General features: G+C 68.8%; 49 protein-coding genes and 1 pseudogene (1 of these 50 cut by a window edge). 33 read left to right on the plus strand and 17 right to left on the minus strand.

The window, feature by feature from the left end:
* Positions 1-253 (minus strand): annotated as a pseudogene (locus BW39_RS15380) (hypothetical protein); the annotation flags it as partial.
* A gap of 335 nt (positions 254-588) precedes the next feature.
* A complete protein-coding gene (locus BW39_RS15385; protein ID WP_012206392.1) occupies positions 589-1,227 on the minus strand; it encodes an FMN-dependent NADH-azoreductase in 639 nt (212 codons plus the stop codon).
* 176 nt (positions 1,228-1,403) lie between these two features.
* Between BW39_RS15385 and BW39_RS15390 the strand changes: the two genes are divergently transcribed.
* The 7 genes from BW39_RS15390 (at position 1,404) to BW39_RS15420 (ending at position 8,027) form a co-directional block, all read left to right on the plus strand.
* Entirely contained in the window at positions 1,404-2,333 is a 930-nt protein-coding gene (locus BW39_RS15390) for a LysR family transcriptional regulator (RefSeq protein WP_012206391.1), read from the plus strand.
* Between the two features lie 115 nt (positions 2,334-2,448).
* Positions 2,449-3,108: an RBBP9/YdeN family alpha/beta hydrolase gene (locus BW39_RS15395; RefSeq protein ID WP_013801694.1), complete on the plus strand. Its 660-nt coding sequence runs from the start codon at positions 2,449-2,451 to the stop codon at positions 3,106-3,108.
* A gap of 158 nt (positions 3,109-3,266) precedes the next feature.
* A complete protein-coding gene (locus BW39_RS15400; protein ID WP_013801695.1) occupies positions 3,267-4,268 on the plus strand; it encodes a sulfate ABC transporter substrate-binding protein in 1,002 nt (333 codons plus the stop codon).
* Between the two features lie 74 nt (positions 4,269-4,342).
* Positions 4,343-5,248 carry a sulfate ABC transporter permease subunit CysT gene (gene cysT, locus BW39_RS15405; RefSeq protein ID WP_013801696.1) on the plus strand — a complete coding sequence of 302 codons (906 nt, stop codon included), beginning with the start codon at positions 4,343-4,345 and terminating at the stop codon, positions 5,246-5,248.
* A gap of 1 nt (position 5,249) precedes the next feature.
* Complete coding sequence (cysW, locus tag BW39_RS15410) at positions 5,250-6,257, plus strand: sulfate ABC transporter permease subunit CysW (protein ID WP_081816218.1); 1,008 nt, start codon at positions 5,250-5,252, stop codon at positions 6,255-6,257.
* Positions 6,258-6,294: 37 nt separating this feature from the next.
* A complete protein-coding gene (locus BW39_RS15415) occupies positions 6,295-7,422 on the plus strand; it encodes a sulfate/molybdate ABC transporter ATP-binding protein (RefSeq protein ID WP_013801698.1) in 1,128 nt (375 codons plus the stop codon).
* Positions 7,423-7,520: 98 nt separating this feature from the next.
* The gene (locus BW39_RS15420; protein ID WP_043822784.1) at positions 7,521-8,027 is read left to right on the plus strand and encodes a disulfide bond formation protein B; all 507 of its coding nucleotides are present in this window, start codon (positions 7,521-7,523) and stop codon (positions 8,025-8,027) included.
* A gap of 3 nt (positions 8,028-8,030) precedes the next feature.
* On the opposite strand, the gene dhaL is transcribed toward BW39_RS15420, so the two are convergent.
* A complete protein-coding gene (gene dhaL / locus BW39_RS15425) occupies positions 8,031-9,827 on the minus strand; it encodes a dihydroxyacetone kinase subunit DhaL (protein WP_043822786.1) in 1,797 nt (598 codons plus the stop codon).
* A 292-nt stretch (positions 9,828-10,119) separates the two neighbouring features.
* On the opposite strand from dhaL, the gene rpiB reads away from it, so the two are divergent.
* From rpiB to BW39_RS15460, 7 genes are all read left to right on the plus strand, one after another.
* Complete coding sequence (gene rpiB / locus BW39_RS15430) at positions 10,120-10,593, plus strand: ribose 5-phosphate isomerase B (RefSeq protein WP_012206383.1); 474 nt, start codon at positions 10,120-10,122, stop codon at positions 10,591-10,593.
* Positions 10,594-10,595: 2 nt separating this feature from the next.
* On the plus strand, positions 10,596-12,110 hold the full coding sequence (locus tag BW39_RS15435) for a sugar ABC transporter ATP-binding protein (protein ID WP_052155352.1): 1,515 nt from the start codon (positions 10,596-10,598) through the stop codon (positions 12,108-12,110).
* Between the two features lie 63 nt (positions 12,111-12,173).
* Positions 12,174-13,229 (plus strand): substrate-binding domain-containing protein, encoded by a 1,056-nt coding sequence (locus BW39_RS15440; protein WP_013801702.1) that lies wholly within the window; start codon positions 12,174-12,176, stop codon positions 13,227-13,229.
* On the plus strand, positions 13,226-13,990 hold the full coding sequence (locus BW39_RS15445) for a GolD/DthD family dehydrogenase (protein WP_043822789.1): 765 nt from the start codon (positions 13,226-13,228) through the stop codon (positions 13,988-13,990). The genes BW39_RS15440 and BW39_RS15445 overlap by 4 nt, the downstream gene beginning before the upstream one ends.
* 48 nt (positions 13,991-14,038) lie before the next feature.
* On the plus strand, positions 14,039-15,019 hold the full coding sequence (locus tag BW39_RS15450; protein ID WP_012206379.1) for an ABC transporter permease: 981 nt from the start codon (positions 14,039-14,041) through the stop codon (positions 15,017-15,019).
* Positions 15,020-15,067: 48 nt separating this feature from the next.
* Complete coding sequence (locus tag BW39_RS15455) at positions 15,068-16,189, plus strand: alcohol dehydrogenase catalytic domain-containing protein (protein WP_043822790.1); 1,122 nt, start codon at positions 15,068-15,070, stop codon at positions 16,187-16,189.
* A 45-nt stretch (positions 16,190-16,234) separates the two neighbouring features.
* Complete coding sequence (locus tag BW39_RS15460; RefSeq protein WP_043822792.1) at positions 16,235-17,191, plus strand: sugar-binding transcriptional regulator; 957 nt, start codon at positions 16,235-16,237, stop codon at positions 17,189-17,191.
* A 35-nt stretch (positions 17,192-17,226) separates the two neighbouring features.
* On the opposite strand, the gene BW39_RS15465 is transcribed toward BW39_RS15460, so the two are convergent.
* The 3 genes from BW39_RS15465 to BW39_RS15475 form a co-directional block, all read right to left on the minus strand.
* Positions 17,227-17,874, minus strand: coding sequence for a LysE family translocator (locus BW39_RS15465; RefSeq protein WP_013801705.1), 648 nt, complete (start codon positions 17,872-17,874; stop codon positions 17,227-17,229).
* 107 nt (positions 17,875-17,981) lie between these two features.
* Positions 17,982-18,653, minus strand: a complete 672-nt coding sequence (locus BW39_RS15470) for a glutathione S-transferase (protein WP_016453271.1) — start codon at positions 18,651-18,653, stop codon at positions 17,982-17,984.
* Positions 18,654-18,746: 93 nt separating this feature from the next.
* A complete protein-coding gene (locus tag BW39_RS15475) occupies positions 18,747-19,604 on the minus strand; it encodes a LysR family transcriptional regulator (RefSeq protein WP_043822794.1) in 858 nt (285 codons plus the stop codon).
* 109 nt (positions 19,605-19,713) lie between these two features.
* Between BW39_RS15475 and bla the strand changes: the two genes are divergently transcribed.
* Positions 19,714-20,625 (plus strand): class A beta-lactamase, encoded by a 912-nt coding sequence (bla, locus tag BW39_RS15480; RefSeq protein ID WP_012206373.1) that lies wholly within the window; start codon positions 19,714-19,716, stop codon positions 20,623-20,625.
* Positions 20,626-20,796: 171 nt separating this feature from the next.
* Here the strand turns inward: bla and argA are convergent, their stop codons facing one another.
* Positions 20,797-22,143 carry an amino-acid N-acetyltransferase gene (gene argA, locus BW39_RS15485; RefSeq protein WP_043822846.1) on the minus strand — a complete coding sequence of 449 codons (1,347 nt, stop codon included), beginning with the start codon at positions 22,141-22,143 and terminating at the stop codon, positions 20,797-20,799.
* Between the two features lie 283 nt (positions 22,144-22,426).
* Between argA and BW39_RS15490 the strand changes: the two genes are divergently transcribed.
* Genes BW39_RS15490 through BW39_RS15505 form a run of 4 tightly spaced genes read left to right on the plus strand, consistent with a single transcriptional unit; the run spans position 22,427 to position 27,299 of the window.
* A complete protein-coding gene (locus BW39_RS15490) occupies positions 22,427-23,878 on the plus strand; it encodes a TolC family protein (protein WP_043822797.1) in 1,452 nt (483 codons plus the stop codon).
* On the plus strand, positions 23,875-24,924 hold the full coding sequence (locus BW39_RS15495; protein ID WP_043822799.1) for an HlyD family secretion protein: 1,050 nt from the start codon (positions 23,875-23,877) through the stop codon (positions 24,922-24,924). The genes BW39_RS15490 and BW39_RS15495 overlap by 4 nt, the downstream gene beginning before the upstream one ends.
* 13 nt (positions 24,925-24,937) lie before the next feature.
* On the plus strand, positions 24,938-26,152 hold the full coding sequence (locus BW39_RS15500; RefSeq protein WP_043822801.1) for an ABC transporter permease: 1,215 nt from the start codon (positions 24,938-24,940) through the stop codon (positions 26,150-26,152).
* Between the two features lies 1 nt (position 26,153).
* Positions 26,154-27,299 carry an ABC transporter permease gene (locus BW39_RS15505; RefSeq protein ID WP_043822803.1) on the plus strand — a complete coding sequence of 382 codons (1,146 nt, stop codon included), beginning with the start codon at positions 26,154-26,156 and terminating at the stop codon, positions 27,297-27,299.
* Positions 27,300-27,361: 62 nt separating this feature from the next.
* On the opposite strand, the gene BW39_RS15510 is transcribed toward BW39_RS15505, so the two are convergent.
* The 3 genes from BW39_RS15510 to BW39_RS15520 all read right to left on the minus strand — a co-directional run bounded on the left by BW39_RS15510 (position 27,362) and on the right by BW39_RS15520 (position 30,325).
* Complete coding sequence (locus BW39_RS15510) at positions 27,362-27,991, minus strand: DUF4124 domain-containing protein (RefSeq protein WP_043822804.1); 630 nt, start codon at positions 27,989-27,991, stop codon at positions 27,362-27,364.
* Positions 27,992-28,069: 78 nt separating this feature from the next.
* Positions 28,070-29,275 (minus strand): MFS transporter, encoded by a 1,206-nt coding sequence (locus tag BW39_RS15515; protein ID WP_012206367.1) that lies wholly within the window; start codon positions 29,273-29,275, stop codon positions 28,070-28,072.
* 51 nt (positions 29,276-29,326) lie between these two features.
* Positions 29,327-30,325, minus strand: coding sequence for a LysR family transcriptional regulator (locus BW39_RS15520; protein WP_012206366.1), 999 nt, complete (start codon positions 30,323-30,325; stop codon positions 29,327-29,329).
* A gap of 76 nt (positions 30,326-30,401) precedes the next feature.
* Between BW39_RS15520 and BW39_RS15525 the strand changes: the two genes are divergently transcribed.
* Together BW39_RS15525 and BW39_RS15530 are read left to right on the plus strand one after the other, a co-directional pair.
* Positions 30,402-31,286, plus strand: a complete 885-nt coding sequence (locus BW39_RS15525) for an amidohydrolase family protein (protein ID WP_200871519.1) — start codon at positions 30,402-30,404, stop codon at positions 31,284-31,286.
* A gap of 26 nt (positions 31,287-31,312) precedes the next feature.
* The gene (locus tag BW39_RS15530; protein WP_043822806.1) at positions 31,313-32,308 is read left to right on the plus strand and encodes a tripartite tricarboxylate transporter substrate binding protein; all 996 of its coding nucleotides are present in this window, start codon (positions 31,313-31,315) and stop codon (positions 32,306-32,308) included.
* A gap of 291 nt (positions 32,309-32,599) precedes the next feature.
* Here the strand turns inward: BW39_RS15530 and BW39_RS15535 are convergent, their stop codons facing one another.
* Together BW39_RS15535 and BW39_RS15540 are read right to left on the minus strand one after the other, a co-directional pair.
* Positions 32,600-34,231, minus strand: coding sequence for a gamma-glutamyltransferase family protein (locus BW39_RS15535; RefSeq protein WP_043822809.1), 1,632 nt, complete (start codon positions 34,229-34,231; stop codon positions 32,600-32,602).
* A gap of 13 nt (positions 34,232-34,244) precedes the next feature.
* A complete protein-coding gene (locus BW39_RS15540) occupies positions 34,245-35,234 on the minus strand; it encodes a Bug family tripartite tricarboxylate transporter substrate binding protein (protein ID WP_013801719.1) in 990 nt (329 codons plus the stop codon).
* A gap of 132 nt (positions 35,235-35,366) precedes the next feature.
* Here BW39_RS15540 and BW39_RS15545 point away from each other — a divergent pair, with 132 nt between their 5' ends.
* A complete protein-coding gene (locus BW39_RS15545) occupies positions 35,367-36,251 on the plus strand; it encodes a LysR family transcriptional regulator (protein WP_043822811.1) in 885 nt (294 codons plus the stop codon).
* A 36-nt stretch (positions 36,252-36,287) separates the two neighbouring features.
* On the opposite strand, the gene BW39_RS15550 is transcribed toward BW39_RS15545, so the two are convergent.
* Positions 36,288-36,671, minus strand: a complete 384-nt coding sequence (locus BW39_RS15550) for a tautomerase family protein (protein WP_034395446.1) — start codon at positions 36,669-36,671, stop codon at positions 36,288-36,290.
* 115 nt (positions 36,672-36,786) lie between these two features.
* On the opposite strand from BW39_RS15550, the gene BW39_RS15555 reads away from it, so the two are divergent.
* The 3 genes from BW39_RS15555 to BW39_RS15565 all read left to right on the plus strand — a co-directional run bounded on the left by BW39_RS15555 (position 36,787) and on the right by BW39_RS15565 (position 40,091).
* The gene (locus tag BW39_RS15555) at positions 36,787-37,644 is read left to right on the plus strand and encodes a LysR family transcriptional regulator (RefSeq protein ID WP_012206359.1); all 858 of its coding nucleotides are present in this window, start codon (positions 36,787-36,789) and stop codon (positions 37,642-37,644) included.
* A 411-nt stretch (positions 37,645-38,055) separates the two neighbouring features.
* Positions 38,056-38,910, plus strand: coding sequence for an RNA ligase family protein (locus BW39_RS15560; protein WP_043822813.1), 855 nt, complete (start codon positions 38,056-38,058; stop codon positions 38,908-38,910).
* A 35-nt stretch (positions 38,911-38,945) separates the two neighbouring features.
* A complete protein-coding gene (locus BW39_RS15565) occupies positions 38,946-40,091 on the plus strand; it encodes an AAA family ATPase (protein ID WP_043822814.1) in 1,146 nt (381 codons plus the stop codon).
* 32 nt (positions 40,092-40,123) lie between these two features.
* On the opposite strand, the gene BW39_RS15570 is transcribed toward BW39_RS15565, so the two are convergent.
* Together BW39_RS15570 and BW39_RS15575 are read right to left on the minus strand one after the other, a co-directional pair.
* The gene (locus BW39_RS15570) at positions 40,124-41,107 is read right to left on the minus strand and encodes a Bug family tripartite tricarboxylate transporter substrate binding protein (RefSeq protein ID WP_043822816.1); all 984 of its coding nucleotides are present in this window, start codon (positions 41,105-41,107) and stop codon (positions 40,124-40,126) included.
* A gap of 57 nt (positions 41,108-41,164) precedes the next feature.
* A complete protein-coding gene (locus BW39_RS15575) occupies positions 41,165-42,169 on the minus strand; it encodes a Bug family tripartite tricarboxylate transporter substrate binding protein (RefSeq protein ID WP_200871520.1) in 1,005 nt (334 codons plus the stop codon).
* 97 nt (positions 42,170-42,266) lie between these two features.
* Here BW39_RS15575 and BW39_RS15580 point away from each other — a divergent pair, with 97 nt between their 5' ends.
* The 4 genes from BW39_RS15580 to BW39_RS15595 are packed head-to-tail and all read left to right on the plus strand — an operon-like array spanning position 42,267 to position 47,742.
* Positions 42,267-44,882 carry an aconitate hydratase AcnA gene (locus BW39_RS15580; RefSeq protein ID WP_043822817.1) on the plus strand — a complete coding sequence of 872 codons (2,616 nt, stop codon included), beginning with the start codon at positions 42,267-42,269 and terminating at the stop codon, positions 44,880-44,882.
* Positions 44,883-44,907: 25 nt separating this feature from the next.
* Positions 44,908-45,873 (plus strand): GntR family transcriptional regulator, encoded by a 966-nt coding sequence (locus BW39_RS15585; RefSeq protein WP_043822852.1) that lies wholly within the window; start codon positions 44,908-44,910, stop codon positions 45,871-45,873.
* Positions 45,874-45,892: 19 nt separating this feature from the next.
* Positions 45,893-46,636: an ABC transporter substrate-binding protein gene (locus BW39_RS15590; RefSeq protein WP_043822819.1), complete on the plus strand. Its 744-nt coding sequence runs from the start codon at positions 45,893-45,895 to the stop codon at positions 46,634-46,636.
* On the plus strand, positions 46,633-47,742 hold the full coding sequence (locus BW39_RS15595; RefSeq protein ID WP_043822820.1) for a lactonase family protein: 1,110 nt from the start codon (positions 46,633-46,635) through the stop codon (positions 47,740-47,742). The genes BW39_RS15590 and BW39_RS15595 overlap by 4 nt, the downstream gene beginning before the upstream one ends.
* A 27-nt stretch (positions 47,743-47,769) precedes the next feature.
* Here BW39_RS15595 and BW39_RS15600 read toward each other — a convergent pair whose 3' ends face one another.
* Entirely contained in the window at positions 47,770-48,936 is a 1,167-nt protein-coding gene (locus tag BW39_RS15600) for a metallophosphoesterase (RefSeq protein ID WP_043822854.1), read from the minus strand.
* A gap of 214 nt (positions 48,937-49,150) precedes the next feature.
* Here BW39_RS15600 and hrpA point away from each other — a divergent pair, with 214 nt between their 5' ends.
* The 4 genes from hrpA to BW39_RS15620 all read left to right on the plus strand — a co-directional run bounded on the left by hrpA (position 49,151) and on the right by BW39_RS15620 (position 55,620).
* Positions 49,151-53,233, plus strand: coding sequence for an ATP-dependent RNA helicase HrpA (hrpA, locus tag BW39_RS15605; protein ID WP_043822822.1), 4,083 nt, complete (start codon positions 49,151-49,153; stop codon positions 53,231-53,233).
* 266 nt (positions 53,234-53,499) lie between these two features.
* Positions 53,500-54,150 carry a cysteine hydrolase family protein gene (locus tag BW39_RS15610; protein ID WP_043822824.1) on the plus strand — a complete coding sequence of 217 codons (651 nt, stop codon included), beginning with the start codon at positions 53,500-53,502 and terminating at the stop codon, positions 54,148-54,150.
* Between the two features lie 61 nt (positions 54,151-54,211).
* The gene (locus BW39_RS15615; protein WP_043822825.1) at positions 54,212-55,114 is read left to right on the plus strand and encodes a LysR family transcriptional regulator; all 903 of its coding nucleotides are present in this window, start codon (positions 54,212-54,214) and stop codon (positions 55,112-55,114) included.
* A 2-nt stretch (positions 55,115-55,116) separates the two neighbouring features.
* Positions 55,117-55,620: a hypothetical protein gene (locus BW39_RS15620; protein ID WP_012206346.1), complete on the plus strand. Its 504-nt coding sequence runs from the start codon at positions 55,117-55,119 to the stop codon at positions 55,618-55,620.
* Position 55,621: 1 nt separating this feature from the next.
* Here the strand turns inward: BW39_RS15620 and BW39_RS15625 are convergent, their stop codons facing one another.
* Positions 55,622-56,110: the 3' portion of a pyridoxamine 5'-phosphate oxidase family protein gene (locus tag BW39_RS15625; RefSeq protein WP_043822856.1), read on the minus strand. It continues 33 nt past the right edge of the window; the window shows 489 of its 522 coding nt (coding positions 34-522); its start codon lies beyond the right edge, outside the window — the gene reads right to left on this strand; its stop codon occupies positions 55,622-55,624.

A 56,110-nucleotide genomic window follows, 5' to 3' on the forward strand; every position in this document is an offset into this window, starting at 1 on the left:
ACTCGGGCTCCTCGGGCGCAGGTGCCTCGTCGGTGTTGCGTACATAGCTGCGGTACACGCGCGAATTGAGCTGCTCCTGATCCTGCTCGCGCTGGTACTGCATGAACTGGTAGACGCCGATGCCCAGCACGGTAATGGCCAGCAGGGACACGGCAATCACCGTGATCACCAGGTTTTCATCGGACGGCGGGCGGACATGGACATGGACAGGGCCGCGGGGCCGGGCATGGGGACGGTGGCTTGTGGCTGGCATGGATGGAAGGCAGTGAATGCAATGAGGCTGCCTGGATATCGGCAGGTCCGCCGTCTTTCTGAAATACAGACGGTTCGTGTCGGACAAAGCCGCGAATATGGCGGGGGTGGGTTAGCCTACCAGCTTCGTGTGTCTGCGAAAGCCCATCGCGCATTGCTTTTTTCAAAGGAGGTGCAGAGGCGGATACCTCTTTTATTCGCCACAGTCCATTGGGAGCATTCCGGACGGCCCGGCACGTCCGCTGTAGTGCCTCTCCAAAAGCAAAAGCGCCTGGGCCGAAACCCAGGCGCTTGTCCATTCATTGAGCAGGCAGCCCCTGCGGGCTGCAATGGCCATCAGGCGGCGATGGCCGCTTCCTGATTGGCGGCAGCCGCTGCGCGCACGATGTCGCTGCGGGCCGATTCCAGGGCCTTGGCCTTGGACTCATCGCCCATGGCCACGCCTTCTGCGCGCACGATGCTCACATCGGTGATGCCCAGGAAGCCGAACACCGTCTTCAGATAGCTTTCCTGGTGCTCCAGGGCCTGGCCCATTTCGCTGGTGGAGTACACGCCGCCGCGCGTGGAGGCCACGATGACCTTCTTGCCCTTGGCCAGGCCTTCGGGGCCGGCTGCGGTGTAGCGGAAGGTGCGGCCGCCCTGGGCGATGCGGTCGATCCAGGCCTTGAGCTGGCTGGAGATGGTGAAGTTGTAGAACGGAGCGCCGACCACGACCACATCGGCCGCCAGGAACTGGCTCACCAGGGCTTCGGAGATGGCGTTCTGTGCGCGCTCGGCTTCCGTCGTGGCGGCCTGGCCGGTGCGAAAGCCCATGGACACTGCGTTCAGATGGTCGGGGGCGTTCACGGCCAGATCCAGGTATTCGACCTTGGCGCCGGGGTTGGCGGCCACCAGGGCAGCCACGGTCTGGGCGGTCAGCTGGCGGGACACCGAAGCGGCGCCGGTGATGGAAGAGTCGATGTGCAGCACTTGCATGAAAAAGCTCCTGAGATGTCGGTTGGGATCGCGGTTGGGATCGGCCACTCGGGAAAGCTTGTAGGGCCGACGATGGGATCAATTGTGAATTTGGACAGAGTCTTTGATAAGTCGCCGAAATTGCGATAGATTGTCCTGAATTTGCAGTCAATGAGCACAGGGGAGGGACGCGCGACATGATGGATCTCAACGACATGCTGTACTTCGCCGAGGTGGTGGAGCGCGGCGGCTTTGCCTCTGCCGGGCGGGCGCTGGGCATACCCAAGTCGCGGCTGTCGCGGCGGGTGGCGGAGCTGGAGGCCCGGCTGGGCGTGCGCCTGCTGCAGCGCACCACGCGCAAGCTCTCGCTGACCCAGGTGGGTGAGGCCTATCTGCGCCATTGCCAGGCCATGCGCGATGCGGCCCTGGCCGCCGCCGACACCGTGGCCGAGGTACAGACCGAGCCGCGCGGCACCATCCGCGTGAGCTGCCCCGTGACCCTGGCCCAGACCGTGCTGGGCGAACTCATGCCCCAGTTCCTGCAGCGCTGCCCGCTGGTGCATGTGGAGATGCAGGTGACCAACCGGCCCGTGAATCTGGTGGAGGAGGGCATCGACGTGGCGCTGCGCGTGCGCCCCAGCCTGGAGGACAGCGGCTCCATGGTCGTCAAGCGGCTGGATGTGGCGCGCCAGATCCTCGTGGCCAGCCCGGAGCTGCTGGAGCGCCAGGGCACGCCGCGCGCCCTGGCCGACCTGCAGCACCTGGACAGCATGTCCATGTCGGCGGTGGATGGCCAGTCCAGCCTGCTGCTGGTCGGCCCCGAAGGCCGCGAGCAACGCCTGCAACTGCAGCCGCGCTACGTGGTGGATGACCTGCTGACGCTGAAATTCGCGGCGCTGGCCGGCAGCGGCATGTGCTGGCTGCCTGACTACATGTGCCACGAGGAACTGGCCGAGGGCCGGCTCGTCCATCTGCTGCCGGGCTGGGAGCCGCCCCAGGGCATCGTGCACGCGGTCTTTCCCTCGCGGCGCGGCCTGGCGCCGGCCGTGCGGCATTTCCTGGACTTCCTCGGCGAGACCGTGCCGGGGCGCAACAGCCATGCCACGCGCGAGCCGGCGGCACGCTAGGGTTGGGTTGCACCTCGCCACGCCATAAGAAAACAACAAAACGTTCGTTGGGATAGTTGGCGGTGTTCTCCACAATCGGGGCCCATGTCCAGCAATGGACAGTCCAGGAGAACCCATGAATCCCCACCGCATCATCATCGTGCCCGGCTGGCGCAACTCCGGTCCTGACCACTGGCAAAGCCTGTGGGCGCAGCAGCTGCCGCATGCCGAGCGCGTGGAGCAGGACGACTGGCTGGTGCCCCACCGCGATCCCTGGGTGGCCGCGCTGGAGCAACTGGTGCTGTCCCGGCCCGAACCGGTGGTGCTGGCCGCCCACAGCCTGGGCTGCATCACGGCCGCGCACCTGGGCCCCGAGGCCAGTGCGCGCGTGCGCGGTGCGCTGCTGGTGGCGCCGGCCGATCCCGAGCGCCGTGCCCAGCTGGCCGACTTTGCGCCCGTGCCCTATGCGCCACTGCCGTACCGCAGCGTGCTGGTGGCCAGCAGCAACGACCCCTACTGTCCGATCCGCCGGGCGGGCGCCTATGCGCGGGCCTGGGGAAGCGAGTTCGTGCGGCTGCAGAACGCGGGGCACATCAATGTCGAATCAGGCTTTGGCGACTGGCCCCTGGGCCTGGCGCTGCTGCAGTCGCTGATGCAGGGCGACAGCTGGCAGCCGGCCCAGCCCCGGCCTGCCGTGCGTTCGCCGCGCTCGCCGCGTCCGCCACGTGTGGCGGCTGCGCACGCCTCCGTCTCTGCGGGTACTGGCGCTGGCGCGCCATGGGCTGCCGGTCTGTGATGGGCCGGCGGGTGACCGCGGGCAGGGCAGGTTCTTTATATGGTGACAGGCCATTAACAAACAAAAATATATTCTTTTGAGTTTTAAGTCAGCGTTCGCACAATGTGACTGTCTGTGAATACACCGCAGAGATGTCCACTAATAAAAGGCAGCGAACCATGCATTCTTTGAAGCTCAAGACTTTGTTGGCCACCCTGGCGCTGGCCGCCGCGGGAACGGTATCGGCGCAGAACCAGCTGCTCAACGTTTCCTACGACGTGGCACGCGAGTTCTACAAGGACTACAACGCCGCCTTCGTCGCCCACTACAAGAAGACCAAGGGCGTGGACATCAAGGTGGACCAGTCGCACGGTGGCTCCAGCGCCCAGGCGCGCGCCGTCAATGACGGCCTGGCCGCCGATGTGGTGACCTTCAACACCACCACCGACGTGCAGTTCCTGGCCGACAGCGGCGTGGTCGCCAAGGACTGGGCCAAGAAATTCCCCAATGACGCCTCGCCCACCACATCGACCATGCTGTTCCTGGTGCGCAACGGCAATCCCAAGAACATCAAGGACTGGAGCGACCTGATCCGCCCCGACGTGAAGGTCGTGGTGGTCAATCCCAAGACCGGCGGCAATGGCCGCTACGCCTACCTGGCGGCCTGGGGTTCGGTGCGCGAGAAGGGCGGCACCGACGCGCAGGCGGCCGAGTTCGTGCAGCAGCTCTACAAGAACGTGCCCGTGCTGGGCAAGGGCGGCCGCGACGCGACCAGCATCTTCCTGCAGCGCAATATCGGCGACGTGCTGATCACCTTCGAATCCGAAGTGGTCTCCGTGGACCGCGAATTCGGCAAGGGCAAGGTCGATGCCGTCCATCCCTCGGTGTCCATCGTGGCCGAGAACCCCGTGGCCGTGGTCGAGCGCACCGTGGCCAAGAAGGGCACGGGCCAGCTGGCGCACGACTACCTGGCCTGGCTGTACTCCGACGAAGCCCAGGAAATCGCCGCACAGCACGCGCTGCGCCCCCGCTCCGAGGCCGTGCTCAAGAAGCACGCCGACGTGTTCAAGCCCATCAAGCAGTTCACCGTGGCCAAGTATTTCGGCTCGCTGTCCGAAGCCCAGAAGGTGCACTTCAACGACGGCGGACAGTTCGACAAGATCTACGTCCCAGGCAAGTAAGCACGCAAGCAGGCATGAAGGCGGCGCAGTCCGCCTGAGGCCCCCTCCCCACATTGGCTGATTTGGAATCCAACATGGTGTCTGCCGTTCCGACCAGCCCAAGGCCTGGCGCCGACGCTCCTGTGCCCGCACCGTCCGGTGCGGCGCGCAAAGGGCGCGGCGCCAAGCGCGTTTTGCCCGGCTTCGGGCTGACCTTGGGCTATACGCTGTTTTATCTGAGCCTGATCGTGCTGATCCCGTTGTCGGCACTGCTGTTCAAGACCTTCTCGCTCACCTGGCCCCAGTTCTGGGAGGCCGTGGCCTCGCCGCGCGTGCTGGCCTCGTACCGGCTGACGTTTGGCGCCTCGTTTGCGGCGGCCTGCGTGAACCTGGTGTTCGGCCTGCTGATCGCCTGGGTGCTGGTGCGCTACAAGTTCCCGGGCAAGAAGATCGTCGATGCCCTGGTGGACCTGCCCTTTGCCCTGCCCACGGCCGTGGCCGGCATTTCGCTGACCGCCTTGCTGGCCGGCAATGGCTGGGTGGGCCAGTACCTGGAGCCCTACGGCATCCAGCTGGCCTTCAACCCGAACGGCGTGGTCATTGCGCTGATCTTCATCGGCCTGCCCTTTGTCGTACGCACGGTGCAGCCGGTGCTGGAAGACTCCGAGAAGGAGCTGGAAGAGGCTGCCACCAGCCTGGGCGCCTCGCGCTGGCAGATCTTCTACAAGGTGATCCTGCCGGCCATCACGCCCGCGCTGCTCACGGGCTTTGCCATGGCCTTTGCACGCGCCATCGGCGAGTACGGATCGGTCATCTTCATCGCGGGCAACATGCCCATGATTTCCGAGATCACACCGCTGATCATCATTGGCAAGCTGGAGCAATACGACTACGCAGGTGCCACGGCCGTGGCCGTGGTGATGCTGCTGTTCTCCTTCGTGATGCTGCTGGTCATCAACGCGCTGCAGGCATGGCAGCGCAAGCATTCGGGAGGGGCTTGAGATGGCGTTGTCTCCACAGGAAGCATTGCTTCTCAAGATCATTGGCGCGGTGCTGGTCGCCGTGCTGGTGCTGTACAGGCTCACCGCGCCCCCGAAGGGCCGGCGCGAAAAGCTCACCACCACCGAGCCGCGCGCCGTGCGCTGGATTCTCACGGGCATTGCGCTGATCTTCATCGGCCTGTTCCTCGTGCTGCCACTGGCGGCCGTGTTCACCGAGGCGCTGCGCAAGGGCTGGGATGCCTATGTCGCCGGCCTGCAGGAGCCCGATGCCTGGTCGGCCATCAAGCTGACCCTGATCACGGCGCTGATCGCCGTGCCGGTGAACCTGGTGTTCGGCGTGGCGGCGGCCTGGTGCATCGCCAAGTTCGAGTTCCGGGGCAAGGCCTTTCTGATCACCCTGATCGACCTGCCGTTCTCGATCTCGCCCGTGGTGGCGGGCCTGATGTACGTGCTGGTGTTCGGTGCCCATGGCTGGTTCGGCCCCTGGCTGGCCGAGCATGACATCAAGATCATCTTCGCCGTGCCCGGCATCGTGCTGGCCACCATCTTCGTGACCTTCCCCTTCATCGCGCGCGAACTGATCCCGCTGATGCAGGCGCAGGGCAGCGACGAGGAGCAGGCTGCCATCGTGCTGGGTGCCACGGGCTGGCAGACCTTCTGGAAGGTCACCGTGCCCAACATCAAGTGGGGCCTGCTGTACGGCGTGATCCTGTGCAATGCGCGTGCCATGGGCGAGTTCGGCGCGGTGTCGGTGGTCTCGGGCCACATCCGCGGCCAGACCAACACCATTCCGCTGCATGTGGAGATCCTCTACAACGAGTACCAGTCCGTTGCCGCCTTCGCTGCCGCCTCGCTGCTGGCCCTGCTGGCGCTGGTGACCCTGGTCATCAAGTCGGTGGCCGAGTGGCGTGCCGAGCAGCAGGCCAAGGCCGCTGCCGACCTGCCTCCCGAGCGCCCCACGGCGTCTTCCCAGGCTTCCCAGGCATCCCAGGTGCCGCAGGTGTCCTGAACCTCGGCCCCGACCAGACAAAAGCAAGAGCAAGACCATGAGCATTGAAATACGCAACGTCAGCAAGCAGTTCGGCGATTTCCAGGCCCTGCGCGATGTGAGCCTGGACATCCAGTCCGGCGAACTCATCGCACTGCTCGGCCCCTCGGGCTGCGGCAAGACCACGCTGCTGCGCATCATCGCGGGCCTGGAGACGCCCGACGTGGGCAGCATCCACTTCAGCGGCGAAGACACCACCGATGTCCATGTGCGCGAGCGCAACGTGGGCTTCGTGTTCCAGCACTACGCGCTGTTCCGCCACATGACCGTGTTCGAGAACGTGGCCTTCGGCCTGCGCGTGAAGCCGCGCAGCCAGCGCCCCAGCGAGGCCCAGATCCGCGAGAAGGTCATGAGCCTGCTCAAGCTGGTGCAGCTGGACTGGATTGCCGAACGCTTCCCGTCCCAGCTGTCGGGCGGCCAGCGCCAGCGCATTGCCCTGGCCCGCGCCCTGGCGGTGGAGCCCAAGGTGCTGCTGCTCGACGAGCCCTTCGGCGCGCTGGATGCCAAGGTGCGCAAGGAGCTGCGCCGCTGGCTGCGCCGCCTGCATGACGAGCTGCATGTGACTTCCATCTTCGTGACCCACGACCAGGAGGAGGCACTGGAGGTGGCCGACCGCGTGGTCGTCATCAACCAGGGCCGCATCGAGCAGGAGGGCACGCCCCAGCAGGTCTGGGACAACCCGGCCACGCCCTTCGTCTACGGCTTCCTGGGCGATGTCAACCTGTTCAAGGGCCGTGCCAGCGATGGCCGCGTCTACCTGGACGACGGCACCCAGCTGGACAGCCACGACGCCAAGGGCGCCAGCGACAGCAAGGCCTTCGCCTATGTGCGCCCGCACGATCTGGAGGTGGAGCGCTACTCGCCCGGCCAGAACCTGGACGTCCAGGGACGGCCCACGGGCATCGTCGTGCAGCTGGCCCGCGCCATCGTCGTGGGGCCCATTGCGCGCCTGGAACTTATTCCATCGGAGAGCACCGAAAGCACGGACAATGCCGAAGAGGGTGGCCTGATCGAGGCGCAGATTCCTGCGCAGCAGTTCAGGGACATGGCCCTGCGCGAGGGGGAAACCCTGGTGGTGACACCGCGCCGTGCCAAGGTGTTTCTGGACGAGGCGGCTGGCATCTGACGGCGCGGCAACGGCTTCCTGCACCCGCTGAACAGGGCTGCAGCGCCGGGCCGGCGCCGCAGCCCTGATTTCATTCAACCGGGTGACGAAAGACAAGAATGCTTCAATGGTTTGACAACGCTCCGCGCCGCATCCTGGCGCTCATCAGCCTGGCCTGCGTGGCCATGCTGGCCTTCGGCATGTATCTGCAGCATGTGGTCGGGCTGGAGCCCTGCCCGATGTGCATCGTGCAGCGCTATGCATTGATCGGCGTGGCCCTCTTCACGGGCCTGGGCAGTGTGCGCGGCGGTCGCGGCTGGCTGATCAGCTGGGGTGTGCTGGCGCTGGTGGCTGCGGGCTTTGGCGCCTTCGTCGCCGCGCGCCAGAGCTGGCTGCAGTGGTATCCGCCCGAGTTCGCCACCTGCGGGCGCGACTTCTACGGAATGATCGAGAACTACTCCATCAGCCGTGCCGTGCCCATGATCTTCCGTGGCTCGGGCGACTGCGTTGCCGTGGACTGGAGCTTCCTGGGCGGCTCCATCGCCAACTGGTCCTTCATCTGCTTCGCCATCATGAGCGTGGCCGTCTTGGTGCTGCTGGTGCGCGGCGCTGCCCGCAGGCGCTGAGCCCTAGGCTGAGGCTTGCGCCAGTCGCCGCTGCAGCGACTGCGCCAGGGTGCTCAGGATGAGCCAGCAGGACGTGGCGCCCGCGTCCAGCACGCCGATGGAGCGCGGCCCCAGCCGGGCCGAGCGCCCGATGCGGGCCTGCAGGTGGCGCGTGGATTCCTTGCCCGCTTCGGCTGCGGCCTCCATGGCCTGCAGCGCCTCGCGGAAACCGGCGCCGGCCTGCAGCGATTGCCGGTAGGCCTGCAGGGCCGGGGCCAGCGTGTCGATGAGGGTCTTGTCGCCCACCCGGGCCTTGCCCATCTCCTGCACATCGGCGACGGCCCGCGCCAGCGCCTGGCCGAACAGGATGGCATCCATCTCCTGCTCCGGCCCAAGAACATCGGCGAAGCCTTGGAAGAAGCTGCCGTACAGCGGGCCCATGGAGCCGCCGATATCGTCCATCAAGGCCTGGGACAGCTGCTGCAGCGCCGCAGGCAGCTGCGCTGCCTGGCTGGCGTCCATGGCATCGAGCCGTGCGCCGCAGCCGGAAAAGCCCTTTGCCATGTTGATGCCGTGATCGCCATCGCCGATCAGGCCGTCGATCTCGCTCAGGAACTCCCGGTGGCTGACGATGGCCGTGATCAGTTCACGCACGATGCTGCCCGTGCCATCGAGCGCGATGGCCGGCCCTTGGCTGGTGCGCCTTGCGGCTTGGTGGCGGGCGGTTTGTGCCTGTTCCTGCGCCTGTGCCGGCGTCCGTGCCGGAACAGAGGGCAGCGTTGGAATGGCCTCCTGCGGCTGGGGCGGCAGCTCGCCGGGCAGGGTCAGCGCGACTGACTGGCAGGGCGCCTTGAGGCAGGCTTCCAGCACATCGTCCAGCTGCATCAGCGTGAGCGTGATGCCCATCATCTCCAGTGAGGTGAAGAGATTGCCCACCAGCCGGAAGGCCACCTGAATGCCGCGTTCTTGCAGGCGCCGGGCCACCTCGCCATAGAGGATGTACTGCTCCATCAGCGGCGTGGCGCCCAGGCCGGACAGCAGCACGGCCACGCGGTCGCCCGGGGCGAAGGGCAGGTCGGGCAGCAGGGTGTCCAGCATGCGCTCGGCCATATCGGCCGCCGTGGCCGTGCGGTGCACGGACATGCCGGGCTCGCCATGGTGGCCTATGCCCACCTCCATGCTGCCGCGCTCGATATGGAAATTGGCCTTGCCCACGGCGGGAATGGTGCATGCCGACAGGCCGATGCCGATGCTGCGCGTGCGGGCCATGGCGTGCCGGGCGAGGGCGATCACTTCGTCGAGGCTGGCGCCCATGGCCGCCCGGGCGCCCGCCACCTTCCACATCAGGATCTCGCCGGCCACGCCGCGGCGGCTGGCCTCGTCGCCCCGCGCGGCTGAAGGCACGTCGTCGTTGGCCACCACGGTCCTGACCGCCATGCCTTCGGCCGCGGCCATCTGCACGGCCATGGCAACGTTCATGTTGTCGCCCGCGTAGTTGCCATACAGGCAGGCCACGCCGGCGCCGCCATCGGCTGCGCGCATGGCGTCGTAGAAGCTTCTGGCCGTGGGGGACGAGAAGACTTCGCCCACGGCGGCGGCGTCGCACAGGCCTGCGCCCACATAGCCCAGAAAGGCCGGTTCGTGACCCGACCCGCCGCCCGTCACGATGCCCACCTTGCCCCTGCGTGGCGCGCCATGCAGGCGCACGACGCGGGCATTGCCTGCGTCGATGCGCAGGGTGTCGCCATGGGCGGCGATCCATCCCTGGAGCATGTCCTCCACCACCCGGTCGGGGTCGTTGATCACGCGGTTGGTCGTCATGCGTTTGTCTCCTCCAGGTGCAGTCGCGGCGGGTGCCGAAGGCTGTTCATATGATCATTGAATGGTCATTTTTGATTTGTTGAAATTGGCATGTCAATGCCTTCTGGCTATTCAATAGCCAAGGGAAAACGATAGGATTTGATGAATTTTGTAGAAAATTCAATGGGTTACGTATTCATCTTGCCGACTCACATAGCTATCGTTGTTTGACAACTGCTCTTCGATTGAGAAGACTCTCATAAAACATTGATCAAATGATCATGTGATGGTCTTTTGTAACGAAGGGGATGCCATGAAGCTGGCCATCGGCTGCGACGAAGCCGCCTGCGACCTCAAGAACGCCGTGAAGCAGCATCTGCTGGCCCAGGGCCACGAAGTGGCCGACTTCGGCACGCACGACGGCGAGCCGGTGCTCTACCCCGACATCGGCATCGCGGTGGCGCAGGCCATCGTCCAGGGCCGCCATGAGCGCGGCGTTCTCCTGTGCGGCACGGGCATAGGCATGGCCATTGCCGCCAACAAGGTGGCAGGCATCCGCGCCGCGCAGGCGCATGACACCTATTCGGCCGAGCGCGCCAGCCGCAGCAACGACGCGCAGATCATCACGTTGGGCTCGCGCGTGATCGGGGTGGAACTGGCCAAGGCCATCGTGGACCGCTTCCTTGCATCGCGCTTCGATGGCGGCAGCTCTGCCCTGAAGGTGGATGCCATCACCGGCTTTGAACGCTCGCAGGCCGCCGCGGCCGGGCGCGGGCAGGGCGCGTGACCATGGGCACCGGCACCGGCACCGGCACCGGCACCGGCACCGCACTGCTGCAGGCGCGCGGGGTGGCCAAGAGCTTCGGCGGCGTGCCTGCGCTGCGCAACGGCTGCCTTGAGCTGCAGGCGGGCAGCGTGCACGCGCTGTGCGGCGGCAATGGCGCAGGCAAATCCACCTTCCTGAACATCGTGATGGGCCTGTTGCGGCGCGATGCCGGCGAGATATTGCTCAAGGGCCGGCCGGTGGATTTCGCCACGCCGCACGAGGCGCTGGCGCACCGCCTGTCCATCATCACGCAGGAGCTGTCGCCCATCCCGGGCATGAGCGTGGCCGAGAACATCTTCCTGGGCCGCGAGCCCCGGCGCGCCGGCGTGGTGGTCCGCCATGCCGCGCTGCTGGAGCAGGCGGATGCGCTGCTCAGGCAGCTGGGCTTCGATATCGATCCGCGCGCGCAGATGGGCCGCCTGAGCCTGGCGCAGACCCAGCTGGTGGAGATCGCCCGCGCCCTGAGCCGGCAAAGCGAGCTGATCATCATGGACGAGCCCACCTCGGCCATTGGCGAAAGCGAGACCGCCATCCTCTTCGACGCGATACGCCGCGTGACCGCGCAGGGCGCCGGCATCCTCTACGTGTCGCACCGCCTGACGGAGATCTTCACCATTGCCGACAGCTACACGGTGTTCCGCGATGGCGGCTTCGTGCAGACCGGCGCGCTGGCCGATATCGACCGGCGGCAGCTGGTGAAGCTCATCGTGGGCCGGGAAGTCCGCGCTGCCGCCCGCGAGCGCAGGGCTGCGGCGCCGGGCGAGCCGCTGCTGTCGGTGCAGGGGCTCACGCGCCGAGGCGAGTTCGAGGACATCAGCCTGGACGTTGCCCCCGGCGAGGTGCTGGGCATCTACGGACTGATGGGATCGGGCCGCAGCGAATTCCTCAACTGCCTGTACGGCCTCACGCGCGCCGACCAGGGGCAGGCGAGCCTGGGCGGACGGCCCCTGCCGCGCGGCAATCCGGCGGCGTCGATCAAGGCGGGCCTGGCCCTGGTGACCGAGGACCGCAAGGCCACGGGGCTGGTGATGAACTCCTCGGTGCGCTTCAACACCAGCTTGCCCGCACTGCCGGGCCTGCAGCGCGCCGGGGTGGTGGATGGCGCGGCAGAGCGCGTGCTGGTGGGCGGCCTGCTGCAGCGCCTGCGCGTGAAGCTGGCCAGCCCGGCCATGCCGGTCTCCGGCCTGAGCGGTGGCAACCAGCAGAAGGTGGTGCTGGCCCGCTGCATGGCCACCAACCCCGTCTGCCTGCTGTGCGACGAGCCCACGCGCGGCATCGACGAAGGCGCCAAGCGCGAGGTGTACGCCTTCCTGGCCTCGCTGGCCGAGCAGGGCCATGCCGTGGTGGTGGTGTCCTCCGAGGCGCCGGAACTGCTGGAGCTGAGCGACCGCATTGCCATCTTCCGCAAAGGCCGGCTTGACCGCGTGGTGGCCGGCCACGGCATCACGCAGGAGGCGCTGATGCACCTCGCGTCCTGAGCCCGGGCGATGCCCGTGCTGCGTTTTTCCCCTTGCCTTTCACAACACACAGGAGACATGACCATGCCGTTTTTCCGCTTCACCACCGTGCTTGCCGCCGCGCTTGCCGGTGGGCTGTTCCTGGCCGCAGCGCAGGTCCGGGCCCAGGCTCCGGCCCCGCTGTCGGCACCAGCACCAGTGCCATCGCCGGCCAAGCCCTACCGCATAGGCGCGGCCGTCTATGGGCTCAAGGGCGAGTTCATGCAGATGTGGACCAAGGAGCTGAAGGCGCATCCGGCCGTGAAGGACGGCACGGTGCAGATCACCGTGTTCGACGGCAACTACGACGCGCTGACGCAGAGCAACCAGTTCGACACCATGATCACGCAGAAGTACGACGGCATCCTCTTCGTGCCCATTGACCTGAAGGCGGGCGCGGCGCCCGTGCAGAAGGCGGTGAAGGCCGGCATTCCCGTGGTGGGCTCCAACACGCGCGTGCAGGGCGATGTGCTGACCTCCTACGTGGGCAATGACGATGTGGTGGCCGGCCGCATGCAGGCCGAGGCATTGATGAAGGCCATCGGCGGCAAGGGCAATATCGTCGTCATCGAGGGGCCCATAGGCCAGTCGGCACAGATCGAGCGGGCGCGCGGCAATGACGAGGTGCTGGCCCGCCACAAGGATGTGAAGGTGCTGGCGCGCAAGACCGCCAACTGGTCGCGCGCCGAGTCCATGGGGCTGATGGAGAACTGGCTGACCGCATTCCCGGGCCAGATCCAGGGCGTGATCGCCCAGAACGACGACGAGGCCCTGGGCGCGGTGCAGGCCATCAAGACCAAGGGCATCGATATCAAGACCATCCCGGTGGTGGGTGTGGACGGTGTGGCCGCCGCCATCACGGCCGTCAAGCGCGGGGAGATGACCACCAATTTCCAGGATGCCCAGGCCCAGGCGCAGGGCGCGCTGGATGTGCTGCTGCGCCAGCTAGTCGGCCCGTCCTACCGGCCGCGCTCGGTGGTATGGAGCGAGTATGCCCAGGCCATGCCCTGGGGCGATGGCACGGCCAAATCCTACGAGGTGCCCTGGACAGCCATCGTGCCCGCCAATGCCGACGCCTTCTTGCAGAAGGTGCGCAAATGAGCGCCGACAGCCTGGAGCGGGACTTCGACGGCCGCACGGCCCTGGTCACCGGCGGCGCGGGCGGCATCGGCCTGGCGATTGCCCGGCAGCTCGCCGAAGGCGGTGCGCGTGTCGTCCTGGTGGACCTGGAGCGGCAGGCACTGGACGTGGCCGCTGCCAGCCTGGCGGAGCCCCGGCACCACCTGGCGCTGGCGGTGGATGTGACCAGGCCCGAGGACGTGGAAAAGGCGGTGGCCACGGTGCTGGAGGCCACGGGCCGCATCGACATCCTGGTCAACAGCGCCGGCGTGGCGCTGCTGGAGCCGGCCGGCGAAATCAGCGAGGCGGCCTGGGAGCGCACGCTGGCCGTCAATCTCACGGCGCCGCTGCTGCTGGCCCAGGCGGTGGCACCGGCCATGCGACGCCAGCGCCACGGACGCATCATCAACCTGGCCTCGCAGGCCAGCGTGGTCGCGCTCAGTCGCCATGCCGCCTATTGCGCCAGCAAGGCGGGCCTGGTGGGACTGACGCGCGTGCTGGCGCTGGAGTGGGCGTCCGACGGCATCACCGTCAACGCCATCTCGCCGACGGTGGTTGACACGCCGCTGGGCCGCAAGGCCTGGGCCGGGCAGGTGGGGGAGGCCATGCGGGCACTCATCCCCACGGGCCGCTTTGCGCAGCCCGAGGAGGTGGCGCGGCTGGCCGTGTTCCTGGCCGGTACGCACGCCGGCATGCTGACGGGCGAGAACATCGTCATCGACGGGGGCTACTCCATCCAGTGAGCGGCCTGCCGGCCCCACGCCTTTCTTCCATCAACGCGGGAGTCCTCCATGACGAATCTTCAAGCCGCATCTTCGCCGCCGCTCTTGGGGCGGCGCGCGCTGGACCTGCGCAGCCTGCGCGAGCGCTACGGCGTGGTCATCGCGCTGATTGCACTGTGCGCGGCGCTGGCGCTGGCCAACCCCCATTTCATGACCTGGGGCAACTGGGCCGACATCCTGCGCCAGACCTCCATCAACGGCATCCTGGCCATCGGCATGACGTGCGTGGTGCTGACGGCGGGCATCGATCTGTCGGTGGGCGCCATCCTGGCGCTGGCCGGCATGGTCGGCGCCTGGCTGGCGGCAGATGGCCAGGGGCTGGCGGTGAGCGTGGGCGCCGGGCTGGGCGTGGGCATGCTGCTGGGCGGCGTCAACGGCCTGCTGGTGGCTTGGTTCGCGGTGCCGCCCTTCGTGGCCACGCTGGGCATGCTCAGTGCGGCGCGTGGCCTGACCTACATCTACAACGACGGCATGCCGGTGTCCGAGCTGCCCGACGGCTTTCTTGCCATCGGCGCCGGCCAGCTGGGACCCGTGCCCATGCCCATCGTGATCTTTGCCGTTGCCGTCGCGGTGTTCGCCTTCGTGCTGCGCTACACCGTGTATGGCCGCTATATCTACGCCGTGGGCGGCAACCTGCGCAGCGCCAAGACCAGCGGCATCAACACCCGCGCCATCGTGCTGCTGGTCTATGTGGTCAGCGGCCTGCTCGCGGGGCTGGCCGGCATTTTGCTGGCGTCGCGCACCACGGCGGCGCTGCCGCAGGCCGGCGTGTCCTACGAGCTGGACGCCATCGCGGCCGTGGTGATCGGCGGCACCAGCCTGTCGGGCGGCACGGGCAGCCTGGGCGGCACGGTCGTCGGCGCCCTGCTCATCGGCGTGATCAACAACGGGCTGAACCTGCTGGGCGTGTCCTCGTACTACCAGCAGCTGATCAAGGGCGTGATCATCGTCGGCGCCGTGCTGCTCGACAGTTCGCGCCGCAGGGCATGAAGCGCTGCGCCCACGTCCTGTCCACCATCTGCAACCCGGGAGAGTTCCATGCAAAACACCCTGCCTGACGCCACCGATACGAACATGCTGGCCGTGGTTTGCCACGGGCCCAGGGATTACCGGCTCGAACGCGTCGCGCGTCCGCAGGCCGGGCCGCGCGAGCTGGTCATCCGCGTGGCTTCCTGCGGCATTTGCGCGGGCGACTGCAAATGCTGGGCTGGCGCGCCGCGCTTCTGGGGAGATCCGGAAAAAGGCCGCCCCGCCTATGTGCGCCCGCCGGTGATCGCGGGCCACGAGTTCTGGGGCCATGTGGTGCAGGTGGGCGAGGGCGCGCAGGAGCACCACGGCGTGCAGCTGGGTGACCGGGTGATCGCCGAGCAGATCGTGCCCTGCCATGCCTGCCGCTATTGCAGGACCGGCTTTCGCTGGATGTGCGAGGTGCACGATGTCTACGGCTTCCAGGGCCAGGTGGCCGATGGCGGCATGGCCGAGTACATGCGCCTGTCGGCCCGCGCCGTGGTGCACCGGATTCCCGAGAGCGTGGCCTTCGAGGATGCGGCCATCACCGAGCCGCTGTCCTGCGCCATCCATGCCGTCAACCGCGGCGACATCCAGCTCGATGATGTGGTGGTCATCGCCGGCGCGGGCACGCTGGGCCTGCTCATGGCCCAGGTGGCGCGCCTGAAGACGCCGCGCCGGCTGGTGGTCATGGACCTGTCGGACCAGCGCCTGGCGCTGGCACGCCGCTGCGGCGCGGACGTGGTCATCAACCCCGCGCGCGAGGATGCCCGCGCCATCGTGCACGCGCTGACCGACGGCTATGGCTGCGATGTGTACATAGAGACCACGGGCGCGCCCTCGGGCGTGACGCAGGGGCTGGACCTGGTGCGCAAGCTCGGCCGCTTCGTGGAGTTCAGCGTCTTCGGGCGCGAGACCACGGTGGACTGGTCCATCATCGGCGAGGAAAAGGAACTGGACCTGCGCGGCGCCCACCTGAGCGCCCATTGCTACCCCATTGCCATCGACCTGCTGGCGCGCGGGCTGGTCACCTCCGAGGGCATCGTCACCCACCGCTATGCGCTGTCGGAGTGGGAGAGCGCCATCCGGGTGGCCGATTCCATGGACTCGGTCAAGGTCCTGCTGCTGCCCCACGCTGGCGAGGCCCGGTGAGCGGCGCTACACTGCGCGCCTTTCCCGGCACCCTTGGAGGCACCCTTGACTGAAAGCGACCTGACGCGACTGGCGACCCTGTACTACGTCGATGGATGCACGCAGGACCAACTGTCCAAGGAGTTCGGCATCTCGCGCGCCACCGTCGGGCGGCTGCTGCGCCGCGCGCAGGAAGAGGGCATTGTCGAGATCCGCGTGCGGCCGCATTCGCTGGTGTCCGCCGACCTGGAGCGGCAGCTGACCGAGCGCTTTCACATCAAGCGCGCACTGATCGCGGTGGACCACAAGGATGCCGACCGGCAGCGCGAACTGCTGGCAGGGCTGGTGGCCAGCGAGCTGGAGCGCATCCTGGTCGATGGCTCCATCGTGGCCGTGGGCATGGGGCGCAACGTGTCCTCGGTCTCCGAGCACGCCCTGTCCGCCACACGGCGGGAGTGCCACTTCGTCAGCGCCATCGGCGGCTCCTACCGTGGTGGGGAGGCGATGAACGCCGACCACATCGCGCGCCGCCTGGCCGCGCGCTTTGGTGGCAAGTCCGAATCGCTCTATGCGCCGGCCCTGGTGGGCGATCCGCAACTGCGCAAGGCGCTGCTGGACAACGACACCGTCAGGCACACCCTGGACAAGGCGCGCCGCGCCGACATCGCCCTCATCGGCGTGGGCGATGTCAGCGTGGACAGCAACATGGCCCGCATGGGCTGGTTTTCCGCGCAGGAGATCTCGGACGCCCGCCGCGCGGGCACGGTGGGCGACATGATGGGCTACGACTTCATCGACATCCACGGCCAGCCGGCCGCAACCCCCATGCAGGACCGCGTCATCGGCCTGAGCCGCGAGGACCTGCTGCGCATACCCAACGTCATCGCCGTGGCGGCCGAATCCAGCAAGGTCACGGCCATCCTGGGAGCCCTGCGCACCGGCGCCATCGACACGCTGGCCACCACCACGGCCAACGCGGCGGCCGTGCTGCAGCTGGACGATGTCATGGGGGCGACGCGCTGACGCAGTGGGGGAGGCGCGGCTCTTGGGCGGCGGGCCTAGTTCGACGCGCGGCGGTAGAAGGCCAGCGAGCCTGCCAGCGCCAGCAGCATGCCGCCGCACAGGCGGTCCAGCCACATCACGGCCCGCCCGCGCAGCAGCCGCGCGGCGCGTGATCCGGCGAAGGCATAGGCCAGCATCACCAGGAAATCGATGAGCGCGAACACCAGCGCAATGGCGATGTACTGCGGCGCCTGGGCGGCCGCCGGGTCGATGAACTGGGGCAGCAGGGCCGAGCAGAACAGATAGCCCTTGGGATTGGTCACGGCGACCAGGAACGATTTGAACAGCACGGTACGGGCGCTGTAGCCGTCGGCACCGGCCTCTGCCTTGCCGTCACCCTGGGGTGCCGACAGCGATCCGCCCTGGCTGCGCAGCATGCGCAGGCCCAGCCAGGCCAGGTAGGCCGCTCCCGCCCACTTGACCACCGAGAACCAGAACTCCGAGGCCGCCAGCAGCGCGCCCAGGCCCAGCGCGACAGCGCCGACCAGCACGAAGTCCGACAGCACGGCGCCCAGCATGCCCGGCAGGGCGCGGCGCACGCCGTGGCGCGAGCCATTGGCCAGGGCCAGCAGCACGGTGGGGCCGGGGGTGATGATCGCGATCAGCGCGACCAGGGAGAAGACGAGCAGGGTGGCGAGGGTCATGTCGGCGAAGGCTCATGCGGTTGGCAACAGGCCTGCCACTGTGCCAGCTTTGCCTGCCTTGCGCAGCCCCTGCCGACCCGGGGCAGGGCAAACGGGGCGGGCAGGCGTCAGTCGCTGCCCACGCCGCCGGCGGCAAAGACCGGGCCGCGCGTGCCGGGCACCCAGCCCGGGTAGGTTTCCATCACTTCGGCGAACAGGGCCGAATCGATCCAGCGCTGCAGCCAGGCCTGCAGGTGCGGCCAGGGCTGCTCGTTCCATTGCGACTCGTCGATGCGCGCGTACTGGCGCACGAAGGGGCGCAGGGCCATGTCGGCCAGGCTGGGGTTCTGGCCGAACAGGTAGCCGGTGGCCTCCAGCTGGTCGTCCAGCTCTGCCAGCCAGGTCAGGGCATCGGCCTGGGCGTGGTTGACCTCTTCGGCCGTATAGCGCTCGGGGTACTTGCAGCGGTCCAGGGCGTGCTTGAAAAAGCCGTCGTTGCGCTCGATCAGCGCCAGCATGTCCTGCAGCGAGCCGCTGGTCGGTGCCAGCCAGCCGTCCGGGTCATTGGCGCGCAGCGCGTGCAGCATGACATCCAGGCTCTGCTCGATCACGCGGCCGTCCTCCAGCACCAGCACGGGCACCGTGCCCTTGGGCGAGGCGTCGAGCAGCGCCTGCGGCTTGTTGCGCAGGTTGATTTCGCGCAGCTCGCAGGCCAGGCCGGCATGGGCCAGCGCCAGGCGGGCGCGGATGGCGTAGGGGCAGCGGCGAAACGAGTAGAGAACCGGCAGGGTCTGGGTCATGGAGCGGGGACGGGGCTAGGGGCCAAAAGCGGCAGATGATAGCGCCGGGGCCAAAGTCAGGCGGCCTGCGGGTCTTGCCGCGGGCGTCCGTGGCTATTGCAGCTGCGCCAGCAGCCATTGCCTGAAGGTCTTGAGCGCCGCGCTGGGTGCGCGCGAGCGCAGATGGGTCAGCCAGTAGGCGCCCGTGTCCACCTCCTGCTCGAAGGGGCGCACCAGCCGGCCCTGCTGCAGCAGGTGATGGAACATGCGCGCCGGCAGCAGGGCCACGCCCGCGCCCTGGGCCGCCGCCTCGGCCAGCGTCAGCGAGGAGTCGAACATGGCCCCGCGCGCCAGCGGCGCGCTCTGGTCCAGCGTGGCAAACCAGCTCTCCCACTCCTGCAGGCGGTACGAGCGCAGCAGCGTCTGCCCGGCCAGGTCGGCCGGCTGGCGAAGGCGCTGTGCCAGGGCCGGGGTGCACATGGGCGTCAGCGGCGCGCGCAGCAGCAGCTCGGCACGCGTGCCCTGCCAGGCGCCGTCGCCAAAGCGCACGGCCGCATCCAGCCCTTCGCCGGCCAGGTCCACGCGGTTGTTGTGCGTGAGCAGTCGCAGGTCGATGTAGGGGTGCTGCTGCTGGAACTGGCCCAGCCTGGGAATCAGCCAGCCGATGGCGAAGGTGCCGACCACGCCCACGGTGAGGACCTCGCGCGGGCGCGGTTCGGCCACCTGCTGCAGCGAGTGCTCTATGCGCGCAAAGCTCTCGGCCACGGCAGGCCACAGCGCATGGCCTTCGTCGGTCAGCGCCAGGCCGCGCGGCAGGCGCCGGAACAGCGGCTTGCCCAGGCGCTCCTCCAGGTTGCGGATGTGCTGGCTGACGGCGGCCTGGGTCACGCACAGCTCGTCGGCCGCCCGCGTCAGGTTGAGATGGCGCGCGGCCGCATCGAACATGCGCAGGGCATTGAGGGGCAGTTGCATGGTGAGCTAAAAGTTTTTCTAAGGGATGCTGCCAATTATTCACGCTGGTCGCAGATTGGGCGCGGCGCTATCGTTGCGGTTGTCGATCTGCAACTGAAAAGGAAAAACAATGCAAAGACGCGATTTTCTGATGACGGGCGGCGCGGCCGCCTGGATGGCGGCCGGGCTGGCGGGCTGCGCCCTGCCATCAAAAAAACAGGGGGCTGCCGACCAGGCCTTCAGGACCGAGCTGGCGCGCATCGAGAAAAGTGTGGGCGGCCGGCTCGGCGTGGCCGTGCTGGAGGCGGAGTCGGGCGCCAGCGTGGACCACCGCGGCGACGAGCGCTTTGTCATGTGCAGCACCTTCAAGCTGCTGCTGGCCGCCCAGGTGCTGGACCGCGTGCAGCAGGGCGATGAGCGCCTGTCGCGCCGCGTGCACTACGCCAGCTCCCGGCTGGTTCCCTACTCGCCGGCCAGCGGCCCGCGTGCCGGCGATGGCGGCGGCATGACCATCTCCGAGCTGTGCGAGGCCGCCGTGGTGCTCAGCGACAACACCGCCGCCAACCTGCTGCTGGACGCCAGTGGCGGCCCGCAGGCGCTGACGCAGTGGCTGCGCGCCAGCGGCGACGAGACCACGCGCCTGGACCGCATGGAGCCCGAGCTCAACGAAGGCCTGCCCGGTGACGAGCGCGACACCACCACGCCGCTGGCCATGGTGCAAAGCATGCAGCGCCTGCTGCTGGGATCGGTGCTGGACGGCCATGGCCGCGCGCTGCTGCAGCAGTGGCTGGTGGCCAGCCGCACGGGCGACAAGCGCCTGCGCGCGGGTATGCCGGCCGGCTGGCGCGTGGGTGGAAAGACGGGCACCGGCGATCGCGGCACGGCCAACGATGCCGTCATCGCCTGGCCCACGCCGCAAAGTGCACCGCTGCTGGTGACCGGCTACCTCACCGAATGCCCGGCCGATGCGCCGCAGCGCGATGCGGCGCTGGCAGCGGCCGGCAAGGCGGCCGCACGCTGGCAGGCAGCAGTGCAAGGCTAAGTTGCGCCACCACGTCGCTTGATTTGGGCGATTTCAAAAAATTGGCGCGGCCTGAAGACGAGAGACACCGAGGAAGGGCCTGGGCCGGCCGCGCCGCCCCCGCACCGAGGGTGTCGCCGGCCGCCCGTATGCCCCCCTCGTGAGGGGGAAGGCGCACAGCGCCTCAGGGGGTTACAACTTCTTGACCAGGACCTGACTTTTGCGGTCCCAGTTGTACTTGGCCTTGCGCGCCTCGGGCAGCCAGTCGGGGTCCACGGGCTGGAAGCCGCGCTTGATGAACCAGTGCATGGTGCGCGTGGTCAGCACGAACAGGCTGTCCAGGCCCTGGGCCTTGGCGCGCTGCTCTATGCGCTTGAGCAGCTTCTCGCCATCGCCCGTGCCCTGGCTCTTGGGCGAGACAGTGACGGCCGCCATCTCGGCGGTCCGGGCGCTGGGGTAGGGGTAGAGCGCGGCGCAGCCGAAGATCACGCCATCGTGTTCGATGATGGTGTAGTGGGCGATGTCTCGCTCGATCTCGGTGCGGCTGCGCTTGACCAGGGTGCCGTCCTTCTCGAAGGGCTCGATCAGCTGGATGATGCCGGCCACGTCGTCGGGCGTGGCCTCGCGCAGCTCTTCCAGCTTCTCGTCGATGACCATGGTGCCGATGCCGTCGTGCACATAGATCTCCAGCAGCAGCGCGCCGTCGATGGCGAACGGCAGGATGTGGCTGCGCTCCACGCCGTGCTCGCAGGCATGCACGCAGTGCTGCAGGTAAAAGCCCGTGTCCGTGGGCTGCTCGGGCGTGGGCAGCTCGGCCAGCATGCGGCGGGCCGTGGCCAGCGGCAGCTCGGTGTCGATGGGGTTGGTCTCGTCGGCCGGGCCCGTGGGGTCCATGCGGATGCCCGGCACCTCGGTCATGAAGATCAGCTTGTCGGCCTTCAGCTCGATGGCCACGCGCGTGGCCACCTCTTCCATGCTCAGGTTGAAGGCCTCGCCGGTGGGCGAGAAGCCGAAGGGCGACATCAGCACCATGGCATCCATGTCCAGTGCGCTGCGGATGCCGCTGACATCGACCTTGCGCACCAGGCCCGAATGCTTGAAATCCACGCCGTCCACGATGCCCACGGGCCGCGCCGTGAGGAAGTTGCCCGAGATCACCCGCACCCGTGCGCCGGCCATGGGCGTATTGGGCAGGCCCTGGCTGAAGGCGGCCTCGATCTCGTAGCGCAGCTGGCCAGCGGCTTCCTGGGCACAGTCCAGCGCCACGGAGTCGGTGATGCGCACGCCGCGCGAGTACTGAGCCTCATGGCCCTTGGCGGCAAGCTGCTCGTTGACCTGGGGACGGAAGCCATGGACCAGCACGATCTTCACGCCCATGGCCTGGATCATGGCCAGGTCCTGGACGATGGAGCTGAGCTTGCCCGATGCGATGGCCTCGCCCGTCAGTCCCACCACAAAGGTCTGGTGTCGGAACTTGTGGATATAGGGAGCCACGGACCGGAACCAGGGGACGAAGGTGAAGTTGAAGACGGTGGACATGGTGGTCAGTCGGGGCATCGGGCCGATGCCGGGCAGAAAAAAAAGGCCTGCGGACAGGTCCGCCAGGACATGCTCGCGCAGGCAGGCGCCAGTGTAGCGGCATGGCGCGGCACCTGCGCACAGAAATGGGATGGAACGCCACGCAAATCGGCCCTGCTGCACAGTGCCGGGGGCACAAGGCACAGGACCTTGTCCGACGGGGGCCCGCCTGCAAGCCCGTGTAAGCTTCGCCACCATCGGTGAACCACGCAAGGCGCCCCCATTCATGCCATTGAGCGCTTCCATGTTTTTTCCGTTGCTTGCGCGGCCCGCGCGCCTTGTGCCGTGGCTGGCGGCGCTGGGCATGGTCGCAGGGGCGGCCCAGGCTGCAGGGGAGGCTCCGGCCTCCCAGGCTGCCGCCGCGATGAGCTTCGTGCAGGCCCGTCAGGCGCTGCTGCAGGGCTCCGACCAACTGGCCGCCTCGGCCAAGGCCGTGGAAAGCGCGCGGCTCAGACGCCAGGGTACGCAGGGGCTGGGCGGGCCTTCCGTGGCCATCACGGGCCTGGGCTACCGCTACTCGGCCAATGCCGACATCGATCTCGATCCTGCGCGGCGCACCCTGGACGGCGTCCTCGGCCAGCTGCCGCCCTCGGTGGGGCCGGCCATTCCCTCGCTGCCGCAACTGCCCACCTCCTATGCCTTGCAGCGCAAGAGCACGAATGCCTCGGCCAGCCTGTCCCTGGTCTGGCCGCTGTACCTGGGCGGCCTGTCCGATGCGGTGCGCAGTGGCCTGGACGCTGCCACCGACGAAGCCCTGGCCGATGCCGCCAGCAGCAGCCACGCCCTGCATTCGCTGCTGGTGCAGCGCTACTTCGGCGCCCAGCTGGCCGAGCGGGCCGCACGGCTGCGCGAGCGTGCGCTTGAAGGCGTGCGCGTGCATGACGCGGCCGCGCAAAGCATGCTCAAGGCGGGCGTGATCTCCCGGCTGGAGCGCCTGCAGGCCCGTGCCGCGCTGGCCGACGCCGAGCAGCAGGCACGCAAATCGCGCGACGACGCAGACCTGGCCGCAGCGGCGCTGGCGCGCACGGTCAAGGCGCAGCGGCAGGTGCTGCCCAGCACGCCGCTGTTCGTCAGCAGCCGGCCCTTGTCGCCGCTGGACGGCTTCGTCACCGCGGCCCAGTCGCACCATCCGGGTCTGGACAAGGTGCAGGCCAAGAAGCGCCAGGCCGAGTCCCTGCACGACGCGCAGGAGGCGCTGCGCCGGCCGCAGCTGCTGGCCTTCGGTTCGCGCGAGGTCAATACCAGCGGCAAGCCCAACTGGGTGGCTGGCGTGGCCGTGCGCTGGACGCTGTGGGACAGCATCGACCGCGATGCGCTGGCCGCCTCCTCGCAGCGCAAGATCGAGCAGGCCGAGCTGACCGAGGCCCAGGCGCTCAGCGACATCGCGCTGCTGGTCGAGAAGAACTGGCTGGGCGTGGAGCAGGCACGCCGCCAGTACCAGGCCCAGCAGGCCCAGGAGGATCTTGCGCGCGAGCTGCTGCGGCTGCGCGAGGCCGGCCTGCGGGAAGGCACCAGCACCACGCTGGACCTGATCGATGCCAGCCTCAATCTCGCCAAGGTCCAGACCCAGCGTGCCGAACTGGCCAACCAGTATGTGCAGGCCCTGGCCGCACTGCTGGAGAGCACGGGCCAGAGCGAGGAATTCGACCGATTCATGGCCCAGGCCGACATACAGATCCCACCCGACGCACCATGAGCACAGCCACGCCCGACCATCCCCGCAGCGCCACCGAAGCACCCGGCCCCGCGCCCGTGCCGCCGGGGCGCAGGCGCCCCTGGCTGGCCCTGGCCATCGTGCTGGCCGTGCTGCTGCTCGTGGCCTGGGGCTTTTGGCGTGCGGCGCAGCCCGCCCCCCTGTATTTCCAGGGCCAGATGGAGGCACGCGAGACCGACATCGCGCCCAAGGTCGCGGCGCGCATCGCCAAGGTGCGGGTCACCGAAGGCCAGAAGATCCAGCCTGGCGATCTGCTGGTGGAGATGGACAGCCCCGAGGTGCGCGCCAAACTGGCCCAGGCCGAGGCCGCGCGCGATGCCGCCCAGGCCCAGGCCGACAAGGCGCAGGCCGGCGCACGCCCGCAGGAAGTGCAGATGGCGCGCCTGAACTGGCAGCGCGCCCAGACGGCCGCCGACCTGGCCCAGACCTCGCTGCGCCGCGTGCAAAGCCTCTTCGACCAGGGACTGGTTGCAGCCCAGAAGCGCGATGAAGCCGATGCCAACTGGCGCGCCTCGCGCGACCAGGCGCTGGCTGCGCGTGCGCAGTATGAAATGGCGGCTTCGGGCGCGCGCCAGGAGGATCGCAGCGCTGCCCAGGCCCAGGCACGCCAGGTGCAGGGCGTGGTCGCCGAGGTGGAGGCCGCGCGTGCCGAGACCGAGCTGCGCAGCCCCGTGGGCGGCGAGGTGGTCCAGGTGCTGGCCCGCCAGGGCGAGCTGTCCCCGCAGGGCGTGGCCGTGGTCACCGTGGTGGACCTGGCCGACCAGTGGGTGGTGCTCAATGTGCGCGAGGACCAGCTTGCACGCTTTGCCCAGGGCAGCCGCTTCACCGGCCGCCTGCCGGGCCTGGACAACCGCGAGGCCGGCTTCGAGGTCTACTACCTGGGTGTGCTGCCCGACTTCGCCACCTGGCGCGCCACGCGTGCGGGCCAGGGCTTCGATGCGCGCACCTTCGAGGTCCGCGCGCGGCCGCAGCAGCCCATTGCAGGCGCGCGGCCCGGCATGAGCGTGGTCGTGGAAGGCGGCCGTTGAGCGGCCGGCGGCAGTGAGCGCGAACCCGCCCACGGCCTTTGCCGCCAGCCTGCGGCGCGAATGGCGTCTGCTGCGCGGGCGGCCCTGGGACCTGGCCATGGTCAGCTGGGTGCCGCTGCTGGCGCTGCTGCTCATGGTCTGGATCTTCTCGGCAGGACTGGTCCAGCGCCTGCCGGTCGCCGTCTGGGACCAGGACCACAGCGCCCTGTCGCGCCAGCTGGTGCGCATGCTGGATGCCACGCCGGGCCTGGCCGTGCAGTCGCAGGCGCTCAATGCCTCGGAGGCGCAATGGGCGCTGCAGTCCATGAATGCCTACGCCGTGGTGCAGATCCCGCCCGGCTTTGCGCGCGACATCAAGCGGGGCCAGGGGGCCGACGTGGTGCTCATGCACAACGCCCAACTGGCCACGCACTCCAGCCTGATCCAGCGCGACCTGCGCCAGGTGGTGGGAACGCTGTCGGCCGGCGTGGAAATGCAGGCCCGTGCCAAGCGCGGCGACCCGGCCCAGGCGCTGCGCGTGCGCATGGAGCCCATACGCACCAACCTGGTGTCGCTGTTCAACATCTCCACCAATTACGAGCAGTTCCTGGCGGCGGCGCTGATTCCCGCGCTGCTGCACATCCTGGGCATGACGGCCGGCGCCTGGTCCGTGGGGCGCGAGCTGCGCGACCGCACGCTGGGCCAGTGGATGGCCGAGGCTGCGGGCCCGGGAAAGCCCGGCTGGAGCGCCATTGCGGGCGCCTTGGCGGGCAAGCTGGCACTGTCGTGGGCCAGCCTGGGCCTGGGCGGTACGCTGGCCATGCTGTGGCTCACGGCCGGACGGGGCTGGCATCCGGGGCAGGGCGCTGCCAGCCTGGCCTGGGTGGCGCTGGCCCTGATGCTGCTGATCGCCGTGAGCCTGGCGGCCGGGGCGCTGCTGGCGGCGCTCACGCTGTCGCTGCGCACGGCGCTGTCGGGCGCGGGCCTGCTGTCGGCGCCGGCCTTTGCGTTCAGCGGCGTGGGTTTTCCGCTGCTGGCCATGCCGGATTCGGCACGTGCCTGGGCCCTGTCCATGCCCTATACCCACTATGCGCGGCTGCAGATAGAGCAGCTGCAGATGGGCGCGCCCATCGTGCAGAGCCTGCCCGTGGTGGCCGGGCTATTGCTGGCCGCGCTGGTATTGCTGCTGCTGGCCACGGCAGGCCTGGCGCGCGGCCTTTCCCGCCCCGACAAATGGGGAGGGCGCTGAGATGGCCAGGGGCTTTTCGCAAGACTTCATCAGCGCCCTGCGTGCCGTGTTCGGCGACGTGGGCGTGCTCATGCTGCTGGTGGGCGCGCCCGTGCTCTACGGCTTCTTCTATCCCTGGTTCTATGGGCAGGAGGTCGTGCAGCGCGTGCCCGTGGCCGTGGTGCAGCACGACGGCAGCGGCCTGGCACGCCAGATGCTGCGCTTTGCCCAGGCCAGCCCGCGCATCGAGGTGACCCTGGTCACGGGCGACGAGGCCCAGGCGCAGCAGGCCCTGCTGGATGGCCGCGTCATGGGCTACGCGCTGCTGCCGCGCGACCTCAAGCGCCGCGTGGTGCGCAGCGAAGAGGCCGTGGTCCCCGTCTATGCCAACGGGGCCTACCCGCTGGCCGCCAAGCAGGTGCAGTACGGCTTTGCCGAAGCCTTCGGCACGGTCTCGGCAGGCGTGGAGCTGCGGCGCCTGACGGCCGGCGGACAGAGCGCACTGCAGGCCCAGGCCAGCCGCTCGCCCGTCAACCTGCAGATGCAGGCCCTGTTCAATCCGACGGAAGGCTACGGCAGCTTCGTCGTCGCCGCCGTGGCCATCATCATCCTGCAGCAGACGCTGCTCATGGGCGGCGCGCTGCTGGTGGGAACCTGGCGCGAGCAGGGATTGGACAGGGCGCCGACACGCACCTGGCTGGCGCGGCTGCTGGCGCTGTGCACGCTGGGCTGGCTCTCGGGCCTGTACTACTTCGGCTGGATCTTCGTCTGGCACGACTATCCGCGCGGCGGCAATCCCTGGGGTGCGCTGGCGCTGCTGGCCGTCTTCGTCCCGGCCGTGGCGGGAGCGGCGGCGCTGCTGGGCTGGTGGCTGGCCAACCGCGAGCGTGCCATGCAGGTGGTGCTGTTCACCTCCATCCCGCTGGCCTTCGTCGGCGGCTTCAGCTGGCCGGCCGAAGCCCTGCCGCAACTGCTGCAGGCGCTGCGCTGGCTGTCACCCAGCACGGCCGCCATCCAGGCCTCGCTGCGCCTGAACCAGGCCGGCGCCCCGCTGGAGGCGGCGCTATGGCATCTGTCCGTGCTGCTGGCTCTGGCGCTGCTGGGCTGGGTGGCCGTGCTCTGGCTGGGCAGCCGCCGTGCGGACCTGCCGGTGGGTGGCCGCGAGTAGCCTGGTGCTGCGTCCATCACAGGCCCTCCTTGGTGGGCCCATCATGGGTTGGACGGCGCTGCTCAGTCGCAGCGAATCGTGTCGCCTTCCAGAAGGCAGATCAGCCCGTTGTAGGCGGTCAAGGTGTCGCGATACCGACGATAGAGGTTGCCTTTGATGTCGAAGCAGCTGTCTGCCTTGCACCGATCGAGCTTTACGGTGCGGGTGCCGGCGGGAGGGGTCAGGACAATCTTGGGTGGCTCCTGGAGCAAGGGCATATTCGTGCCGCAGGATGCGTTCACGTTGGAGATCTGCGCATTCATGCGCATGCGCTTTTCGCCTTCGGAGAGACTGCGGATGCTGGAGACGAATTCCAGCTCCTTGCGAGCCTGGCTGCAGCCCGGGGAGGCTGATGCAGGCGTGGGCTGCTGCGCCTGCTGGTCGATCATGCGCTGCTGGCTATCGATCTGGCGCCGCTGTGCGTCGACGGCCTGCTGGTGGTATTTGCGCTCATTGGCCTGCGCGGCCTCGGCGCGCTCCTGGAGAATCTCCGCATCCGTCTTTCGGCGCTCGATCATGCCGCCGACTTGCGCGCTGCTGCATGGACGGTCGGAGAAATTCATTTCTCCGGATGGATCCTTGCATTGATAGATCTGCGCCATGGCTGGAACTGCCAATGCCAGGCCACACAACAGCGCAATGGCTTCACGCATGGATTCTCTCCACAAGAGGTCTGGACCACGATTTCCGATGGCCTGGCATGGCGTCCGTTCCGACATGCGCTTCACACTTCAGGCCGGCGCGCCCGCGCCGCGACCCCGTCCCTGCACGGCCAGCATCAGCAGCACCACGCCCACGATGGGCAGCAGCCAGGTGTTGATGCCGTCCCAGCCGGCCGTGTGCAGCAGTTGGCCCGAGCCGAACGAGGCCACGGCCACGGTGCCGAAGACCAGGAAGTCATTGAGAGCCTGCACCTTGGCGCGCTCGGCAGGGCGGTAGCACTCGGTGACCATGGCGGTGGCGCCGATGAAGCCGAAGTTCCAGCCCACGCCCAGCAGCACCAGGGAGCCCCAGAAGTGCAGCAGCTCCAGCCCCATCAACGCCATCAGGGCCGAGGCGGCGATCATCACCAGCCCCAGCGCCGTGATGCGGCGCTTTCCAAAGCGCGCGATCAGCCGGCCCGTGAAGAAGCTGGGCGCGAACATGGCCAGCACATGCCACTGGATGCCCAGCGCCGCCTCGCCCACCGTGTGGCCGCAGCCCACCATGGCCATGGGCGCGGCCGTCATCAGAAAGGCCATGAGGCCGTAGCTGACCACGCCGGCCGAGGCCGCCACGATGAACTGCGGCGTGCGCGCAATCTCGGCCAGCGGCCGGGCCTCGCCCGCCACGGCGCGGGCCTGGGGCGGCGGCAGCTTCAGGCCCAGCAGCAGCGGCAGGGCCAGCAGGGCGAGCACGGCCTGGCTGTAGAAGCTGCCGGCGAACGGCGTCATGGGCAGGGCGTCGCGCGTCCAGATCACCACCTGCGGGCCGATGATGGCCGCGATCAGCCCGCCGATCATCACGCGCGAGATGGCGCGCGCCTGCTCGGCGGGGTCGGTCATGGCGTCGGTGGCGGCAAAGCGGTAGCTCTGCACGCAGGCCGCGTAAAAGCCCGCCAGCGCCGTGCCGATGCAGAAGGTCACGAAGTCCGATTGCGCAATGCCCTGGGCCGCGATCACGCCCGAGACCACGCCCAGGATGGCACCCAGCACATAGGCCGTGCGCCGCCCCATGCGCTGCATCAGCCAGGCCGCAGGCAGCGTGGACAGCGCCAGGCCCAGCTGGTAGATGCTGACCGGCAGCGTGGTGGCCGTGGGATTGGTGGAAAGCTGCTGGCCGACCAGGCCGCCCAGCGAAATGATGATGGGCGGCGACGCGCCCCCCAGCGATTGCGCGGCCACGAGCAGGCCGAGGTTGCGGCGCTGCAGCGCTGGAGTGTGTTGTTCTGGTGTCATGGCTTGTGCGGCGGAAAGACCGCATCTTCACCGAAAAGCATGAGGGCTGGGTTAAGCGTTGTTCCGTGTGCCAGCCCTGTCCAGGCGCTGCTGGAGCAGGGATTTGCTGTACGCCTCCTGGAAGATCTGGTGGATCAGCTCCCTGAACCATTTGTGCCCCGCGTCATGGTCGTTGCGCGGATGCCAGACGGCGTCGATGGACAGGGCCAGCTCGGGCAGGGGCATGGGGCGCGCCACGCAGTTGGAGCCGGACAGCACGCTGTGCATCCAGTGCGCGGGCATGGCGGCCACCAGGTCGGTGGATTCGATGACGGGCACCATGCCCAGCCAGGTGGGCACCTGGAACATCACGCGCCGCGCCAGCCCGCGCTCGGCCAGGAGTTCGTCCACGATGCTGCTGCCCACGCCCGTGACCTTCAGGTGGCCTTGCTCCAGGTATTTCTCCAGCGTGAGAGGGGAGGCGGCGGCCGGATGGTCCTTGCGCATCAGCACCATCCACTGGTCGTCCAGCAGGCGGCGTGACGCCGACAGCACCGAGCGACCGCGCGAGACGGACAGCCGTATCTCCACGCCTTCGTACTCGACGCGGTCCGAGGGCTGGCGGCCGTCGAAGGACTGCACCGACAGGCTGATGCCCGGCGCCACCGCACGCAGATGGATGCACAGCTGCGGGAGCAGCAGCACGCCCACGTAGTCGGACAGGCGCAGGTGGAAATTGCGCCGCGCCGTGGCCGGATCGAAGCCCTTGCTGACCTCGATGGCGCTTTCGATCTCGCTGAAGGCCTTGCGGAAGCTGCGCGCCAGGCGCACGGCCTCGGGCGTGGGCGACATGCCTTCTGCCGTGCGCAGCAGCAGCGGGTCGTTGAACTGGGTGCGCAGCCGGCGCAGCGCATGGCTGACGGCCGAGGAGGTGATGCCCAGCCGCGCGGCGGCCTTGCCCACGCTGCGTTCTTCCACCAGGGCCTCGAAGATCACCAGCAGGTTGAGGTCGATGCTGCGCAGGTTGACCGGAGCCCGAGGCGCGCCGTCTGCATGTTGAATGCTGTTCATTTTGATGATGACAAAGATGAGCTTGACTGAATTTTACGTGCGTCACGACAATGCACCAGCTTTGAAATGAATGCCCATGAATTCACCCAGTTTCAACCGCTGTGCCGGTGATTGCGACGCAGTCGAAAATCCAGCGGAACAATATCTGTTTCCAGAAAATTCCTGCGATACCCATTTCCATGTATTTGGTCGTTCCGATGATTTTCCGTTGATTGCGGAACGCGCCTATACGCCGGCTGTCGCGTCCATGGACGATTATTGGAAGGCCTTTCGCCCATTGGGCGTGGACCGCTGCGTTCTGGTCCAGCCCAGCGTGTATGGCCGCGATCACGGCCTTCTCAAGCAGACGCTGCGCCATGCCGAATCGGGCCGCATGCGTGGCGTGGCCGTGATCTACGAGGACACGCCGGATACAGAGATCGAAGCGCTGCACGCCCTGGGCGTGCGCGGCGCTCGGTGCAATGCGCTGTTTTCGGGCGGGGTCTCCGTCTCCAGCCTGCGGGCCGTGGCCGACCGCATCCGGGGCCTGGGCTGGCATGTGCAATTGCTGGTGAACGTGGATGAAGACCCTGGCCTGGCGCAGCGCGTGGCCGACATGGGCGTGGCCGTGGTGGTGGATCACTTCGGCCACCCGTCGCGCCAGCTGGGCGCCGGCGGGCCGGGCAGCCGCAATCTGCAGGCGCTGATGAAGGAAGGCCGGGCCTGGGTGAAGTTCTCGGGCGCCTACCGGATATCGGCAACGGCATCGGCCGTGGACCCGGCCGTGGTTCCCATTGCACATGCCCTGGTGCAGGCCAATCCGCACCGGATCGTATGGGGGTCGGACTGGCCGCATCCCGGAATAAAGGCCCGTTCGAATTCCGCTGGCGAATTGGCGCAGGCATTGGTGGATTGGGTTCCAGAGGAATACAGGCGCACGGTATTGGTCGATAACCCCGCGCGCCTGTATTGGGGTCATTGATTTTCAAATAGCAGGAGACAGAGAAAATGAATCGAATCACATCGGGCCGCAGAGGCTTTATCCGCACGGCGGTATCTTTCGCGGCGCTGGCTGCGGCATCGGCTGCATCGGCAGTGCAGGCGCGCGCATTTCCCGCCAAGCCGCTCACGCTGGTCGTGCCCTTTGCGCCGGGCGGCAATGTGGACATCGTGGCCCGCACGCTGGGCATTCCGCTGGCCCGGCATGCGGGGCAGTCCGTGATCGTGGACAACCGTGCGGGTGGCGGTGGTGCCGTGGGCTCGGGCTGGGTGGCGCGCGCCGAGCCGGACGGGCATACGCTGCTGGTGGCCACGCCGGGCCAGTTGGGCACCTTGCCCGAGATGATCAAGCTGCCCTACCGCGCCGACAGCTTTGCGCCCATTGCCGTGGTCAGCCGCACGCCCGTGGTCGTGGTGGTGCGCGCCAACGACGCGCGCTTCAAGACCGCTGCCGATTTCATCAAGGCGATGAAGGCCAAAGATGGCAGCGTGACCGTGGGCCATGCCGGGCCGGGCTCGCCCAATCACCTGGCCGTGCTGCAGCTGGAAGATGCCGTGAAGGTGCGCGTCAATCCCGTGCCCTACAAGGGATCCGGGCCGGCCCTGGTCGATTTGATCGGCGGGCAGATCGACGCCGTGGTGGACCAGATCACCAGCTCCACGCCGCATATCAAGAGCGGCGCCCTGCGCGCGCTGTTCGTGCTGGGGCCGCGCGCCGGGGGCGGGCTGGCCGATGTGCCCGACCTGGCCCAGCTGGGCCTGCCGGTGTTCGATGCCACCACCTTCGTGGGCGTGTTCGCGCCCAAGGGTGCGCCCACGGCCAGCGTGGACAGCCTGTATGGCTGGATCTCCCAGTCTGTGGCCGACTCGGAGTTCAGCCGCCTGATCCGCGAGCTGGGCAGCGAGCCCTTCCCGGCCAGCGCGGCCGTGCTGCAGCGCCTGGTCAGCGAAGAGGCCGCGCTGGCGGCGCGGCTGACCCGGCAGGGGCGTCTGCGCGCGGAGTAGCCGCCGCGCGCACTTTCCCGTTCCGCTAGGGCCTGTTCACACTAATGCAGGGATCGCGTTGCCCGGCTGCGGGGTCGTATGCAAGGCGCACGTGCGCAGCAAGGCCCGTGCCTTGCAAGCGCGTGCAACGCCGCAGACGGCCCCGCAGCCGGGCAACCCGAAGGGAAGCTGCCTGCCAGCCCGCCACTCGGCGTTGCGCTCCTTGTGCGTGTGAGCACACGCACGGCGTCGCGCGCCTTGATTGGCGGGCTGGCAGGCAGCTTCGCGACCCCACATTAGTGTGAACAGGCCCTAGTACCCGGCCGCCAGCCCGTCGCGGCGCGGGTCGCTGGCGATCTGGTAGCCCTCCACGGCGGGATCGCCCATGCGCCAGATGAACTGGCCGGCGCCGAAGTCCTGGTAGGGGTCGTGGATGACCTCCACCTGGTGGCCCAGCGCCTGCAGGCCGGCGATGGTGGCCGGCTCCATGCCGCCTTCCACGTTGATGGCCAGGCCTTCGTTGACGCGCCAGCGCGGCGCATCGCAGGCCGCCTGGGGCGACTGGCGGTAGTCCAGCATGCGCACCACAGTCTGCATGTGGCCCTGGGGCTGCATGTTGCCGCCCATGACGCCGAAGCTCATCACGGGCTGGCCGTCGCGGGTCAGGAAGGCCGGAATGATGGTGTGGAAGGGGCGCTTGCCCGGGCCCACCAGGTTGGCGCGGTTGGGGTGCTGGGGGTCGGTGCCGAAGCCGTGGCCGCGGTTTTGCAGGCTGATGCCGAAGGTCGGCTCCACCACGCCCGAGCCAAAGCCCGAGAAGTTGCTCTGGATGAAGCTGACCATCATGCCGTTCTCGTCGGCCGCCGTCAGGTAGATGGTGCCGCCGCGCACGGGGTTGCCGGCCTTGAAGTCCTGCGCACGGCGCGGATCGATGAGCCTGGCGCGCGAGGCCAGGTAGGCGTCGTCGAGCATCTGTGCGGGCGTCACCTCCATGTCCGCGTCGGCCACGTAGCGGTAGATGTCGGCAAAGGCCAGCTTCATGGCCTCGATCTGCAGATGCTGGGAGGCCACGCCATCCACGGGCAGGCTGGCCAGGTCGAAGTTGGACAGAATGCCCAGCGCGATCTGCGCGGCAATGCCTTGCCCGCCCGGCGGGATCTCGTGCAGCGTGTGGCCGCGGTAGTCCTTGGCCAGCGGCTGCACCCATTGCACCTCGTGCGCGGCCATGTCGGCCATGCCCAGGCAGCCGCCGTGCTGCTGCACGAACGAGGTCACGGCCCGGGCAATCTCGCCCTCATAAAAGGCCTTGCCGCGCGTGGCGCCAATGGCGCGCAGGGCGCGCGCTGCGGCGGGGAAGCGGAACAGCTCGCCCACTTCCGGCGCGCGGCCTCGGGGCAGGAAGCTTTCCCTGAACCCCGGCTGCGACTGCAGCTCGGGCGCGCCTGCGGCCCATTTCTGCTGGACCACGGGCGGCACCAGGTAGCCGCGCTCGGCGATCTCGGCGGCCGGCTCCATCAGTGCGTCAAAGGGCAGCTTGCCGAAGCGCTCGTGCAGGGCCACCCAGGCGCTGACGGCGCCCGGCACGGTGATGGAGTCCACGCCCCGGCGCGGCGGCTTGTCCTGGCGGCCATAGCGCTGGTGGAAGTACTCGGGCGCCCAGCCCTGTGGTGCGCGGCCGCTGGCGTTGAGCCCGTGCAGTTCCTTGCCATCCCAGAGGATGCAGAAGGCGTCCGAGCCCAGGCCGTTGCTCACCGGCTCGACGATGGTCATGGCCGCCGCCGCCGCAATGGCCGCGTCCACCGCGTTGCCGCCTGCCCACAGCATGCGCAGGCCGGCCTGCGCCGCCAGCGGGTGGGAGGTGGACACGGCATTGCGCGCGAACACGGGCACCCGCCTGGAGTCGTAGGGGTTGCCGGGAGTGAAGGGAGAGGAAGAGGCGTGCATGAAAGAACCTGCCTCAGTCGGCGGTGATGCCCATGGTCTTCACGTCACGGCTCCAGCGCGTCAGCTCGCGGTCGATCTGCTGCTTGAAGGACTTGGGGTCGCTGGTCTCGGGGTCCAGGCCCTGGGCCTCGAACTGGGCCTGCACTTCGGGGCGCTCCATGATCTTGCGCACTTCCTGGGCCAGCCGCTCGACGATGGCCGGGTCCGTGCCGCCCGTGGTGAACAGGCCGTACCAGGACGTGAAGGCATAGCCGGGCAGGCCGGCCTCGGCGACAGTGGGCACGTTGGGCAGGTTCTTGACGCGCTGCTTCGTGGTCACGGCCAGGATGCGGGTCTGGCCGGTCTTGGCCGAGGTGATGGCGGGCGGAATGCCCGAGAAAATGGCCTGCACCTGGCCGCCCGACACATCGGTGATGGCCGGGCCGTTGCCGCGGTAGGGCACGTGCACCAGGTTCACGCCGGCCTGCTGCGCAAACAGCGCGCCGGCCAGGTGCAGGGTGGAGCCGTTGCCCGACGATGCGTAGTTGATGCTGCCCGGCGCCTTGCGCGCGGCCTCGATCATTTCCTGCACCGTCTTGTAGGGCAGGGCGGCGTTCACCAGCAGCGCGTTGCCGGACTCGGCCACCAGGGTGATGGGCTCCAGGTCCTTGCGCGGGTCGAACGACAGCTTCTTGGCCAGCACGGGCGCCACGGTGTTGCTGCCGATGGAGCCCAGCAGCAGCGTGTAGCCGTTCTTGGGCGCCTTGGCCACCACTTCGCTGGCGATCAGGCCGCCCGCGCCGCCGCGGTTCTCCACCACCACGCTCTGGCCCAGGCGCTGCTGCAGCTCCTTGGCCAGGATGCGGGCCACGATGTCGTTGGCGCCGCCGGCGGCAAAGCCCACCATGATCTTCAGCGGCTGCGAGGGCCAGGCATCGGCGGCGGGTGCGGCCCAGCCGGGCGTGGCGCAGGTCAACAGGGCGGCGCAGCAGACGAGCAGGCGACGGGACACGGGTGCAGGCATGGAGATCTCCAGAAATCCGGGAAGTGGGAGGGTGCGATCAGGACGATCGGCTATCGGTTGCCAGCGATTTTGATGATAGAAACTGTTTGGTGAAAGCTGGAATTTCTTACGAATCTTGAAAGCAAAACTTTTATGCCAAGCCTGCGCATTCTTCGCACTTTTCTGGCCGTGGCGGCGGAGGGCTCCTTCACTGCCGCCGGACAGCGCGTGGCGCTGACCCAGGTGGCCGTGGGGCTGCAGATGCGCACGCTGGAAAACGACCTCAAGCGCAAGCTGTTCGCGCGCCAGGGCAAGCTGGTCACGCTCAACGAGCAGGGCCGGGCGCTGGTGCCCATTGCCACCCAGCTGGTGGCGCTGTACGAGCAGGCCAAGCACGGCACGCGCGCCGACGCACCGCTGGCCGGCACCGTGCAGTTCGGCTCCATCGTCTCGGCGCTGAGCCAGCTGGTGCGCGCCACGCTGGAGCTCAAGCGCCACCATCCGGCGGTGGACCTGCATGTGGTCTCGGGCAAGTCCAACCGGCTGATCGCCCAGGTGGAGAACCATGAGCTGGATGCGGCCGTGGTGGTCTACAACCCGGCCATCAAGCGCCCCTCGCTGGTGTGGACGCCGCTGTATGCCGAGCCCATGGTGCTGCTGGCGCCGCGCGCCGCCCGGCCCGCGGCACCCGCCGACATGGTGGAGCGCTATCCCTTCATCCGCTTCGACCGGACCGAGCACACGGGCGAGCTGGTGGAGCGCACACTGCGCCGCCTGCGTGCCAAGCCCCAGGAGTTCCTGGAGCTCAACTCCATCGAGACCATCGTGGAGCTGGTGCGCGACGGCATGGGCGTGGCCATGCTGCCCAATCTGGCGCGGCATGGCTGGGAGGGCGACCCGCGCCTGCGCGTGCTGCCCATTGCCCAGACTGCCGAGAGCCGGCAGATCGCCCTGGTGCAGCTGCGCACGGCGGCGCGCGCCGAGATCATCACCGCCGTGGGTCAGCAGTTCGTGGCGGCGCTGGCGGTGCCGGCCTGAGCGCGGCGCTGTGGGTGTTGCGCCGATCCGCGTGTCTTAAGTTGCGTATTGCGCGAGCCCGTGGCCCATGGACCAGTTCTCCTTGTCCACCTCGACCAGGTTGACGAACACGTCCTCGGGCCGCAGGCCAGGGCTTTCGACCAGCAGCTCGGCGATGCGGCTGAACAGCGCCTTCTTCTGCTCCAGGCTGCGGGTGTTGCTGACCGTGAGCTGCACCAGCACCAGATCGTCGCTGCGCGCCACGCCCAGGTAGGAGGCGCCGTAGCGGAAGTTGTCGCCGTCATGCTCGGTGATGGTCATGAACTGGTCGTCCTCCGGCACGTTGAAGGTCTCGCGCATGGCGCGGTAGAGGCTGTCGCAGATGGCCTGGCGGTAGGCGGGGGACTTGCCGGCGCGCATGTTGATCCGGGTCATGGGCATGGTGTGGCTCCGTTGCGTTGAGTTGCGTTGCTTTGCGTTGTGGGAGCCTCGAAGGTAGGCCGTGCCAGCTATTTTGAAAAGCCATGATTGCTGATATCAGTAATAATGAATTGCAATGATTCAACGACCCCTTGACCTGGATGCCGTGCAGAGCTTCGTGCACATCGCGGAGCTGGGCAGCTTCACGCGCGCGGCCGAAGCCATGCAGACCACGCAGGCCGCAGTCAGCCTCAAGCTCAAGCGGCTGGAGCAGCGGCTGGGCTGCAGGCTGGTCGAGCGCACGCCGCGCCACGTGCAGCTGTCCGCGCTGGGTGCCGACTTCCTGCCCCATGCGCGCGAACTGTTGCAGGCCCATGAGCGCGCACTGGCGCTGGCCGTCAGCACGCGCCAGCGGCTGACCATCGGCATCAGCGACCATGTGGCCGGGCCTGAGCTGCCGGCACTGATCGCCCGCATGAATGCGCAGGACCCGCAGCTGCTGATCGACATCCGCATCGCATCGTCCGGCCCGCTGCTGCAGGGGTTTGACCGGCGTGAGTACGACACGGTGATCGTTCGCACGCATGCCGGGCGTGACGACGGCGAGCTGCTGGCCGAGGAGCCTTTCGGCTGGTTTGCCGCGCCCGGCTGGCAGCACCGCGCGGGCGAGCCCCTGCCGCTGGCCACGCTGGCCGAGCCCTGCGGCGTGCGCGCCATGGCCGGGCAGCTGCTGGATACGGCGCGCATGCCGTGGACCGAGGTGTTCGTGGGCGGCGGCGTGGCCGCTGTCTCGGCCGCCGTCATGGCGGGGCTGGGCGTGGCCGCGCTGGCGCCGCGCATGCTGGCCCTGGGCGCCGTGGACGTGGGCCCGCGCCTGGGCCTGCCCACGCTGCCGCGCCTGCCCGTGCTGCTGCACACCCGCGTGCGCGAAGGCCGGCCGCGCGCGGCGCTGGATGCGCTGGGCGCCGCCTTCAAGTCCGCCGTGCGTGGCTAGCAGCCAACAATCGGCCCGGCATGGCGCGCAGCCGCTTGTGCCTGCGGGCCAACGGGCGATAGACTCGCACCCCTCCCATCCACCCTCACCCTTTCGAGGTGCACCATGCCCCGCCGCACAGCTTCCTGCTGAACGACTTCGTCACACGCTGATCCTGGCCTTGCCACGGATGTCTTTTGCGTGTGCGCTGCGGTGCGTGGCCTTTTGAGGGCTTGCGGCTGACCGTCCGGTTTGCGGACGGCCCCGACAGTCCTGCCATCTTCCCCTTCGACAGCCTGCCGGCCCGGCCACCACGGGCCAGGCCGCGCTGTCGCTGCATCCCCTGCATTGCGGCGCCTGGCGTCGTCGTCGGCTTTTCCCGCCCCATGGCATGTCGCCGTGGGGTGCTGCATCGTTTTCGGAAAGCACGACATGACCCCATCCATTGCCCAAGGCGCTCACTTTCTTTCGAGCGTCGAGATCCTCAAATACCCCCGCACGCCGCACCTGCGCGGCTCGCGCCTGCAGTCCGGTGACCAGGACGACGCCGTGCCCTATGAGCGGCTGGCCGGCCGGCACATCGTCGTCGAGGAAAAACTCGACGGCGCCAACGCCGCGCTGAGCTTTGCCGGCGACGGCCAGCTGCTGCTGCAGTCGCGCGGCCACTACCTGGACAGCGAGCGGCCCGGCGGGCGCGAGCGCCAGTTCAACCTCTTCAAGCAATGGGCCCAGGCCCATGAGGGCGCGCTGCTGTCCCTGCTGGATGACCGCTACCAGGTATTCGGCGAGTGGATGTATGCCAAGCACTCGCTGTTCTACGACGCGCTGCCGCACTGGTTCTGCGAGTTCGACATCTGGGACCGCTCGGCGCAGTGCTTCCTGGATACACCGCGCCGCCATGCCCTGCTGGCCGGCGTACCCGTGGTCTCGGTGCCCGTGCTCTACAGCGGGGCGGCGCCCCGGCGCATGCAGGACCTGCTGGCGCTGCTGGCCCCCTCGCTGGGCCGCAGCGCGCGCTGGCGCCAGGCCTTCGAGCAGGTGGTGGTCCGCCAGAAGCTGGACCTGCCGCTGTGCTGGCGGCAGACCGACGGCTCCGAGCTGGCCGAGGGCCTGTACCTCAAGGTGGAGGAGGACGGCCAGACCGTGGCGCGCTACAAGTTCGTGCGGCCGGACTTCGTGCAGGTCATCCTCGATTCGGGCTCGCACCACATCGAGCGGCCCATCGTCCCCAACGGGCTGCGCGAAGGCGCAGACATCTTTGCGGCCGATATTTCAAAAAGCTGGTGAGGCCTGCAGCGCAGACCCATCGCAAGGAGATTTCCATGACGAACTGGAAACAGATCCAGTCCCTGGTGCCGCAGCCCGGCGCCGACCCCGACTTCGCGGCCTGCCTGGCCGCCTTCCCCCAGCTGGAGCAGGCCAAAACCACGCCGCAGGACCCGGTCTACCACGCCGAAGGCGATGTCTGGACGCACACGCAGATGGTGGTGCGCGAGCTGCTGGCCGCCCCCGACCATGCGGCGCTCACCGCCACCGAGCGCGAGACGGTCTTCCTGGCCGCGCTGCTGCACGACGTGGCCAAGTGCTCGACCACCGTGGTGGGCGAGGACGGCCGCATCGGCCAGCCTGGCCACTCGCGCCGGGGTGCGCTGGATGCGCGGCTCATGCTCTGGGAAGCCGGCGCGCCCGTGGACCAGCGCGAGGCCATCTGCCGGCTGATCGCCGTGCACCAGGTGCCGTTCTTCGCCTTTGCCGATTCGCGCCGCGGCCTCTCGCCCGAGTTCATCGTGCGCGAGCTGTCCTGGCAGGTGGACCTGCACCTGCTCACCCTACTGGCGCGGGCCGACATGCGCGGGCGCATCTGCCCGGACATTGCGTCCGTGCTGGTCAACATCGAACTGGTGCGCGAGTTCGCGCTGGAGGAGGGCTGCCTGCGCACGCCACGCCGCTTTGCCTCGGCCGAGACGGCGGTGCGCTACTTCCGGGGCGCGCAGCTGCATCCCGACTATGCGCTGCACGAGCAGGCCGGCTCCCGCGCCATCGTCATGTGCGGCCTGCCGGCCAGCGGCAAGAACACCTGGGTGGCGGCGCACCATGGCGACCTGCCCGTGGTCTCCTTCGACGATGCGCGTACGGAGCTGGGCCTGCGCCACGGCCAGAACGAGGGCGCGGCCGCCCACCATGCCGTGGACAAGGCCAAGGCCCTGCTGCGCGCGGGCCAGCCCTTTGTCTGGAATGCCACCCACCTGTCGCGCCAGATGCGCGGCAAGACCGTGGACCTGTGCCTGGCCTACGGCGCCCGCGTGGAACTCGTGCACCTGGAAGCCAGCCGCCCAACCCTGCTGGCCCGCAACCGCGCGCGAGACACCACGCTGACCAACGCGGCTCTGCTCGGCCTGCTGCAGCGCTGGGACGTGCCTTTGCCTACCGAGGCGCATGCGCTGTCGTTGCTGGTCAATGAGGGATAGGTCGAGGGTGGGGGGGAGGACACGCCTTTCGCTCAATCCCTTCGGATTCCGCGCTCCTTCACCAGCCGGCCCCACTTGGCGGCTTCGCTGTCGATGAAGGCGGCGAACTCCTGGCTGCTGCCGCCGCCGAACTCGTTGCCCTGGGAGACGATGCGTTCCCGGACTTCCGGGTGCTCCATGGCCTTGGCGAACGCCTTGTGGAGCCGGGCCACGATCTCGGGCGGCGTGCCTTTGGGCGCCACATAGCCCATCCAGTTGGAGACGGTGACCTGGGGGAAGCCGGACTCGGCGAAGGTGGGCACGTCAGGGAGCATGGCCAGGCGCTGTGCCGAGGTCACACCCAGCGCGCGGATCTTGCGCGCCTGTATGGAGGGCGCGGCCGCACCGGTCTGCTCGAACATCAGGTCCACCTGTCCCGACAGCAGGGCGGTGGCGGCGGGACCACCGCCCTTGAAGGGCACGCCGACCATGTCCAGGCCTGCCGCCGCCTCGAAAAGCTCGGCCGAGAGATGGTGCGCGCCGCCCGGCCCTGCATTGGCGATGTTCAACTGCCCCGGCCTGTCCTTGGCGGCCGTCACCACATCGGCCACGCTGCGATAGGGCTTGTCGGCGGGCGTGACCAGCACCAGCGGGCTTTTCTCCAGCAGGATGATGGGGACAAAGGTCTTGGGATCGAAGTTGAGCTTGGGATAGATCCAGGGATTGACGGCCAGCGGCCCGAAGCTGCCCATGGCGATGGTGTAGCCGTCGGCTGCGGCGCGGCCCACGAACTCCATTCCGATGTTGCCGCTGGCGCCGGGCTTGTTGTCCACGATCACGGGCTGGCCCAGTATCTGCGCCAGCTGCCTGGCCACGAGCCGGGTCTTGACGTCGGTGTTTCCGCCGGCCGCGAAGGGCACGACGATGGTGACGGCGCGGACCGGGTAGCCGTCGGGGGCGGTCTGGGACCGGGCCGTGGCGGAAGCCAGGACCAGGATGGCGGCGGCCGTGGCGGCCAGCGCGGGATGAAGCTGCATGTAGTCTCCTGTGGTTTTCTGAAGGGAAAGGCAAATGCCGGGAAAGGGCGCGCGCCCTCACTCGGCCACGATGCGTGCTGAGGTCACGATGGCGGCGTACCTGGCGGTCTCGGCGGCGATGAAGTCCCTGAACTGCTGCTGGGACATGGGGGCGGGCTCGCCGCCCAGTTCGCGCAGGCGCGGCAACAGCGCGGGATCCTTGAGCGCATTGACCACCGCCGCATGCAACCGCGCCTGGACGGCCGGCGGCGTGGAGGCGGGCGCGAAGAGGCCGAACCAGTTGTCCAGGTCGTAGGAGGCCAGGCCCGTGGACTCGGCAATGGCGGCAATGCCGGGGGCGAAGCTGGCGCGCTGCGCTGAAGTCACCGCCAGCGCCTTGACACGGCCGCTCTTGATGAAGGGCGCGGCCCCCGCGTAGCTGACGAAGGCCAGTTCGACCACGCCCGAGGACACGTCCACCAGCTGGTTGGCCGCGCCCCGGTAGGGCACGTGGTTCAGCCGGATGCCGGCCAGCGACTGCAGCAGCTCGCCATTGAGGTGCTGGGGATTGCCCACGCCGCTGGTGGCGTAGCCGAGCTTGCCGGGGCTGGCCTTGGCCAGGCGCACCAGTTCATCGATGTTGCTGGCCGGCAGGCCGGGCGAGGCCACCAGTACGTTGGGCACGCGCGTGACCAGGGTCAGGGGCGCCAGGTCGCGGGACGGCTGGTAGGGCATGCGGCCCTGGTGCACCAGCGGGGCGATGGCGGTTTCGCCGGCCGAGCCCAGCAGCAGCGTGTGGCCGTCGCCCGTCGCGCGTGCCACGGCCCCTGCGCCCAGCATGCCGCTGGCGCCGGGCCTGTTGTCCACCACCACCGGCTGCTTGAGCGTCACGCGCAGCCGTTCGGCCAGCAGCCGGGCCATGGCGTCGACGCCGCCACCTGCCGTGAAGGGAACCACGAGAGTGATGCTGCGCGGCGGCGCGTCCTGGGCCGCAGCGGGCAGGCTGCCGATGAGGCTGATGAGGCCGGCGAGCAGCGCGGTGCCCAGGTTGCGCCGCAAGCTGCGACGGGAGGGAGCGGACATGTCAAAACTCCTTGGCGGCCTTGTGGCCGTGGTTTCAGGGAAAGCGAGATGAGGCGTTTGATTGAATTTTAGAAATTCAAAATGCAAAATATCAGCTATGGAAAACACCGAGACCCCCTTTTCCCGCGTCCTTGAACTGGACGGAGTCCGCTACCACGCTGCCGATGTGCCGGGCGTGCTGGGCGAGTGCCTGCCGCGCCTGCCCGTGGTGCTCAGGTTGTTGCTGGAGAACGTGCTGCGTCACATGGAGGGGCAGGAAAGGGACGCTGCCGTGGCTGCCCTGCGGGCCTGGCTGGAACATGGCAGCAGCGAGGCCGAGATCGCCTTCCAGCCGGGCCGCGTGCTCATGCACGACACCACCAGCACGCCAGCGCTGGTCGACATCGCGGCCATGCGCGATGCCCTGCACGAAGAGGGCGTGGATCCGGCCGTGCTCAATCCGGTGCTGCCCGTCGATGTGTCGGTGGACCACTCGCTGGCCGTGGAGGCCTATGCAGCGCCGGGCGCCGCCCAGGCCAACCTGCAGCACGAGATACGGCGCAATGCCGAGCGCTACCGCTTCCTGCGCTGGGCTTCCAGGGCCCTGGCCCATGTGACCATCCACCCGCCGGGCACGGGGATCATGCACACCATCAACCTGGAGCAACTGGCCACCGTGGTTACCACCGAGGAGCGCGGCGGCAGGCTCTGGGCCGTTCCCGACATGATGCTGGGCACGGACAGCCACACACCCATGGTCAACGGCATCGGCGTGCTGGGCTGGGGCGTTGGCGGGCTGGAGGCGCAGACCGTGATGTTCGGCATGCCCACCATGCTGCGCATCCCCGACGTCATCGGCGTGCGGCTGACCGGCGCGCTGCGCCCCGGCGTGCAGGCCAGCGACCTGGCCCTGGTCGCCACCCAGCGGCTGCGCGCCCTGGGGGTGGCCGGCGAGTTCGTCGAGTACTTCGGCCCCGGCGTGTCCACGCTGACGGCGGGCCAGCGCAGCGTGGTGGCCAACATGGCGCCCGAGTACGGCGCCACCACGGGCTACTTCGCGGTCGATGGCCAGACGCTTGACTACCTGCGCGCCACGGGCCGCAGCCCACAGCGCGTCGCCCTGGTCGAGGCCTATATGCGTGCCCAGGGCCTGTGGTTCGATCCGCAGGCCCGGCCGCGCTACACACGCCAGATCGAGATCGACCTGGACACCGTGGGCTGGCACATTGCCGGTCCGCGCCGCCCGCAGGACCTGCTGGACTATGGCGACAGCGCCCGCGCGCTGCAGGCCGTGGGCTTTGTTGCGTCCGGCGCGCAGGCCGGGCTGCCGCGCCATGCCGTGGCGCTGGCCGCCATCACCAGCTGCACCAATACCTCGGATCCCGCGCTGCTGGTCGCCGCCGGGCTGGTGGCGCGCAAGGCGCGGGCGCTGGGGCTGAAGGTCCCCGCATGGGTCAAGACCTCGCTGGCACCGGGCTCGCCGGCGGCTGCCTCCTATCTGGCGCGCGCCGGGCTGCTGCAGGATCTGGAGGCCGTGGGCTTCGGCATCGTGGGCTACGGCTGCACCACCTGCATCGGCAACCCCGGCCCGCTGACGGAGCCGGTGCGCCAGGCCCAGCGCGCCGGCCAGGCCAAGGCCGTGGCCATTTTGTCGGGCAACCGGAATTTCCCGGGCCGCGTGCATCCGGACATCGAGCTGAGCTTCATCATGTCGCCGTCCCTGGTCATCGCCTTCGGCCTGGCCGGCGACGCGGCCCGCAACCTGCGCCTGGAGCCCGTGCAGCACCTGGCCGATGGCCGGCCCGTGTTCCTGGCCGACCTCATGCCCACCCGCGAGGAAGTCCAGGCGGCGCTGGCGCTGGGCCTGCACCCGCAGGACTTCGGCCGCGACTTCGCGCGGGCCACGCTCAACCCGGCCTGGCATGCGCTGAAGGCGCCCGAGGGGCCGTTGTTTCCCTGGGACGCGCGGTCCACCGCGCTGCGCCGCCCGCCCTTTGCGGCGCTGTCCGAGGGCAGCCAGCTGGGCCGCTACCAGGCCCACCCGCTGCTGGTGGTGGGCGACGACATCACCACGGACCATATCTCGCCGGCCAGCGCCATCCCGCCCGACAGCCTGGTGGCCGATTTCCTGGTGGAGCGCGGCGACGACCGGGGTGATCTCAACGTCTTCGCGTCGCGGCGCGGCAACTGGGAGGTGATGGTGCGGGCGGCCTTTCACAGCAAGACGCTGAAGAACCTGCTGGCGCCCGGTGCCCCCGTGGCCCATGGCCTGCATGCGCCATCGGGCGAGATCGCGCCGCTGTGGGACATCGCGCAGCGCTACCGCAAGGCGGGCCAGTCCGTGGTGCTTGTGGCCGGCGAGCGCTACGGCACGGGCTCCTCGCGCGACTGGGCCGCCAAGGGCCAGCGCCTGCTGGGCATACGTGCCGTGCTGGCCCTGAGCTTCGAGCGCATCCACCGCTCCAACCTCATCGGCATGGGCATCGTGCCGCTGCGCTTGCCTGCGGGCATGGGGCCGCAGGAACTGGCGCTGCAGCCGGGCGACCGTATCGAGATCGATGCACCGTCCGACGCCCTGGCGCCGCGCTGCGCCGTGCCCGTGCGCATACTGCGCGGCGATGGCAGCGTGCAGGCGCTGCAGGCCACGGCCGCCGTGGAGACGCAGCTGGAGGCCGGGCTGCTGCGCAGCGGCGGAGTGATTCCTTCCATCCTGCGGCAGGCGGCCGGGCGCTGATGTGGCATGGCATGACAATGGGGGCATGAAGACCTCCACCCAGCTGTGCTCGCAAATCCTGGCACTGGCCCGTTCCGAACAATGGGACAGCGGAACCCACCTGGTCGCCCAGGGCCTGGCCGACCGGCTGCGCGTCTCCCGCCAGCCCGTCAACGAGGCCTTGCAGCAGCTGGAAGAGCAGGGTGTGGTGCGGCGCGAGCGCAACCGGGGGTTTTTCCTGGCCCTGCCGCATGATCGGATTCCGGCCGAACTGCTGGCCGAGGCGGCAGCCGGCGACCAGGACCTGACCGAAGCCATCTACTTTCGCATCGCCGAGGACCGGCTGCGCGCCAGCCTGCCCGAATCCGTCACCGAGGCCGCGCTGCGCACGCGCTACGGCCTGAGCAAGGCCCAGCTGGCGGCCGTGCTCAACCGCATCTCGCAGGAGGGCTGGATCGAGCGCAAGCCCGGTTACGGCTGGACCTTTGCGGCTATGCTGACCACGCCCGACAGCCTGCTGCAGTCCTACCGCCTGCGTATGGCGCTGGAGCCGGCCGCGCTGCTGGAGCCCGGCTACCGGCTGGACCGCGCCGTGCTGCAACGCTGCCGCGCGGCCGAAATCCACTTGCTCGAAGGCGGCATCGCCACCGACCCGGCCGACCGCATCCACGACCGGGGGGTGAACTTCCACGAGTCCCTGGTCGAGGCCTCGGGCAACGTGTTCTTCATCGACACCATCCGCCGCGTCAACCGCGTGCGGCGCCTGCTGTCCTACCGCTCCATGCAGGACCGGGCGCGCTACCGCGAGCACTGCGAGCAGCATCTGAACATCCTGGAACTGCTGGGGCGCGAGCGCAACGAAGAAGCCTCCCTCGCCATGCGCGAGCACCTGGCGAGCACCTTGCGCAACCTGGCCAGCATCAGCGATCTCCTCGGTCCCGGTGCAGCGTCCCCGGAACCTTCGCGTACCCCTTCGCGTACCTCTTCCACGCCCCGGCGGGCATCCCGTTGACCCTTGAAGCGAGCCATCCATGAACCTTTCCTCCCAGCTGCTGTCCACCCTCGCGCCGCTTGGCCGCATCCGCGCATCCATCAACACCGGCAATCCCATCCTTGCGCGGCTGCAGGCCGATGGCCAGCCCGCAGGCGTGTCCATCGACCTGGCCCGGCGCTTTGCGCAGCAGCTGGGGCTGGAGCTGGACCTGGTGGTCTTCGATACGGCCGCCAAGTCGGTGGATGCCGTCACGCGCGAGGAGGCCGACTTCGGCTTCTTTGCCGTGGACCCCGTGCGCGGCGCGGGCATCGGCTTTACCGCGCCCTATGTGCTGATCGAGGGCAGCTACCTGGTGCGCCAGGATTCGCCGCTGACCGACAACGCCCAGGTGGACCGGGCCGGGCACACCGTGGTGGTCGGCAAGGGCAGCGCCTATGACCTGTACCTGAGCCGCGAGCTGCAGCATGCGCAGATAGAGCGCGCCGTGTCCTCGCCCGCCGTGGTGCAGACCTTTGTGGAATCGACGGCCGACGTGGCCGCCGGCGTCAAGCAGCAATTGGAGGCCGATGCCGCACGCCTGCCCGGCCTGCGCCTGCTGCCGGGCCGCTTCATGGTGATCCAGCAGGCCATGGGCCTGCCCAAGGGGCGGGGCGATGAGGCCCTGCGCGTGCTGGCGGGCTTTGTGGAGGAGGCCAAGGCTTGCGGCTTTGTGGCCGAGGCGCTGCAGCGCCATGGCATTCAGGGCGCGGCCGTCGCACCGCTGGCGGGCGCATCGGCATGAGCACCTGTGCGTCGCGCCCCCTGTACGCCTACGTGGGTTCGCGCACCACGCGCGAGCGCGACGCACGTGGCGAGGGCATCACCGTCTATCGCGTGGACGAAGCCACGGGCGGCCTGCAGCATCTGCAGACCGTGGACGGGCTTGTAAACCCCTCGTTCCTGGCGCTCGATGCAGCCGGCACCCGGCTCTACACCGTGCATGGCGATGGCCATGAGGTCAGCGTCTTCGCACGCGATACCGCAACGGGCCGCCTGGCGTTGCTGCAGACCCGGGACTGCGGCGGGCGCAACCCGGTGCACCTGGCCATCGCCCCGGGCGGACGGCAGCTGGTGGTCTCCGACCATCTGGGCGAGCCGGCTGCCAGCGATGGCCACCGGGGGTATGGCGGGCCAGGCGGTACGCTGGCCGTGATGTCGATCGCACCGGACGGGCGCCTGGGCTCCGTGCAGCAGCGGCTTGCGCTACCGGGCCAACCCGGGCCGCATCGCAAGGAGCAGCCGTTTGCCAAGCCGCACTTCAACCCCTTCTCGCCGGACGGGCGCTTCGTGCTGGTGCCTGACAAGGGGCAGGACCGGATCTTCATCTTCGCCTTCGAGCACGGGCGGCTGGTGCCTGCGCCCCAGCCATGGCTGGACTGCCGCGAAGGCTCGGGCCCGCGGCATATGGCCTTCCATCCTGCGCTGGCCTGCGCCTATGTGGTCAACGAACTGGACAACACCGTGCTCACCTGCCGCTTCGATGCGGCCACGGGGGCGCTGCAGGGCTTGCAGATCCTGTCCACCCTGCCGGAGCGCTTTGTGGGCAACAGCCGGGCGGCGGGCATCGAGGTCTTGCGCGACGGCCGGCAGGTGCTGGTGTCCAATCGCGGCGCCGACGGCATTGCGGTCTTCGATGTCGATCCTTTGACGGGGCTGCTGCACGCCAGTGGCGGCTTCACCTCGGGCGGGCGCACGCCGCGCTTTTTCACGTCCTCGCCCGATGGGCGCCTGCTCTATGTGCTCAACGAGGACAGCGACAGCATCGTCTGCCATGCCCGGGATGACGCCTGGCGCCCGCTGGCCAGCACCCACTGCGCCAGCCCGGTGTGCATGGTGTTCGCGCGGTAGCCGTCCACGCTGCCCTCCGGGGCAGGATCAGGCGCCGCGCAGCACCAGCAGGTCGATGCTGGCCGGCACGCCCAGGCGCACGGCAAAGCCGGCCCACAGGCCTGCGCCGGCGCTGACGAAGAGCTTCATGGCGCCGACCTCGTACTCGCCGCGCACGAAGCCGTCATTGGCGGGCGCCACCAGCCATTGGTCCATGCCCAGGATCAGTCCGCCGTGCGTATGGCCCGACAGCTGCAGGCCCACGCCGTGGGCAGCGTTGTCACGGGCGGTCTTGGGCTGGTGGGCCAGCAGCAGGTGGTATTGCGCACCGGCCTCTTTGGCCTGGCGGGCCACGGTGTCGATGTCGGGCGGCACGCCTTCGGCCACGGAGGGGTCGGTGTTCTGGCGCGACAGGCGGCCATAGGCCGGATCTCCGATGCCCGACAGCGCCAGGCGCGCGCCCTGCACATCGATCAGCTGCATGCGGTTTTCCAGCAGGTTCAGGCCCAGGCGGCGGAATTCGGCCATCCAGGCGTCGTAGCCGCTGTAGTACTCATGGTTGCCGGGCGCCGCCCACACGCCGTAGCGTGCCTTGAGCTGCGCCAGTGGCGCGACGTTGGCGCGGCCGCTGCCCACGTCGCCGTCCACCATGTCGCCGGGCAGCACGATGAGGTCGGGCCGCGCCTCCAGCGTGCGGTCCACGATGGTCTGCACATAGCGCGCGTTGTTGATGGGGCTGGCGTGGATGTCGGCCAGCACGGCCACGCGCAGGCCTTCCAGGCCGGTGGGCAGGCCGGGCAGGCGCAGCGTGCGTTCGTGCACTTCGGGCGGGCGCAGCGCATTGGCCACGCCCCAGGCCGACAGCAGGCCCGCCAGGGCCAGGGCGCCGGCCGTGAGCAGCGGTGCGTGCAGGCGCTGCTTCCAGTCCTCGCGCCCGGCCACGGCGGCCAGCGCCCAGAGGCCGTCGCGCAGCACGATGAAGACGGCCAGCATCAGCAGCAGGGCCAGCACCCAGCCGCCCGGCACCTGCAGATAGGCCAGCGTGCGGTATTCCACCGTGCCCTCGCGCAGCAGCACCAGCAGCAGGGCGGGCGTGCAGCCCAGGGCCGCCGTGGCGACGGCCGCCATCAGGCGTGCGCGGCGCGGCATCAGGCGGACGGGCCACCACAGCCACAGGGCCAATAGCGGGATGACGAGGGCGGCAAGAGAAACCATGGGGAGCAGATCGAGGAAGGCGGGTGAGGTGGCCAGCGCCGGGCGCGGGCGGCAAGGCGAGCGCCGATTGTGCGCAATGCCATGCATGCCGCTGGCCTGACTTGGCGAAGGCCCTGGCATGCGGGGGTTTTCATACGGGCGGCACAGGGCAGGCGTATGGAAATCTGCAGCCGCGTGGCGCCGCCGGCATGGCGCGGGGATAATCCAGCCCCTTATGCCTTTGAAGATCAGCTTCCCTGAATCCCTGCCCGTATCCGCCCGCCGTGAGGAAATCATGGAGGCCATGGACCGGCACCAGGTCATCATCGTGTGCGGCGAGACGGGCTCGGGCAAGACCACGCAGCTGCCCAAGATCGCGCTGGCGCTGGGCCGGGGCAAGGTCAACGCCACGCCCGACGACAAGGGCCAGGTGCGCGGCCACCTGATCGGCCACACGCAGCCGCGCCGCATTGCCGCCAGCTCGGTGGCCAAGCGCATTGCCGAGGAGCTGAACACGCCGCTGGGCGATGTGGTGGGCTACAAGGTGCGCTTCCAGGACCGGCTGTCCAAGGACGCCTCGGTCAAGCTGATGACGGACGGCATCCTGCTGGCCGAGACGCAGACCGACCCGCTGCTCAAGGCCTACGACACGCTGATCATCGACGAGGCCCACGAGCGCAGCCTCAACATCGACTTCCTGCTGGGCTACATCAAGCAGATCCTGCCCCGGCGCCCCGACCTCAAGGTGGTGGTGACATCGGCCACCATCGATGCCGAGCGATTTGCCAGGCACTTCGAAGGCCCCAAGGGACCTGCGCCGGTGATCATGGTCTCGGGCCGCACCTACCCCGTGGAGATGCGCTGGCGCCCCTTCGAGGAAAAGCGCGACCACGACCTCAACGACGCCATTGCCGAAGGCGTGGACGAGCTGTGGTCCGGCGGCGTCAGCGGCGACATCCTGGTGTTCCTGCCCGGCGAGCGCGAGATCCGCGAGGCGGCCGACCACCTGCGCAAGCACCTGGCACAGCAGCCCGTGCTGCGCCATGCCGAGGTGCTGCCGCTGTTCTCGCGCCTGTCGCAGGCCGAGCAGGACCGCATCTTCGACAGCCACACGGGCCGGCGCATCGTGCTGGCCACCAACGTGGCCGAGACCTCGCTGACCGTGCCCGGCATCCGCTATGTGATCGATGCGGGCACGGCGCGCGTCAAGCGCTATTCCTTTCGCAGCAAGGTCGAGCAGCTGCTGGTCGAGCCCATCAGCCAGGCAGCGGCCAACCAGCGCGCGGGCCGTTGCGGCCGCGTGGCCAACGGCATCTGCATCCGCCTGTACGACGAGGCCGACTTCGGCACGCGCGCGCGCTTCACCGACCCTGAAATCCTGCGCTCCTCGCTGGCCGGCGTCATCCTGCGCATGAAGTCGCTGGGCCTGGGCGACGTGGTGAATTTCCCCTTCCTTGAATCGCCCTCGGGCCGCGCCATTGCCGACGGCTACCAGCTGCTGGGCGAACTGGGCGCCGTGGACGAGCGCGGCGAGCTGCTGCCCATGGGCCGCGAGCTGTCGCGCCTGCCGCTGGACCCGCGCGTGGGCCGCATGATCCTGGAGGCGCGCACGCGCGGTGCCGTGGCCGAGGTGCTGGTCATCGCCTCGGCCCTGTCCGTGCAGGACGTGCGCGACCGGCCGCTGGAGGCCCAGCAGCAGGCCGACCAGCAGCACGCCAAGTTCGACGACGAGAAAAGCGAATTCAGCGGCTACCTGCGCCTGTGGAAATGGCTGCAGGATGCGCGCGGCGGCAAGGTGGTGGCGAAGAGCCGCAAGGAAATGGCCACGGCCCAGGCGCCTGCCGCCAAGCCATCGGCGCGCAATGCCGCCTTCCTGCCCGTGGCCCAGCGCAGCGGCGGGCAGAGCGTGGCCGCCCCGGCGGCCGAGGCGCTGGCGGCGTTCCATCCGCAGGACACCGGTCCCGGCACGGATGACGAGCCCTCGCACAAGCTCAGCAACCGCCAGTGGGAGCAGCTGCTGCGCCAGAACTTCATCAACATCCGCCGCGTGCGCGAATGGCGCGACATCCACTCGCAGCTGCTGACCGTGGTCAACGAGCACAAGTGGAAGATCAACACCGAGGCCGCAGGCTACGACGCCGTGCACCTGTCCATGCTGTCCGGCCTGCTGGGCAACCTGGGCTACAAGGGCGATGAAAGCGACGCCTACCTGGGCGCGCGCGGCATCCGCTTCTACCCGCACCCGGGCGCCCACCTGTCCAAGAAGCCGGGGCGCTGGATCGTTGCGGCCGAGCTGGTGGAAACCTCGCGCCTGTACGGCCGGGGCATCGCCGCCATCGATCCGCAGTGGCTGGAGGAAGTCGGCGCCCACCTGCTCAAGAAGCAACTGCTCGATCCGCACTGGTCCAAGAACCAGGCCGATGTGGTGGCGCTGGAGCGCGCCACGCTCTACGGCCTGGTGGTCTACAACGGCCGCCGCATGAGCTATGGTCGCATCGATCCGCAGTCCGCGCGCGAGATCTTCATCCGCCAGGCCCTGGTGGAGGGGCAGTGGGATACGCGCTGGCACTTCCTGCCCGCCAACCTCAAGCTGGTGCGCAAGGTCGAGGAGCTGGAGCACAAGAGCCGCCGCCAGGACGTGCTGGTCGATGACGAGCTGATCTACGCCTTCTACGACCAGCAGATCCCCAAGGACGTGTTCAGCGGCGCCACCTTCGACCATTGGTTCCGCGAGGCGGCCAAGGAAAACGCCGACCTGCTGCGCCTGTCGCGCGACGAGCTGATGCGCCACGAGGCGGCCGGCATCACCACCCAGGCCTTTCCCAAGGTGGTCAAGCTCGGCGGCGTTGACTGCACGGCCAGCTACCTGCACAGCCCGGGCGACGCGCGCGACGGCATCACCGTCACCGTGCCGCTGTTCGTGCTCAACCAGGTCAGCGACGAGCGCGTGGAATGGCTGGTGCCCGGCATGCTCAAGGACAAGCTCCAGGCCCTGCTCAAGAGCCTGCCGCAGCGCCCGCGCAGCCGCTTCGTGCCCCTGCCCGAAAGCGCCCAGCGCCTGGCCGAACTCTTCACCACGCCCGAACGCTGGGGCCAGGGATCGCTGATCGATGCCCTGCTCAAGCAGGTGCGCGACGAGACCTCGCTGGACGTCAAGCGCGCCGACTTCAAGCTGGACATGCTCAGCCCGCACCTGTTCATGAACTTCCGCATCACGGACGAGCATGGACGCCAGCTGGGCCAGGGCCGCAACCTGGGCGCGCTCAAGGCCGAACTGGGCGCCAAGGCGCGCGGCGCCTTCCAGGCGCTGGCCGCGTTGAAGGTGGCTTCGGTCACCGAGGCCCCTGCTGCACCCGCTGCCAACGCTGCCACCGCGCCCGAAACCGGCAGGAAGCCTGCGCCCGCTGCCAAGGCGGAAAAGCCCGACCAGGCCACGTCTGCCAGGAATGCCAAGCCCAGCCAGCCCGCCGACAGCCGCTACAAGGAATGGAGCTTTGGCGAGCTGCCCGAGCTGATGGAGATCGGCCGGGGGGGGCAGACGCTGATCGGCTTCCCTGCGCTCATCGACCATGGCGATGCCGTCGGCATCGAGGTCTTCGACGAGCCCGAGGTCGCGGCCGCACGCCACCGCGTGGGCCTGCGCCGCCTGTTCGCGCTGCAGATCCGCGATGCGCTCAAGTACCTGGAAAAGAACATTCCAGACCTGCAGAAGATGGCCGTAGCCTACATGCCGCTGGGCACGCAGGAGGAACTGCGCGAGCAGATCATCGACGTGGCCATAGACCGCGCCTTCCTGCAGGAGCCGCTGCCCACCAACGACGCGCAGTTCAAGCAGCGCGTGCAGGACGGACGCGGCCGGCTGACGCTGATCGCCAACGAGGTGGCGCGCATGGCCTCCACCATCCTGGTCGAGTACGCGGCGGCCCAGCGCAAGATCAAGGACACCAAGAACGCGCCTGACGCCACGGCCGACGCCGCCCAGCAACTGCAGCGCCTGGTGCCCAAGAACTTCATCGCGGCCGCGCCCTGGACCCAGCTGCAGCACTACGCGCGCTACCTCAAGGCCATCACCAGCCGGCTGGACAAGTACCGCGCCGACCCGGCACGCGACGCCAGCCGCCTGACCGAGCTGCGCCCGCTGGAGCAGCGCTACTGGCGCCTGGTGGCCGAGCGCAAGGGCCACATCGATGCGCGCATGCAGGAGTACCGCTGGATGCTGGAGGAGCTGCGCGTGAGCTTCTTCGCCCAGGAGCTGCGCACGCCGTACCCGGTCAGCATCAAGCGGCTGGACAAGGTCTGGCAGCAGCTGCAGAACTAGCGCCGTGCCGGCCTGCGGCCCTTTCTTGAGCGGGAGGGCCGCAGGCCATGTTTCAATGCGGCATCGCCACCTTCACCGGCACGCGGCCGGTTGGAGCGATGCAAGGCCCAAGGCCGTATGCGCCATCACAGAGATGGGGCATTTTTCAAAGCACGGGCGATCTGTGCAGAACCTGCACAGATGCTGGCCGCTCCATGGCGTTGCGGCGGACCCTGTGCGTTTCTAGACTGCAGGCATCAACCACTTCCCGTTTTCAGGAGCACTGCATGTCACTCGCAGAACAGGCCAGCCAGGCCATCCAATCCACCAGCCATCCCACCCTCCGCGCCCTTTCAGGCGCGCCGGGGCGCAGCCAGTTGCCACGGGGTGCCACGGCGCTGCTGGTCATCGACTTCCAGAACGAGTACTTCAGCGGCCGCCTGCCCATCCCGCGCGGCCCGCAGGTCCTGGAGCAGGCCCGGCGCCTGCTGCAATGGGCCGATGCCGGCCAGGTTGCCGTGTTCCACATCCAGCACATTGCCCCCGAAGGTGCGCCCGTGTTCGCCATCAATGGCAGCTCCGTCCAGTTCCACCCCGGCCTGCAGCCGCGCGCGGGCGACACCGTGGTGCAAAAGCGCAGCGTCAGCGCCTTCGTCGGCACCGACCTGGCCGACCAGCTGCGCGCGCGTGGCATCACCACCGTGGTCATCTGCGGCCTCATGACCCACGCCTGCGTGGCCGGCGCCGCACGCGATGCCGCGCCGCTGGGCTTCGAGGTCGTCGTGGCCAGCGATGCCGTGGCCACACGTGCCATCACGCGCAGCAACGGCGAATCCGTGGACGCCGACAGCCTGCACCGTGCCGCGCTGGCCGAGATCGAGGATGTGTTCGGCGATGTGCTGCCCACGGACGGCATCCTGGAGCTGGCGCTGCGCTGAGCGGGCTGGGCGGCATCGGCGGTCCATGCTCCACAATCCCCGCCAAAGGAGTGCATGAGCAATGGACAGATGGCAAGCCATGCGGGTGTTCTGCGGCGTGGTGGACGCGCAGGGTTTCACGGCGGCCCAGGACCGGCTGGGCATGACGCATTCCACGGCCTCGCGCCATGTCAAATGGCTGGAGTCGGAACTGGGCACGCAGCTGCTGCAGCGCAATTCGCGTGGGCTGAGCCTGACCGAGGCGGGGCGCAGCTACTACCTCAGTTGTGTGCAGTTGCTGGAGCAGCTCGATGCGGCCGAGGCCGCACTGGCGCAGCGCCGTGCGCGCGTGGCGGGCGTGCTGCGCATCACGCTGCCGCTGGCCGTGGGCGCCATCGAGCTGGGCGACTGGCTGCCCGAGTTCGAGCAGCAATTCCCCGATCTGGAGCTGCAGCTGCTGTGCACCGACCGGCTGGTGGACCTGGTGGCCGAGGGCGTGGATGCGGCCGTGCGCATCAGCCGCCAATTGCCGGACAGCGGGCTGCAGGCGCGGCTGCTCACGCATTCGCCGCTGGTGCTGGTGGCGTCGCACGCCTACCTGATGCGCCAGGGCGTGGTGCAGGCGCCCGAGCAATTGGCCGAGCACCGCGCGCTGGCCTTTGCGGCGGGCCCGGCCCCATTGCGCTGGAGCGTGGTGTCCGGGCAGGGCGCCGTGACCGAGGTGCAGCCGCACACGGCGCTGCGCACCGATTCGGTGGCCACCATCTTCGAGGCTGCACGCGCAGGCCGGGGCATTGCGGCGCTGACCTGGCATACCGTGCGCTCGGCCGTGGAGCGCGGCCAGCTGGTGCGGGTGCTGCCCTGTTTTCATCTGGGGCAGTACAGCTACCAAGCGCTGTATCCGCGCACGCGGCATCTGCGCCCGGCCGTGCGCGCGTTTGTGGATTTCATGGCGCGGCGCTATCGGCAGGGGCCGGGCGGCTGAGCATGGTCTTCTGGAGCCGGCCACTGGATGCGCAGGAGCAGGCCTTTGTGCGCACGCATTTCGGCGCCTCGCTCGATGCGCTGCTGCCGCGCCTGCGCCTGTACCAGCGGCGCCTGGGCGATACGCGCAGGGCGCTGTCCATGAATGGCGGGCGCATCTTCATGCCGCGCGCCTTCTTCACGCAGTCCGATCCGCGCCAGCCGTTGCGCCTGTCGCATCCGCAGATCGCAGGCATCTTTGCCCATGAGCTGCTGCACCAGTGGCAGCGCCTGCAGGGCATGCCTGTCACGCGGCAGGCCGCCTGGCTGCAGTTCAAGGCGCTGTGCACGCGCGGCGATCCGTATGCCTATGAGCGCTGCGACGATCCCCGGCGCATGCTGCAGCGCTTTGTCCATGCCCAGGTGGAGCAGCAGGGCCAGATGTGGGAGGACCATGTGCGCGCCTGCGTGGCGGGGCAGGGCGATGCGGCGGGCGCCCTGATCGCGGCCCACGTGCGGGGCGCGTGAGTCAGCTGGGCTGGATGCTCAGTGCTTCGATCAGGTCATGGGCCGACACATCGCGCGCCGCGCCAAAACCCGCCACGTGCCGGGCGATGGATGGCGTGATGCAGACAAAGCGGAAGTCGCCCAGATCGGTCATGAACGCGGCTTCGGGGAAGCGCAGCACATAGCTGTCGCGCGCGCCATCGGCCAGCACGCTGCCGGGCGGCGGTGTGCTGGCCACGCCTTCAATGGCCACGCGCTCCAGTGCATGCACGCCCTCGCCGTCCACTTCGGCCGCGCATACCAGCAGGCTGACGGCCGGGTGCAGCTCCATGGCCCGCGTGTGCGCTGCCAGTGCGCTGACGTGCAGCACAAAGCAGCCAAACTGCGCATTCCAGGCCCAGGGCACCATGGACAGCCGGGGAGCGGGCAGTGCATCGCCAGCCCCGGGGGCAGGGGAGTCGGCGGGCTGGGTGGCCAGGGCCGCGCTGCGGTGGCGGGCCAGCAGATCGCG

The sequence above is a fragment of the Delftia sp. RIT313 genome, from assembly GCF_000632165.1.
GTDB lineage: Bacteria > Pseudomonadota > Gammaproteobacteria > Burkholderiales > Burkholderiaceae_C > Comamonas > Comamonas acidovorans.

Bases quoted from the DNA above. Each gene is read 5' to 3' on its own strand.
- BW39_RS15470 (WP_016453271.1), bottom strand. From the start codon at position 18,653: ATGACCCAGACCCTGCCGGTTCTCTACTCGTTTCGCCGCTGCCCCTAC.
- BW39_RS15400 (WP_013801695.1), top strand. From the start codon at position 3,267: ATGCATTCTTTGAAGCTCAAGACTTTGTTGGCCACCCTGGCGCTGGCC.
- BW39_RS15620 (WP_012206346.1), top strand. From the start codon at position 55,117: ATGGTCTTCTGGAGCCGGCCACTGGATGCGCAGGAGCAGGCCTTTGTG.
- BW39_RS15395 (WP_013801694.1), top strand. From the start codon at position 2,449: ATGAATCCCCACCGCATCATCATCGTGCCCGGCTGGCGCAACTCCGGT.
- BW39_RS15570 (WP_043822816.1), bottom strand. From the start codon at position 41,107: ATGCAGCTTCATCCCGCGCTGGCCGCCACGGCCGCCGCCATCCTGGTC.
- BW39_RS15505 (WP_043822803.1), top strand. From the start codon at position 26,154: ATGGCCAGGGGCTTTTCGCAAGACTTCATCAGCGCCCTGCGTGCCGTG.
- BW39_RS15420 (WP_043822784.1), top strand. From the start codon at position 7,521: ATGCTTCAATGGTTTGACAACGCTCCGCGCCGCATCCTGGCGCTCATC.
- BW39_RS15525 (WP_200871519.1), top strand. From the start codon at position 30,402: ATGAATTCACCCAGTTTCAACCGCTGTGCCGGTGATTGCGACGCAGTC.
- BW39_RS15545 (WP_043822811.1), top strand. From the start codon at position 35,367: ATGCCAAGCCTGCGCATTCTTCGCACTTTTCTGGCCGTGGCGGCGGAG.
- BW39_RS15465 (WP_013801705.1), bottom strand. From the start codon at position 17,874: ATGACCCTCGCCACCCTGCTCGTCTTCTCCCTGGTCGCGCTGATCGCG.
- BW39_RS15615 (WP_043822825.1), top strand. From the start codon at position 54,212: ATGGACAGATGGCAAGCCATGCGGGTGTTCTGCGGCGTGGTGGACGCG.
- BW39_RS15590 (WP_043822819.1), top strand. From the start codon at position 45,893: ATGAACCTTTCCTCCCAGCTGCTGTCCACCCTCGCGCCGCTTGGCCGC.
- BW39_RS15595 (WP_043822820.1), top strand. From the start codon at position 46,633: ATGAGCACCTGTGCGTCGCGCCCCCTGTACGCCTACGTGGGTTCGCGC.
- BW39_RS15530 (WP_043822806.1), top strand. From the start codon at position 31,313: ATGAATCGAATCACATCGGGCCGCAGAGGCTTTATCCGCACGGCGGTA.
- hrpA (WP_043822822.1), top strand. From the start codon at position 49,151: ATGCCTTTGAAGATCAGCTTCCCTGAATCCCTGCCCGTATCCGCCCGC.
- cysT (WP_013801696.1), top strand. From the start codon at position 4,343: ATGGTGTCTGCCGTTCCGACCAGCCCAAGGCCTGGCGCCGACGCTCCT.
- BW39_RS15580 (WP_043822817.1), top strand. From the start codon at position 42,267: ATGGAAAACACCGAGACCCCCTTTTCCCGCGTCCTTGAACTGGACGGA.
- BW39_RS15585 (WP_043822852.1), top strand. From the start codon at position 44,908: ATGAAGACCTCCACCCAGCTGTGCTCGCAAATCCTGGCACTGGCCCGT.
- BW39_RS15560 (WP_043822813.1), top strand. From the start codon at position 38,056: ATGACCCCATCCATTGCCCAAGGCGCTCACTTTCTTTCGAGCGTCGAG.
- BW39_RS15575 (WP_200871520.1), bottom strand. From the start codon at position 42,169: ATGTCCGCTCCCTCCCGTCGCAGCTTGCGGCGCAACCTGGGCACCGCG.
- BW39_RS15555 (WP_012206359.1), top strand. From the start codon at position 36,787: ATGATTCAACGACCCCTTGACCTGGATGCCGTGCAGAGCTTCGTGCAC.
- BW39_RS15535 (WP_043822809.1), bottom strand. From the start codon at position 34,231: ATGCACGCCTCTTCCTCTCCCTTCACTCCCGGCAACCCCTACGACTCC.
- BW39_RS15445 (WP_043822789.1), top strand. From the start codon at position 13,226: ATGAGCGCCGACAGCCTGGAGCGGGACTTCGACGGCCGCACGGCCCTG.
- BW39_RS15435 (WP_052155352.1), top strand. From the start codon at position 10,596: ATGGGCACCGGCACCGGCACCGGCACCGGCACCGGCACCGCACTGCTG.
- rpiB (WP_012206383.1), top strand. From the start codon at position 10,120: ATGAAGCTGGCCATCGGCTGCGACGAAGCCGCCTGCGACCTCAAGAAC.
- BW39_RS15550 (WP_034395446.1), bottom strand. From the start codon at position 36,671: ATGCCCATGACCCGGATCAACATGCGCGCCGGCAAGTCCCCCGCCTAC.
- BW39_RS15450 (WP_012206379.1), top strand. From the start codon at position 14,039: ATGACGAATCTTCAAGCCGCATCTTCGCCGCCGCTCTTGGGGCGGCGC.
- BW39_RS15440 (WP_013801702.1), top strand. From the start codon at position 12,174: ATGCCGTTTTTCCGCTTCACCACCGTGCTTGCCGCCGCGCTTGCCGGT.
- BW39_RS15600 (WP_043822854.1), bottom strand. From the start codon at position 48,936: ATGGTTTCTCTTGCCGCCCTCGTCATCCCGCTATTGGCCCTGTGGCTG.
- BW39_RS15520 (WP_012206366.1), bottom strand. From the start codon at position 30,325: ATGAACAGCATTCAACATGCAGACGGCGCGCCTCGGGCTCCGGTCAAC.
- cysW (WP_081816218.1), top strand. From the start codon at position 5,250: ATGGCGTTGTCTCCACAGGAAGCATTGCTTCTCAAGATCATTGGCGCG.
- BW39_RS15495 (WP_043822799.1), top strand. From the start codon at position 23,875: ATGAGCACAGCCACGCCCGACCATCCCCGCAGCGCCACCGAAGCACCC.
- dhaL (WP_043822786.1), bottom strand. From the start codon at position 9,827: ATGACGACCAACCGCGTGATCAACGACCCCGACCGGGTGGTGGAGGAC.
- BW39_RS15610 (WP_043822824.1), top strand. From the start codon at position 53,500: ATGTCACTCGCAGAACAGGCCAGCCAGGCCATCCAATCCACCAGCCAT.
- BW39_RS15510 (WP_043822804.1), bottom strand. From the start codon at position 27,991: ATGCGTGAAGCCATTGCGCTGTTGTGTGGCCTGGCATTGGCAGTTCCA.
- BW39_RS15490 (WP_043822797.1), top strand. From the start codon at position 22,427: ATGTTTTTTCCGTTGCTTGCGCGGCCCGCGCGCCTTGTGCCGTGGCTG.
- BW39_RS15540 (WP_013801719.1), bottom strand. From the start codon at position 35,234: ATGCCTGCACCCGTGTCCCGTCGCCTGCTCGTCTGCTGCGCCGCCCTG.
- BW39_RS15455 (WP_043822790.1), top strand. From the start codon at position 15,068: ATGCAAAACACCCTGCCTGACGCCACCGATACGAACATGCTGGCCGTG.
- bla (WP_012206373.1), top strand. From the start codon at position 19,714: ATGCAAAGACGCGATTTTCTGATGACGGGCGGCGCGGCCGCCTGGATG.
- BW39_RS15475 (WP_043822794.1), bottom strand. From the start codon at position 19,604: ATGCAACTGCCCCTCAATGCCCTGCGCATGTTCGATGCGGCCGCGCGC.
- argA (WP_043822846.1), bottom strand. From the start codon at position 22,143: ATGTCCACCGTCTTCAACTTCACCTTCGTCCCCTGGTTCCGGTCCGTG.
- BW39_RS15415 (WP_013801698.1), top strand. From the start codon at position 6,295: ATGAGCATTGAAATACGCAACGTCAGCAAGCAGTTCGGCGATTTCCAG.
- BW39_RS15565 (WP_043822814.1), top strand. From the start codon at position 38,946: ATGACGAACTGGAAACAGATCCAGTCCCTGGTGCCGCAGCCCGGCGCC.
- BW39_RS15390 (WP_012206391.1), top strand. From the start codon at position 1,404: ATGATGGATCTCAACGACATGCTGTACTTCGCCGAGGTGGTGGAGCGC.
- BW39_RS15385 (WP_012206392.1), bottom strand. From the start codon at position 1,227: ATGCAAGTGCTGCACATCGACTCTTCCATCACCGGCGCCGCTTCGGTG.
- BW39_RS15515 (WP_012206367.1), bottom strand. From the start codon at position 29,275: ATGACACCAGAACAACACACTCCAGCGCTGCAGCGCCGCAACCTCGGC.